We start from the raw sequence: 57168 nt of genomic DNA, 5'->3' as shown, positions 1-57168 counted from the left end.
CCATCGCCCGCTCGCCCGACTCGCCGACCTGGGTGAGCAGGATGATCGGCACCGCCCGACCCTGCCGGCGCACCTCCCGCAGCACCGCCCGGCCGTCGGTGCCGGGCATGAGCACGTCGAGGACGACGAGGTCGGGCTCCCGGGCCTGGATCCGGGCCAGCGCGGCGTCCCCGTCGGCGGCCACGGTCACCTCGAACCCGGCGCGCTGCAGGAATGGCGCCAGGTTGTCGGTGATGGCCGGCTCGTCGTCGACGAGCAGGATCGAGGGCACCGGCCCATCCTGCCGCCCGTCCCCGGATCAGCCGTCGAGCGCCTCGCGCACCGAGTCGGGTGGTGATCTGGAGACGGCGGGCCATGGGCGCTGCGGCGCGAACGGGCACCGCCACGTCGCCCGCCCGCCCGCGCCGCGCGCAATGAAGCATGGCGTCGCCAAAACTGCGGACGCGAAGGCGTACGCCAGTGCTACCCGAGCCGACTGGACGGGAAGCGAACTGCGTGCGGCTGGTACTTGACGCGTCGACCAGGCGTCCCCGGCCGGCCGCATAGGTCAGCCACTAGTCGAGCGAGCGCCAACGGCATCGTGGGGCCCGCGATCTACACCTTCCGCGCGGGCCCGAGCCGGCCCCGCCGGCGCTGCAGAGATTCTGCTGCCCCCCGGCAAGGCGAGCCTGCGGGCGCGGCCGCTGCACGCAAGGTCATTCGTCCTGGCTGTGCCCGGCCGCTGCCCCTCGCCCTCCGCGGCCTCCATCGCCCGCCGTTCCTTCCTTGGCGGGAGAGCCGAAGGTGCCGACGGTCGTGGCGGCGAAGTCGGTTGGCTGCGGCGTCACCGGCGGCCCGGATCGATGAGCTCCGCAATGCTCAGAGAAGCCGCGGCAACCGCCGTTCTGGCCCGGCGGAGCTGCTGATCGTGAACGCCGCCGTTGCCGCGGCGTTCGGCGACGCAGGCAACGGGGGGCAGACGTGCGCCGTGCCCCCGCTCACTCCGGATCAAAGAGTGGCGCTTCAGTCGAAGTTGCCTTTGGTGCGCGCTGTTACCAACTTGTGTTCTCGCCGGGTATTGCTCTGCGTGATCGGTCGCTGCCAGTCTGTGCGCGCTCCACCGGCCCGGACCTGATCCTTCTCGGCCGTCTGTCGTGTTCCGGCTGGTGTGCGGGGGATGTCTGTGTCGAAGCGTCGGGCTTCTTCCGGTCGTGCGGTGTCGCAGCGGTCGGGGGTGCGGCGGTCCCATGGGCTGGTCGGTGCGCTGCTGGCCGGTGTGGTGCTCAGTGGCGTGCTGCAGGCGGTGCCGGCGCAAGCGGCGCCCACGGACAGCACCCTCGCGGCCACGAAGGTCGAGCAGATGGCCGATGACCCGGTCCCGGTGCCCGGCGGACCGGTGACGCCGCCGGCCGGGCCGACCGGGCCGGCCGGTGGGCAGCTGGTCCTCACGCCCGAGCAGCAGGCGAAGTACGACGACGTCGAGGCGGAGGATGCCGCGCTGGCCAGGGCGAAGGCCACCGGCAAGAAGGTGGAGATCACCTCCCGGACGACCGAGTCCTCGATCAGCTACGCCCAGCCCGATGGCACGGTGAAGGTTGAGGTGGCCGCCGGGCCGGTGCGCACCAAGGTCGATGGCGTCTGGGTACCGGTGGACACCACCCTGCAGTTCACCGCCGACGGGGTGCAGCCCAAGGCGGTGACCGGCGACATCACCTTCTCCGACGGTGACGCCGGTACTGCGATGGCGGAGCTGGGTGACGGCGAGGCGACCTCCGTGGCGCTGGGCTGGGCCGGGGATCTTCCCCGGCCGACGCTGCGCGGGGACACCGCGACCTACGCCGAGGTGCTGCCCCACGTTGATCTGCACTGACCGCGACCCGGCAGGGGTTCACCCAGCACCTGGTGGTCAACCAGCGGCCCGACGCGGCCACGCTGGCCGCGCTGGGGCAGCTGCAATTCCCGATGCAAACCTCGGGCGCCGAGGTCAGTAAGGCCGCCGGCGGGCACCTGGAGATCCGCGATGGTGCCGATGTCGTTGGCACCGCGAACGCGCCGGTCATGTGGGACGCGCGCACCAACAAGGCCAGCGGTGATCCGGCCGTGACTCAGCCCATCGGCATGGACCTGGCTCCCGCGTCGCAGCCGGGCACCGACGCGACGGTCGTGCTCAGCCCGCCGCAGAGCTTCCTGACCGACCCGGCCACCGTCTACCCGGTGACCATCGACCCGACTCAGACCTTGGGGCTACTCGGGGACACCTTCGTGCAGAACAACATCGTCAACACCCCGCAGGGTGGAGAGCGGGAGCTGCGGGTGGGCTCCTACAACAGCGGCGGGCAGATCGACCGGTCCCTGCTGCTGTTCGACGTGGAGCCGGCGCTGTACAGCGTCGTGCAGTCCGCTCAGCTGTCGCTGTTCGAGAACTACTCCTACTCATGCAGCCCGCGGTGGATGGACGTCCGCGACGCTGACTGGTTCGATCCACGGACCGTCACCTGGGGCACCCAGCCGTGGATCGACTGGAGCACCGGCGGCATCAAGGCGAATGCCAACGTCGCCTTCGGCGGTTCCGGGTGCGCGGCGAACTGGGTGAACTTCAACCTCACCGGCTGGCTCGCCCAGTACGCCAACGTCGGCAACGGCATGGGCGATCAGATGGCGCTGGCAGTCACCGCTGGCAGCGAGACCGACAGCTACGCCTGGAAGAAGTTCAACTCCGCCGACGCCGGCAGCAACATCCCCACGCTGACGTTCACCCGCGACGGGTTCTGCGACCAGGTCAACAACGTTCAGGTGTGTGGCGCGATCCGGAACGAGTACTGGGCAGTGGGAGGCGACGAGAGCTACCTCGGCAGGCCCATCACCGGGGAGCAGAACGACGGGAACGGCACCTACTGGAACCAGTTCGAACGCGGCTGGATCTACTGGAACCAGGCCACCGGCGCGCACTTCGTGCAGGGTTCCATCTCCGACAAGTGGACTCAGCTGGGCCGCTCGACTTCCTACCTCGGCCTCCCGGTCGACGACGAGTACTGCGTGCAGCTCTACAGCGACCGCGGATGCTGGAGCCAGTTCCAGCGCGGCTCGATCTACTGGACCCCCTGGTGGGGCGCGCACAACGTCCAGGGCGCGATCAACGACAAGTGGGTCGCCATGGGCCACGAGTGGTCCTACCTCGGCTGGCCGCAGTCCGATGAGATCTGCATCGGGCAAGACCCCACCCGCGGCTGCCACAACGACTTCGAGCGCGGCTCCATCTACTGGACCCAGACCACCGGCGCCCACAACATCGACGGCCCCATCCGCAACGCGTGGCTGGCAGCCGGCGGCGAGACCGGCTGGCTGGGCTACCCGGCCAGCGACCCGCTGCCGATTGCCGGCGGCTGGCGGCAGGAGTTCCAGGGCGGCAACCTCGTCTACGACAACCAGACCGGCAATGTCCGCGTCGGGGCCGGGGTGCTGAAGAACCCCACCCAGTTCCAGCGGGTCACCCAGGCCCGGACCCAGCTCAACGCCACCGCCAAGGTCCGCCCGGGCGGGGTCAGCTACGACCGGGTCAAGTTCCAGTGGCGCAACTACGACCTGACCCTCGACGGCGGCTGGGCCGACGTCAACGCCGCCCAAGACCTGCAGACCTCCACCGGTGGGAGCGTCACCCCGCTGGCCGGCACCACCGCGTGGCTGCCGGTCAAGAGCGACAACGCCGGCGGGCTGGCCTCCCAGGACACCTACACCTGGAACGCCACCTCCAGCATTCCCGACGACGGGCTCAAGCAGGTCCGCGCCTGCCTGCGCGTGACGGGCAAGGCCGACACCGACCCCGACGGGATGCGGTGCACCGGGGTCACCCAGATCACCGTCGACCGCGCGGGGCTGACCGGCGCGAACGCCACCGCCGACGCCGGCCCCGGCACCGTCGGGCTGCTCACCGGCGCCTACTCCGTCACCGGCCGCGACGCGGACCTCACCGCCCCGCACGGTGGCCTGGCCGCCACCCGCTCGTTCGCCAGCAACGCCCCCAACCGCGCCGGCCCGCTCGGCCCGGGCTGGGCGCTGTCGCTGGCCGTGGACGAGGCGAGCGCTGATTACCAGTCCCTCACCGACCGCACCGACTCGGTGCTGATCACCCGCGCCGACGGCACCCAGATGCCGTTCCTGCGCAAGTCCGCCACCGACAACAACTACCTCGCCGAGGGCGAGGCCAGCACCGAAGGCTGGACCCTGACCTTCAACCCCGGCTCAGGCACGACCGCGGCCAGTTACCTGCTCACCGACATCGACGGGGACAAGGTCACCTTCGTCCGCGGCGACGGCGCCACCGGCCACCCCGCCACCGACGGCACCGACACCGCCGCGGTCAAGGCCCGCACCTACCGGGTGGACAAGATCGAGGCCATCCGCGGCAAGACCGCCGCGGGCACCAAACAGGACCCCGCGGTGACCAGCGTCCGCTACACCGCTGCCGGCAACCCGCGCTGGCTGCTGGCGCCCACCGACGCCGACGCCGGCGTCGTCTGCGCCGACCCGTCCACGGCTGCGCAGCCGGCCGGCTGCCGGGCGCTGGAGTTCCTCTACAGCGGCACCGGTGCCGACGAGCGGCTGACCTCGATCAAGCTGTGGGCCACCGGCGCCGCAGCCACCGGCACCGGCCTGGTCACCGGTGACACCCCCGTCGCCGCCCAGCAGATCACCGTGGCCACGTACTCCTACGCCGGTGGCCGGCTGGCCGGTGTCACCGACCCCCGCACCGGGCAGACGGTCGCCTACACCTACCGGGCCGACGGGCGGCTGGCCACGATCACCCCGATCGGCGGCACCGCCACCTGGACCCTGGGTTACGACGCAGGGCAGAACGGGGCAGGGGTTCTCCCGCGGCTGGCCACCGCCACGCTCAGCGACGCCACCAGCAGCGCCCTGCCCGCGCAGACCACCTCGGTCCGCTACCAGCTCGACCGCACTGGTCAGACAGTGGGCCTGCCGTCGTTCACCTCCAGCGAGGTCGGCCGCTGGGGACAGACGGTCACCCCGACCGACCTGACCGCGGTGTTCGACCCGGCCACCGTTCCCGCAGCCACCCCCACCGACAGCCAGTGGCGCGGGGCGACCCTCTACGCCCTTGACGTCAACGGGCGCACCGTCAACACGGCCAACTACGGCGGCACGATCAACCAAGACACCGGCGTCGACCAGTCGGCGGCGTGGCGCATCAGCACCACCGAGTACGACCCCGACGGGCGCGGCAACGTCATCCGGTCGCTGACCGCCGGCAACCGCGACCGCGCCCTCGCGGCCAGCACCGACCCCGCCGCGCAGGCCACCCAGGCCAAGCTGCTGGACACCGTCAACGTCTACTCCGCCGACGGCAAGGACCTGCTGCGCTCCTACGCCCCCGCCCGACTGGTCGCGAACGCCGCCGGGAAGCTCGTGAGCGCCCGCACCCGTACCACCACCACCTACGACACCGCCGCCATGCACCCGAACGTGCCCGGCGACCTGCACCTGCCGGTCACCACGACCACCGACGCCGTCGAGATCTACAAGGACCTGCCGGCCGGCACCACTGGCACCGAAGACCCCGCCACCCGCTCCGACCTCGGCAGCCTGGACGGCAAGTCCCGGCTGACCACCCTGGAGTACGGCAACGACAACGCCTGGACCCTCGGCACCGCCACCGCCACCCGAGTCCGGATCGGTGGGAGCGAGGTGGTGACCAGGCAGGCCTTCGACGACCAGGGCCGCACCACCTCATCCACCCTCCCCGCCGGCGGCACGGCCACGAACACCGCGGCCACCACGCTCACCAGCTACTACGCCGCGGCCAGCACCGACCCGGAGTGCAAGTCCGACGCGTGGGCGGGCTGGGTGTGCAAGACCGCCCCCGGCGGCAACCCCTCCGCCGGCTTCGCGGTGCCCACCACCTGGGTGAGCGCTTACGACGTCTACGGGCACGCCACCCGCACCGTCGAGACCGGGCAGGGCATCACCCGCACCACCGATACCGCCTACGACCCCGCGGGCCGCGTCGTGCGCACGCAGACCACCGGTACCGGCACCGAGATCGGCACCGCCCGGGCGATCACCGAAACCACCTACACCCCTGCCGGACTGGTCGACACCACCCGGCTGATCAACCCCGACGGCACCCCCACTGGGAGCACCGCGCAGGGCACCGGCCCGATCAGCCGCGGCTACGACGCCTATGGGCGGCTCACCAGCTACACCGACGGCTCCGGGCTGACCACCAGCCAGACCTACGACACCGTCGGCCGGGCCCAGACCACCAGCAACAACCAGGGCACCCGCACCGTCAGCTACGACGAGAACGGCGAACGCGGCAGCCTCGCCACCTCAATCGCCGTCTCCGACGTCGGCACCTTCACCGCCCGATACGGCGCTGACGGCACCCTGGTCCGCGAGACGATGCCCGGCAGCATCACCGCCCTGACCAAGACCGACGCCGGCGGTGACCCGGTCGCCTTGACCTACACCAAGACCAACAGCGACGGCACCACCAGCCAGTGGCTCAAGAGCTCCGCCGCCGTCAACGGCTTCGATCAGATCGACTCCTACCGGCTCGAGACCGTCACCGGTGCCGCCGGTGCAATCGACCGCACCACCCGCTACGGCTATGACGACCTCGGCCGGTTGACCACCGCCACCGACGGCACCACCGTCGACGGCAACGGCGTGCCCACCGGCAGCACGTGCACCCGCACCTACGGGTTCGACGTCAACAGCAACCGCACGTCACTCACCCAGGCCGGCGCTGCTGGCTCCTGCCCCACCAGCGTCGCCAACGACTCCTACGCGTATGACACCGCCGACCGGCTCCAACCGGCCGGCGCCCGCGCCACGCTGCGTTATGACGCGCTCGGGCGCACCCGCACCCTGCCCGCCATTGACACCGCCGACGGCAGCGCCGACGTCGCCATCGACTACTACGTCGACGACCTCGTCCGCCAGCTCACCCAAGGCACCAAGACGACGACGTTCGGCCTGGACGCCGCCGCCCGGCGCACCGTCCGCACCGACAGCGGCGCCCCGAACCCGACGGTCAGTTACTACACCGGTGACGACGACAACCCCGATTTGGTCAAGGAGACCGACAACAGCTACACCCGCAACATCACCGGCTTCGGCGGCCTCGAGGCGATCGTCACCCGCGCCGGCACGTCCGGCGCCAAGACGGTGGTGCAACTCGCGAACCTGCACGGCGACATCGCCGCCAACGTTCCCCTTACCGCCACCAGCGCGACCGAAATGACGGTGTCGGAGACCACCGAATACGGCGAGAACCGCACCCAGCCCACTGCCGGCAGCACGCCGGCCCGCTACGGGTGGCTCGGCAGCAAGCAACGTGACGCCAGCACTCCCGGCGGCCTCACCCTCATGGGCGTCCGCCTCTACAGCGCCAATCTCGGCCGCTTCCTTAGCGTCGATCCAGTCGCGGGAGGCAGTTTCAACGACTACGAGTATGGCTACGCTGATCCAGTCAATCAGTCCGACATCGATGGACGCGCCCCCCGCTGGGTGAAAAAGGTTGCCAAGGTGGGCGCTCGCGCTGTAAGCAAGGGGAAAGCAGCCGCGAAGGCTGTAGGCCGGACGACAACCAAGATTCGTAAGGCGGGCGTACGGGCATCCAACGCGACTCTGCGTTGGGCGGGATCGCATAAGCGCCTACTGGCCAACGCTGCCGTCGGTATCGGCTGCATCGTAGCCACCGCGGGTGCCTGTGCCGTAGCTTCTGTTGTCTTGGCCGGTGCGACCTTGGGGGCAGATCTAGCGCAAGGCCGATCAGTGGGTGCTTCCCTGAGGGATGCCGCAATCGGTGCAGTCCTAGCGGGGGCGGGTTACGGCTTTGCTAGAGGCGCAGCGGGGGCCTTGAACTCCCTCACGAGAGGTCAGAGATATGCAACTAACGGGATGCTCGGCATGCCGTCCACAGCCTTCGGTGTTGGACCCTTCGTGCCTAAGAGGCGGAACTGATGATACCCGCTAGTCGAGCACCTGAGTCCCTGTCCGTGGAAAGACTTATGTCAGGTGAGACCCAGGAAGTGAAATCTATACCGCTGGCTATCCTTGGGACTTGTGTATCGCTGGTCGGCGTATTGTTGGCTTCCATAGTCTGGGTAATCCAGCGGCACGACGAACCCCTCCTGCTCGGCTTAATCTCCGGCCCAGTAGCCGCACTACTGGTCTACATTGGAGTCGTGGTTGGCCCGTTGGCTTCCTTTGCAGCCTCGCCAGAGGGACTAATCATCCAAAATCCATTCCGGTCGGCGACCATGCCGTGGGCGGTCTTCCGATCCGCTCGTGTGGGAACGTTCGGCTTGAGAGTCCGAGACGACAGTCGTGAGTTTCCGGTTTTTGTCCTCCAGGTAGCCAATCGAGATTTGCGGTTCACAGAAGAGAATCGGCCAACCAATCGCTTGGCTGTCATCCTGGGCCGAATGGGAGAGGCTGTTGCTCATTGCGGCTACACCGAGATCTTTAGCGGAGCAGCTCAAACTGCGGTTCGCTGGCGCCTTCCGTCATGGTGGTGCCTGGCGCTAATGGCAGCCTACTCGGTTGCGACAGTCTATTTCGTTTGTACCTTGTAGTCGGAGCGGGCCGATCCGACTACCTCCGAAGAAACTAAGCCGACCTCCGCCGCGACGCAACTTTGGCGAGGCTTCGAATGAGGCAGTGATAGGTTAGAACCTTGGCGCCATGCCCGCGCGGTTCGATAGGTCAAATTGAATAGGCCCGGCCCCTCGATGAGCGGCCGCGGTAGGGTTACTGAACGCCCCTTTAGTGACCACGCGGCGGTGACCCGGAGGCCCGAGCCGTTAGATAGACGATATTCTCTCACGGTCGATGCCCGGAAACGCTGGTCCGACGAGTGACACATAGGCGAGTTCGCCGCCCTAGCCGAGGCGCAGCAGTACTCGCTGACCCAGCCACGAGTCCGAGCGCTGTCGTGAACTGACCGAAAACGCCCGTTTCTGGGCCTCTCCGAGCGCCCCTTGACTCGACGTGCGTTCGCGCAGGTCGACCCACGGCTCGGCCGACCCGAAACTCGTGTCCGAAATCAACGGCTCAATACTCGGCCCGCCAGACGTTTCAGGGCCGCTCGGGTCCCGCGGCTGATGGCAGCCCTCTCTCGCAGCGTCGTCCCGTCTCGTGCTGGCGGCGCCGGGCCCAGGACCCACGGGGAACTGCCATGTGCAGTCCGGCGGCGCGGAGGTCAGGTCGCCGCGCCCGGGCGGGAAGCGCTGACGACGGCAACTGATTGGCTCTTGACGTGGAGACGCTGCCCTCGACCGCCCAGGCCGCGCCGCCCTCGGCCGCACCGACGCACTCGTCCGCCCGGGTGGCCGCCGCGATCGGCGCGCTGGCCCTCGGCGGCTTCGCCGTCGGCACCACCGAGTTCGTCACGATGGGCCTGCTGCCCGACATCGCCGACGGTGTCGGCGTCGACATCCCGGCCGGTGGGCACGTCATCTCCGCCTACGCGCTCGGCGTGGTCGTCGGCGCGCCGGTGATCGCCGCGGCCGGCGCCCGGGTGCCGCGCCGCACGCTCGCCCTGGTGCTCATGTCGTTGTTCCTGCTCGGCAACGCGCTGACCGCCGTCGCGCCCGGCTACGGCACGCTGCTGCTGGCCCGGGTCGTCGCCGGCCTGCCGCACGGCGCCTACTTCGGCGCGGCCTCGCTGATCGCCACCTCGCTGGTCCGCCCCGAGGCCCGCGGCCGCGCGGTGAGCTCGGTGATGCTCGGCCTGGCGGTCGCCAACGTCGCCGGCGTCCCGGCCGCCACCTGGCTCGGGCAGCACCTTGGCTGGCGGGCTGCCTACTGGGCGGTCGTGCTCATCGCCGCCGCCACCGTGTGCGCGGTCGTGCTGTTCGTGCCGCGCACCCCCGGCCGCGTCGAGGCCTCCGTGCGCACCGAGCTCGGCGCGCTCCGCCGTCCGCAGGTGCTGCTCACCCTGCTCATGGGCACGGTCGGGTTCGGCGGCATGTTCGCCATGTACAGCTACGTCGCGCCGATCGTCACCGACGTCACCGGCGAGAGCGACGCGTTCGTGCCGCTCGCCCTGCTGGCCTTCGGCCTCGGCGGGCTGGCCGGGACGGCGCTGGGCGGCCGGCTCGCCGACCGCGCGCTGATGCCCTCGCTGTTCGGGGCCAACGCCGCCATGGCCGTGGTGCTCGCCGTGCTGCCCGCCGCCGCGCACCACCCGGCGACGCTGCTGCTCGCCGTGGCCCTGACCGCCTGCTCCGGCTCGGCCCTCGTCGTCTGCCTGCAGCTGCGGCTGATGAGCGTGGCCGGGGACGCGCAGATGCTCGGCGCCGCGCTCAACCACTCGTCGCTGAACCTCGCCAACGCCCTCGGCGCCTGGCTGGGCGGCCTGGTCATCGCCGCAGGCTGGGGCTACACCGCGCCCAGCACCGTGGGCGCCGGGCTGTCGGTGCTCGGCCTGCTGGTGCTCAGTGCCTCCGCGCTGCTGCGCCGCCGGCAGCTCGCCGCGGACCCCAGCGCCGTCGTCTGAGCCGCCGGGGCTGCAACCCCGCTGCAACGTCGCCGTCCTCCGCAACGGCGGGCCGAGCCGCGCCACTGATCCGCTCGCGCGGCAGATTCGGGCCGATGGGGCTGCCGCCCCGGCAGCTGAGGGTGTCCTGACCGCTGTGCCGCTGGTCACACTGGAGGCCGGTCGGGGCTCCCGGCCGAGTGCCCCCTGCAACGGAGCGGAGGACCATGACCCAGATCGACGTGCGGGTCGACGGCGCGCGGTACACCGACGACGTCGAACCACGGACCCTGCTGGTGACCTACCTGCGCGAGACGCTGGGCAAGGTCGGCACCGTCGTCGGCTGCGACACCAGCAACTGCGGCGCCTGCACCGTGCACCTCGACGGCCAGGCCGTGAAGTCGTGCACCGTGCTGGCCGTGCAGGCCGACGGCTGCGCCGTCACCACCATCGAGGGGCTGGCCGACGGCGCCACCCTGCACCCGGTCCAGCGGGCCTTCTCAGAGATGCACGGGCTCCAGTGCGGCTTCTGCACCCCCGGCATGATCATGGCCTCGGTCGACCTGCTCGCCGACAACCCCGACCCCAGCGACGACGAGGTGCGGGAGGGCATCGAGGGCAACCTCTGCCGCTGCACCGGCTACCAGAACATCGTGCGCGCCGTGCGGCACGCCGCCGCCGAGATGCGCGGCGAGGCGGTCGAGGGCCGCACCGCCCCGGCCGAGGTCGACACGGCTGCGGCCGACCACGTCGCGCGCGAGGGGGCGCAGGCGTGACGGCCGTCGAGGAGGGCCAGCAGGTCGACGGCACGCAGGTCGACGGCAAGGAGGTCGGGCGGGCGCGGCAGCGCAAGGAGGACGCCCGGCTGATCACCGGCCGCACCCAGTGGACCGACAACCTGGTGGTGCCCGGGCTGCTGCACATGGCGGTGCTGCGCAGCCCGGTCGCGCACGCCCGGATCACGAACCTGGACACCAGCGCGGCGCTGGACCGGCCCGGCGTCGTCGCCGTCCTGACCGGTCGCGACCTCGCCGACGAGCAGGGCTCGCTGCCCTGCGCCTGGCCGGTGACCCCGGACATGGTCAACCCCGGGCACCCGTCGATCGCCGTCGACGAGGTCCGGCACGTGGGGGAGGCGGTCGCGCTCGTCGTCGCCCGCTCCCGGGCCGCGGCCGCCGACGCGCTCGAGGCCATCGACGTCGACTACGACACGCTGCCGGTCGTCCTGGACATGGAGGAGGCCGTCCAGGACGGCGCCCCGCTGGTGCACGCCGGCACCTCGTCGAACACCAGCTACCACTTCGTCTTCGACGCGGGCGAGGCCGGCACCGGCACCGACACCGAGCAGGCGTTCGCCGACGCCGACGTGGTGGTCAGCCGCCGGTTCGTGCAGCAGCGGCTGATCCCGGCGTTCATGGAGCCCCGGTCGGTCGTCGTCCAGCCGCAGGGCGACAACTTCACCATGTGGAGCTCCACCCAGGTGCCGCACATCCTGCGGCTGATGGCCGCGATGGTCACCGGCATCCCCGAGCACAAGCTGCGGGTGATCGCCCCCGACGTCGGCGGCGGGTTCGGCGGCAAGCTGCAGGTGACGCCGGAGGAGATCCTGTCGCTGCTGGTCGCCCGCCGGCTCGGCAAGCCGGTCAAGTGGACCGAGACCCGCAGCGAGTCGCTGATGAGCGGCCACCACGGCCGTGACCAGGTGCAGTACGTCGAGGTCGCCAGCGACCGGGAGGGCAACGTCAAGGGCCTGCGGGTGCGGCTGCTCGCCGACATGGGCGCCTACCTGCGGCTGATCACCCCGGGCGTGCCGGTGCTCGGCGCGTTCATGTTCCCCGGCATCTACCGGTTCCCGGCCTACCGGTTCGAGTGCGACGGCGTCTTCACCAACAAGACGCCGACCGACGCCTACCGCGGCGCCGGCCGGCCCGAGGCGACGTTCGCGATCGAGCGGATCATGGACGAGCTCGCCGCCGAGCTGGGCATGGACCCGCTGGAGCTGCGCCGGAAGAACTGGATCCCCAGCTTCCCGTTCACCACCGTCGCCGGGCTGGAGTACGACTCCGGTGACTACGAGGCCGCCACCCAGCAGGCGCTGGACCTGATCGGCTACGACGAGCTGCGGGCCGAGCAGCGCCGCCGCCGGGAGAGCGGCGACCCGGTGCAGCTGGGCATCGGCTTCTCCACCTTCACCGAGATGTGCGGCCTGGCGCCCTCCCGGGTGCTGGGGTCGCTCGCCTTCGGCGCGGGCGGCTGGGAGCAGGCGTCGATCCGCATGCTGCCCACCGGCAAGGTCGAGGTCGTCACCGGCAGCACCCCGCACGGGCAGGGCCACGAGACGGCGTGGAGCCAGATCGCCGCCGACGCCCTCGGGGTGCCGTTCGAGGACGTCGAGGTGCTCCACGGGGACACCTCGATCAGCCCGCGGGGCCTGGACACCTACGGCTCCCGCTCGCTGGTCGTCGGTGGGGTGGCCGTGGTCAAGGCCGCGGAGAAGGTGGTGCAGAAGGCCCGCCGCATCGCCGCGCACCTGCTGGAGGCCGACGAGGGCGACCTGGAGTTCGCCAGCGGCCGGTTCTCCGTCAAGGGCAGCCCCGGTTCCGGGATCGCCATCCAGGAGGTCGCGCTGGCCGTGTTCGCCGCGCACGACTACCCGGAGGGCATCGAGCCGACGATCGACGCGGAGGCCACCTTCGACCCGGCCAACTTCTCCTTCCCGCACGGCACGCACATCTGCGCGATGGAGGTCGACACCGAGACCGGTTTCGTCAAGATCCGCAAGTACGCCTGCGTCGACGACGTCGGCACGATCGTGAACCCGCTCATCGTCGAGGGCCAGGTGCACGGCGGGCTGGCCCAGGGCATCGCCCAGGCGCTGTACGAGGAGGCGGTCTACGACGCCGACGGCAACCTGACCACCGGCACGTTCGTCGACTACCTGCTGCCGGCCGCCTCGGACCTGCCGCACTTCGACACCGGTAACACCGTGCACCCGGCGACCAGCAACCCGATCGGCGCCAAGGGCGTCGGGGAGGCCGGCTGCATCGCCAGCACGCCGGCGGTGGTGAACGCCGCGCTGGACGCCGTCCGGCACCTGGGCGTCACCGACGTCCGGATGCCGCTCACCCCCGAGCGGGTCTGGCGGGCGCTGCACGAGGGCGGGGACGGCGGGGACCGGGCGCCCGACCGCACCAACGCGCAGGCCGCCGACGCCGCCGAGGCCCCGACCACCGGAGGTGCCCAGTGATCCCCGCCCCGTTCGCCTACGCCCGGCCGACCACCGTGGAGGAGGCGCTGCAGGCCGTCGCCGAGGGCGGTGAGGACGTGAAGCTGCTGGCCGGCGGCCAGTCGCTGATCCCGGTGATGCGGCTGCGGCTGGCCGCACCGGAGGTCGTCGTCGACCTCGGCCGGGTCACCGAGATGCGCGGCGTCCGGGAGGACGGCGACTCGCTGGTGATCGGCGCGATGACCACGCACGCCGACGTCCTCACCGACCCGCTCATCGCCCGGTACGCGCAGCTGCTGGTGGAGGCCACGCACACCGTGGCCGACCGGCAGGTGCGCCGGCGCGGCACGTTCGGCGGGGCGCTGGCGCACGCCGACCCGGCCGGTGACCTGCCGGCGGTGGCGCTCGCGCTGGACGCCGAGTTCGTCGTCGCCGGACCAGGTGGACGGCGCACGGTCGCTGCGTCCGACTTCTTCGTCGACTACCTGACCACCGCGATCGGCGAGGGGGAGCTGCTGGTCGAGGTGCGGCTGCCCAAGCTCGGCGAGGAGTGGGGGGTGCGGTACGAGAAGTTCAACCGGGTCGCCCAGGCCTGGTCGATCGTGGCCGTCGCCGCCGCGGTGCGCCGGGAGGGCGGCCGGATCGCCGAGGCGCGCATCGGGCTGACCAACATGGGGGCCACGCCGCTGCGCGCCACGGCCACCGAGCAGGCGCTGGTCGGGGCCGACGTGTCGCTCGAGGCCGTCACCGCGGCGGCCGCGCTGGCTGCCGAGGGCACCAGCCCGAGCAGCGACCTCAACGCCCAGGCCGACTACCGGCAGCACCTCGCGCAGGTGCTCACCCGGCGCGCGCTGGCCGCCGCGGCCGGCCTGTAGCGACCGCACCGGACGGACCGGTCCGCACCACCGGACCGGTCCGTCCGGCGTGGCGCAGCCCGTTTCCGCTGCGCAGTCTCCCGTCACGTGGTCGGATGGGGGACGAGCGCGGGAGCGGCGCGAGAGCATCGCTCCCGTCAGCAGACAGCAGGCCCCGCCCGGGTCAGCCGCCGTCCCGGCGCCCGGGCCGCACCCGGAGGTAAGCCGTGCAGTTGGAGAACTCGTTCACCGTCCCGGTGCCCGTCGAGGAGGCGTGGCGGGTGCTCATGGACATCGAGCGGATCGCCCCGTGCATGCCGGGGGCGGCGCTGGACTCGGTGTCCGGTGACGACTTCACCGGCCGGGTGAAGGTCAAGCTCGGCCCGATCAACCTCACCTACCAGGGCAAGGCCTCGTTCGTGGAGCGCGACGAGACGGCCCACCGGGCGGTCATCGACGCCAAGGGCAAGGACCAGCGGGGCAACGGCACCGCGGCCGCGACGGTCACCGCCACCCTGGCCGCCGAGGGCAGCATCACCCGGGTCGACGTCCTCACCGACCTGAACATCACCGGCCGCCCGGCCCAGTTCGGCCGCGGCGTCATGACCGACGTCGGCAACAAGCTGCTCGGCCAGTTCGCCGACCGCCTCTCCGCGCAGCTGGCCTCCGGCGAGGGCGAGACCGTCGACGCCGAGGCCGCCGCGCAGTCGCAGGAGCCGACGGTCGCCAAGGCCGCCGCCGCGACCGGTGCGAAGGCCGCCGCCACGGTGGCCGGCGTGGCCGAGGAGGCCGCCGCCTCGACCGAGGGCACCCCGGCGAAGAAGGCCGGTGCCGCGGTGAAGAAGGCCGCGGGCGCCGCCGCCGACAAGGCCGCCGACGCCGAGGAGTCCGCGGCGGGCGCCCCGGCGAAGAAGGCGGCGGCGGCGAAGGCCACCCCGGCCAAGAAGACCGCCCCCGCCAAGGCCGCCCCCGTGCCCGACCCGACGGCGCCGCCGGCCCGCAGCAGCGCGCGGGTCGAGGAGGTCGCGCCCGCGGCCGAGGTGGCCCCGACGGCGGGCGCCGCCGAGCCGGCCGCCCCGACCCCGATCAGCGCGGTCCGCAAGGCCCCCAGCCAGCCGCCGACGGGCAACACCGCCCCGCCGAACCGCCCGGCGGCCGGTGGCCCCGCGAAGTCGACCCCGGCGGCCGCCCCCCGGCCGGTGCCGGCCGAGCCCGAGCCGATCGACCTGCTCGAGGTCGCCGGGTCGGCGGCGCTGGTCCGCTACGCCAAGCCGGCCGCCGGTGCCGCGGTGGGCCTGCTGGTGCTCACCCTGCTGATCCGCCGCCTGCGCAAGCACTGAGCGCCCTGCTGCGCCCAGCAGTGATCAGGTGACCTGATCCAAGACTGTCCCCCCGCACCAACGCTGGTGCGGGGGGACAGTCGTTGGTGCAGGGGGACGCCGGTCAGAGGCCCGCGAGCCAGGGGACGACGGCGGCGGCGACCGCGGCCGGGTCCTTCTTGAGCGCGTGGTCGCCGGGCACCGCCACCACCCGCCCGGGCAGCAGCTGCTCGACCTCCGCGGGGCGGCCGAACGCGTCGGTCTCCCCCTGCACGACCAGCACCGGCACGCCGGCGGCGGTCAGCTCGCCCGCGCGGCTCTTCTCCGGCTTCCCCGGCGGGTGCAGTGGGAACGCCAGCGCCAGCACCGCGGCGGCGCCCAGCGGCCCCGCCGTCCGGCAGGCCACCCGGGCCCCGGCGCTGCGGCCACCCAGCACCAGCGGCCCGGTCAGCAGCCCGGCGTCCCGGAGGTGCCCGAGCACCGTCGTCCAGCCCTCGTCCAGCCGGGCCGGCGCCGGGGCGATCCGCTTCCCGGCGACCTTCCACGGCTGGTCGACCCGGAGCACCCGCCAGCCCGCGGCGCAGCCGGCGGCCGCGACGGCCAGCAGGTCGGCCGAGTCGCTGCCGCCGCCGGCGCCGTGGCCGAGCACCAGGGTGCCGCGCGGGGCGCCGTCCGGCTCGTGGCCGTGCACGCGTGCTGGGCCGAGCGGAGTGGGGACGTCGGTCATGCGGGGAGGGCGAGCAGCGCGTCGACCACCTCGGGCAGTGACGCCGCCTGCACGTCGGGCTCGCCGAGCACGTCGGCGAACACCCGCTCGCTGCGCGGCACGAACGCCCCGGTGAGCCCGGCGGCCTGCGCGCCCTGCACGTCCCAGGCGTGCGCGGCGACCAGGGCCATCCGCGCCGGTGCCACCTGGCACACGCCCACGGCCCACAGGTAGGCCTCCCGCGCCGGCTTCCACGCCCGGACCGTCTCGCTGCTCAGCGTGCGCTCGACCAGCGCGACCACCCCGCCGCGGGTGAGCGCGGCCTCCGCCACGCCCGGCGTCCCGTGCGACAGGGTCACCGCGCGCACCCCGGCCTCGGTGAGCCGGCGCAGCGCGGGCTCGACGTCCGCGTGCGGGGAGAGCTCGAGGAACGCGTCGGCCACCGCGCCCCGGTCGCCCGGCGACAGGTCGGTGAGCTGCGCCAGCGCCGACTCGAAGGCGGCCCGGAACGGGAACCAGCGACCGGTGATCGTGCCGGCGGCGCCGGTGAGCAGGGTGCGGGCGAAGACGGTGGGCAGCAGCTCGGCGGGCTGCCCGTGCTCGACCAGCGCTGCGGCGACGGGCGCCAGGTCCAGCAGGGTCTCGTTGACGTCGAAGGCGACGACCTCGGGGCGGGTGCGGGGTGCGGTCACCGCTCCAGCCTGGCCCGGCGGCGGCGGAGCTGCCGCACCAGGGCCAGCAGGACGACGACGACCACCGCGCCGACGATCAGGTAGTCGAGCACGCCGACGTACCGCTCGACCAGCTCGTGCTGGGTGCCCAGCGCCACCCCGGCGCCGATCAGCGCCCCGTTCCAGACCGCGCTGCCCACCAGCGTGTAGCCGAGGAACTGCGGCCAGGGCATCCGCACCACCCCTGCCGGGACGGAGATGAAGCTGCGGACCACCGGCACGAGCCGGCCCAGCAGCACGGCGATCCGGCCGTGCCGCTCGAACCAGGCGAAGGCCTTGTCGACGTCCGAGGTCTCCACCAGCGGCAGCCGGTCCAGCCAGCGGCGGCTGCGGTCGGGGCCCAGCCAGCGGCCCAGCTGGTACAGGAAGGCCGCGCCGGCGAGCGAGCCGAGGGTGGCCGCCACGAACGCCGCGAGCAGGCTCATCCGGCCGGTCTCGGAGAGGTAGCCGGCCAGCGGGAGGACCACCTCGCTGGGGATCGGCGGGATCACCGTCTCGGCGAGGATCGCCAGCCCGACCCCGGGGGCGCCCAGGGCGTCCATGAGGTCGAGCACTGTTCCCGTGAGTCCGCCCGGGTCGGCGGCAGCAGCCGTCGGCACGCCCGGTCCAACGGGTGCCCGGCGGTTACGGTTCCGGGCATGCAGCGTTTCACCGCCCGGGCCGTCGTCGTCGGCGACCGGGCCGGCACCGTCGTGCCCGAGGCCGTCCTGGACGTCGAGGACGGCGTGATCACCTGGGTCGGCCCCGCCGCGGACGCGCCGGCCGCCCCGGACGCGCAGGTCACCGCACTGAACGGCGTCCTCACCCCGGGCATGGTCAACACGCACGCCCACTCGCCGATGGTGCTGTTCCGCGGGCAGGGCGAGGGGCTGCCGCTGGACCGCTGGCTGCGCGAGGTGATGTGGCCGCGGGAGGCGCGGCTCACCCCGGAGGACGTCGAGGTCGCGATGACCGCCGCGTCGGCCGAGATGCTGCGGCACGGGGTGACCACCAGCGTGGAGATGTACTTCCACCCGGAGCGGATCGCCGCCGCGCTGCGGGCCACCGGCGGGCGCGCGGTCGTGGCCAACCCGCTGATCGGGCTGCCCGGCTTCGGCAGCTTCGACGAGCAGCTGGCCACCGCCGTCCGGCTCTCGGCGGGCAGCGACGACCAGGTCGAGTACGGGATCGGGCCGCACGCGGCGTACACGGTGCCGCTGCCGGTGCTGCGCGAGGCCGCGGTCGCCGCCCGCGAGCACGACCTGCTCTACACGATCCACGTCGCCGAGACCGCGACCGAGGGCGACGAGCTGCTCGCCGAGCACGGGCTGAGCGTGCCGGCGCTGCTCGCCGCGCACGACGTCCTCGGCGGGCGGGTGCTGGGCAACCACTGCGTGCACATGGACGACGGCGACCTGGAGCTGTGGCGGGAGTACGACGTCGCGGTCGCGCACTGCCCGGGCAGCAACACCAAGCTGGCCAGCGGCACCGCCCGGCTGCGGGACATGCTCGACCTGGGCATCCGGGTGGGCATGGGCACCGACGGGCCGGCGTCCAACGACAACCTCGACCTGTTCGAGGACCTGCGGCTGGCCGCGCAGCTGGCCCGGCTGCGCGAGCGGGACGCGACCGCGCTGACCGCGCCCGAGGCGTTCTGGCTGGCGACCGGCGCCGCGGCCGCCGCCATCGGCCGCGAGGACCTCGGGCAGCTGGCGGTCGGCCGGCGCGCGGACCTGGTGCACGTCGACACCGACGACATCGCGTTCGTGCCGGTCGGCGACGTCACCGACCTGGTCACCCACCTGGTCTGGTCGGTGGGCTCGCGGCACGTCCGGGACACCTGGGTCGCCGGCCGGCAGGTGGTCCGCGACGGGGTGAGCACCACCGTCGACGAGGCCGCGCTGCGCGCCGACGTCCAGACCCGCGCGATGCGCCTCGCCGGACGCTGAGCGGAGTCCCAGCGCTCGCTTTCTGATGCGCTGGGACTCCACCTCAGACCGTGACGACGACCTTCCGGGCCGAGACGCCGGCGCGCTGGACGTCGAGTGCCCCCTGCAGGTGCGCCAGGCCGTGCCCGACCACCAGCGGCTCGGGCACGGCCCGGTACCGGCCCTCGGCCAGCGCCGCGGGCAGGAAGTCGCGGTAGACGGCGGTGCTGACGTCGTTGGCCTTCAGCGACGTGCCGAAGACGAACTTCGTGCCGACGCCCGCGCGCCGGGCCCGCAGCTGCAGCGCGGCGGTGGCCCAGCCCAGCCGGGCCATCGTGCGGGGCCGGGCGAGGCGCGGCAGGTCCGGGTCGCCCAGCGGCGCCAGCGAGACCGGCGTGCTGAGCAGCGAGACGAACTTCCGGCCCGCGCTGGCCGCGACGACGTCGACGCACGCGCGGCCCGAGGTGTCGCCGATCGCCACCGCGCCGGCCAGGGTGCGGCCGGACAGCGCCGCAATGAGGTCGGCGACCACCGTCGGGCTGCGGTGGTCGAGCACCTCGGCCGCCCCGAGCGCCCGGACCGCGTCCTGGTTGCGCGGGGACGCGGTCGCGACGACGTCGTAGCCGGCGGCGACGGCGAGCTGGACGCCGTTCATCCCCACGCTGGTCGACCCTCCCCAGACCAGCACCGTCTCCCCGGTCGGCGCGGCGTCCGCCGAGGGGGAGCGGAGCCCCAGCTGGTCGTCCTGGAACAGCGCGCAGGCCGCGGTCGACAGCGCGAGCGGCAGCACGGCGGCCTGCTCGTAGGGCAGCACGTCGGGGATCGGCGCGGCCATCCGCTCCAGGACGACGGTGTGCTGCCCGAACGCGCCCTCCGCGGGGCTGTCCACGTCGCGGTCGGTGCCCACGGCGTGGCCGAGCACCCGGTCGCCCACCCGGAAGCGGGTGACCGCCGATCCGACGGCGACCACCTCGCCGGCGACGTCCGAGCCCAGCACGGCCGGGTAGCTGAGCCACCGGTAGGCGAACGGGCCGGCCACCTGGATCACCCAGTCCACCGGGTTGACCGCGATCGCGGCGTTGCGCACCAGGAGCTGGTCTGGGCCCGGGACCGGGTGGGGTGCGGGCCCCACCTCCAGCCGGCCGTACGCCTCCGGGAGCCAGGCGGCGGTGTGGGTGGGCATGTCGGGTCCGTCCTCTCGGACCGGGTGTGATGTCACCCGGTGTCATGAGCACGGTAGCAGGTGATGTCACCGGGTGTCGTCAGACGTAGGATCGGGCCATGGTGCGGTGGGAGGCGGACGCGGCCGGCCGGCTGCAGCACGCCGCCATGTCGCTGTACCTGGAGCGCGGGTACGACGCGGTGACCGTCGCCGAGATCGCCGAGCGCGCGGGCCTCACCAAGCGCACGTTCTTCCGGCACTTCCCGGACAAGCGGGAGGCCGTGTTCGCCGGCGCCCCCGCCTTCCTGGCCGCCGTCGCGTCCGGGGTGGCGGACGCCGGTCCCGGCGCCGCGCCGATGGACGCGGTGCTGGCCGGCTTCGCGGCCGGTGCGGCCCGGCTCGCCGAGTACGCGCCGTACCAGCGGCAGGTGCGTGCCCTCATCGCGTCGTCGGCCGACCTGCAGGAGCGGGAGCACGTCAAGAACGCCGCGGTGGCGGCCGCGGTCGCCGAGGCGCTGGGCCGCCGGGGCGTCGACCCGCTGACCGCACGCCTGGCCGCGCACGCGGGCGGTGCGGTGTTCGCCGTCGCCTACGACCGCTGGGTCGACGACGGCGCGACCGGCGACCTCCCGGCGCTGCTGCGCGAGACCCGCGACGCAATGCGGTCCGTCCTCGGCTGAGTGGAGTCCCAGCGCTCGCATGTCGATGCGCTGGGACTCCACTCAGCCGACCGTGGTGGTGCTCCCGTCGGCCCAGACCACCAGGCCGGTGCGGCCGGGCCGGGTGGCCAGCCAGGCCGCGGCCTCGGGGCCGAGCGCGAACGCGGCGGTCGCGTCGATGTCGGCCCAGGTGAGGTCCGGGCCGATCACGGTCACCGAGGCGACGCCGGACGGCGGCCGGCCGGTGCGGGCGTCGACCACGTGGTCGCCCCGGTGCGCGGAGCCCGAGGTGGCCACCGCGCCGTTGGCCACCGGGACGACGGCCAGCACCCGGCGGGGATCGTGCGGGTCCTCGATGCCGATCCGCCACGGCGGCGCGTCCGGGTCGGGGCTGTGGCAGACCATGTCGCCGCCGGCGGACAGGCAGAACGCGGTGTCCGGCAGCGCGGCCAGGTGCCGGGCCGCGCGCTGCACGGCCCACCCCTTGACCACGCCGTCCGCGTCGAGCTCGACCGCGCCGTCCGGGCCGGGCCGCCGGACCCGGAACGCGCCGGAGGACTCCTGCTCGGCCTGCGCGCCCAGCGCCAGCACCTCGCCGACCTCGGGCGGGCAGTCGTCGGGGCCGAGCTCGCCGCGCGCCAGCCGGGAGACCACGGAGTCGGACCGGTAGCGGGAGAACACCGCGTCGACCGCGCGCAGCTCGGCCACCACGGCGTCCCAGGCCGCCCGGCCGGCGGCGTCGTCGGCGTGCCGGCCGCGGACGGCGAGGCTGACCGGCAGGCCCATCACCTGCTCGACCCGCCGGGTGGCCGTCACGAGAGGCCGGCCTGGTCCAGCGCGCTCTGCAGCGACTGGAGGTAGCCCTCGCTGGTGACGGTGGCGCCGGAGACCATGTCGATCTCGGCGCTCTGCGCGTCCAGGGTCTCCTGGACGAGCACCGGCAGCGCCTGGGCGTTGATCTCCTGGTCCTCGTGGTTGCCCGACGGGTACTCCACGACCTCGACGTCGGTGATGCTCCCGTCGGCCACGGTGATCTGCACCTGCACCGGGCCCCACCGGGTGTCGGCCGCCTCGCCGGTCACGGTGCCCGACGACGTGCCGGTGCCGGTGCCGGTGTCGCCGGTCCCGGTGCCCGACGAGGTGCTGCCGCCGACCGGCGCGACCTGCGAGGACTCCGCCGTGGCCGACCTGGAGGAGGTGGAGGTGTGGTAGCCGAACAGCAGCACCACCACGGTCAGGGTGCTCATCAGCCAGAGGACGATCTTCTTCACGCCGGTCACCAGCCAAAGCTCTCGAGGTGGACGTTCGCCGCCGGCACGCCGGCGGCCAGGGCGGTGCGGCGGACGGCGTCCGCCCACGGGCCGGGCCCGCAGACGTAGACGTCGCGCTCGGCGATGTCGGGCAGCCACCACCGCAGGGCCGCGAGGTCGGACGCGTCGCCGGCGCCGGCGCCGAGCCACGAGCCGGGGGAGCGGCGGGGGCCGGGCAGCCAGAGCAGCCGCAGCCCGCGCTGCCGGACGAGGGCGTCGAACTCGCCGCGGAACAGCGGGAGCTCCGAGGAGCGGTAGAGCAGGGCGGCGTCGCCGGGTGCGTACGCCAGGCCCTCGGCCAGGGCGCGCAACGGGGCGATCCCGACGCCGGCGCCGATCAGGGCGACCCTGCGGCGGGTGCGGGCCCGGGGGGACAGCCGGCCGAACGGCCCCTCCACCAGCACGCGGGTGCCGGGCCGCAGCGCGCGCAGCCGCGCACCGCCGTCCCCGACCTCCTTGACGGTGATCCGCAGGCCGTGCGGGCCGGGTGCGGCCGACAGCGACCACGGGTGGCCGCGGGTCCAGCCCGGCCCGTCGACGAACCGCCACAGGAAGAACTGGCCGGGCTCGGTGCGCAGCCGCTCCAGCCGGCGCCCGGTCACCCGCACCGAGACGACGCCGGGGGCCTCCGCCACGACCTCGGCCACCCGCAGCCGGTGGCGGAGGTTGCGCACCACCGGGACGCCGACCCGGTACACCAGCACCGCGGCGGCGGCGGCCGCCCACAGCCCCCACCAGAAGACGGTGCGGGCGGTCGAGCCGGTGAACTCCTGACCGGTCCAGAGCTGGTGCGGCAGGGCGAGACCGACGCCGAGGTAGGCGTACAGGTGCAGCAGGTGCCACGACTCGTAGCGCAGCCGGCGCCGGGCGGCCCGCACGCTGGTGACCACCACCAGCACCAGGCAGGCGGTGCCGGCCGCAGCCAGCAGCATGCCGGGGTAGTCGACGGTGAGGTCCCAGAGCTCGCCGGGGGTGGCGGCAAGCCGGCCGGCCGCGTAGCCCCAGGTGATCAGGCCGACGTGGGCGAGCATCCCGGTGAACGAGGTGAACCCGACCAGCCGGTGCAGCGCGGCGAGCCGGTCCTGGCCGAAGGCGCGCTCGAGCACCGGCAGCCGGGCCATGAGCAGCACCTGGGCCAGCAGCAGCACCGACGCGAGCAGGCCGGTGAGCCGGCCCAGCGAGGTCAGCCCGGTCTCCCAGCCACCGAGGTCGCGGATGCCGCCCCCGGCGGCCCACCAGTACGCGACGAGCAGCAGCGCCAGCCACAGCGCGGCCAGGCTGACCAGCCGGGTGCCGGCGTCGCGGCGGGCCGGGCCGCCCGGCGCCGGTGGGCGCGGCGCGGCCACGGGGGCCGGTGCGGTCATCGTGGTCATGACCCTCCCTCAGATCCGGGGAGAACCGGTGGTTCTCGGAACTGAGGATGACGATGACCTGGCCCGCTGGGGAGGTGCTCTCGGGATGCTGTGCGTCCCCTGAGCAGGGCTGACCTGTCGCGTCAGGCGCGGAGGCTGATCGTCTGGCCGCGGTGCACGGTGCGGATCTCGCCGGGCACCCGCCGCTGGGCGACCTCGCCGACGAAGTCGCCCAGGCCGGAGGAGAACACCGTGTAGTCGTCGAAGTGCACCGGGACGACGACCGACGGCCGGAGCAGCTCGACCAGGTCGGCGCCCTGCCGGCCGTCCATGGTCACGGTGAACCCGAACGCCTTCGTCCCGCCCAGGTGGGGGACGACGACGTCCAGCGGGCCGCACCGCTCGAGCACCTGGGCGAGGTCCTGGCGGAACAGCGTGTCGCCGCTGATGTAGCCGCGCCAGGTGACCGCGCCGTCCTCGACGAGCTCCAGCACGCTGCCCATCACCGGGGGCATCAGCCGGCCGAGCACGCCGGGCCCGTGCACGCCGGGCACCGAGGTGATCCGCAGCGTCGTCGTCCCGCGGGTGAACTCCTGGCTCTGCCAGTCGGTGAGGTCGCTGGTCTGCCGGAAGCCCTTGTCGGCCAGCGCGCGGGCAGCGGCCGGGGTGGTCACGACCGGGGTGTCCCGGGGCAGCGACCGGGTGGCGATCCGGTCCCAGTGGTCGGCGTGCAGGTGCGACAGCAGGATCGCGTCGAGCGCCGGCAGCTGGGCCGGCAGCAGCGCCGGGTCGGTGAGCCGCTTGGTGACCAGCCCGTACCCGAGGTACGCGTGCTGCCCGCGCCGCAGGAAGTTCGGGTCGGTGAGCAGTGTGAACGGGCCCAGCCGCAGCAGCGTGGTGGCGTTGCCGCCGAAGGTGAGCGTGACGTCAGCGGGACTGCTGCTCTGCGGCGCGGTCATGCCGCCGGGGCTACCCCTCAGCCGTCGGTGCCCAACCCCGGCAGCCGCCGTTGCGGCCTCCCGGGCCGCGGCAGGGTGCCGTGGGTGAGCACCTGCTCGTGCACCTGCTCCAGCGCGGTGCGCAGCGGCGCGAGCAGTGCGGGGTCCAGGCCGTCGAAGAACATCGTGCGCACGAACGCGGCGTGCGGCGGGGTGGCGGCCGCCAGTGCGGCCCGCCCGGCCGGGGTGAGGACGGCGTCGGTGGCCCGCCGGTCGGTCGTCGACGGGGCCCGCTCGACCAGCCCGCGGTCGCTCATCCGCGCGAGGTGGTGGGACAGCCTGCTGCGCTCCCAGCCGATCCGGGTGGCCAGCTCGGTGAGCTGCAGGCGCTCGCCCGGGGAGTCGCCCAGGGCGTTGAGCACGTCGAAGTCGGGGAGCGAGAGGCCGCTGTCGGTCTGCAGCTGGCGGTTCATCTCGTAGGTGAGCCGCAGCAGGACGCGCATGTAGGCGAACCACGTCTCCTGCTGGTCGGCGGTGAGCACGGGTCCGGGCACTCCCGCATTGGGTGACATGTCATGTACTTTCGCGTCGGTGGCACCCCAGTGTCGACCGACCCCCTCGTCCTCCCGGAGGCGCCCGTGCCCGAACCCGTCGAGTCCCCCGCCGAGCAGCTCCTCGCGCGGATGGTGCAGGAGGTCTTCAACGAGCCGGACGCCGACCGCCGGGCCGCGGTGATCGCCGAGGTGTTCGCTGCGGACGTGGTCTTCGTCGACGGCGAGCGGGTGGTGACCGGTCACGAGGAGCTGGCGGCCACCGTGACCGGCCTGCTGGCGCAGGGGCCGGGCATGGTCTTCACCCCGACCGGGTCGTTCCGCGGGGTGGGCGACCTCGGCATGCGGCCCTGGCGGCTGGGCCCGCCCGGCGGGGACCCGGTGCTCGGCGGACTGGACGTCGCCCAGGTCGCCGACGGCCGGATCACGCGGCTCTGGACGCTGCTCGACGCCTGACGGCGTCAGGACGGCCAGGTGGAATACGTGACATGTCACGTTGTTCGTCCTCCTGCGTGGCGCGAGACGCGCGCCGCGCAGGAGGAGGGACCCACGATGGGACAGCTCGACGGCAAGACGGCCCTGGTCACCGGAGCCACCTCCGGCATCGGCCTGGCCGCGGCCCGGCGCTTCGCGGCCGAGGGCGCGCACGTGTTCGTCACCGGCCGCCGCAAGGACGTGCTGGACGACGCGGTGGCGCTGATCGGCTCCGGTGCGGTGGGCGTGCAGAGCGACGTCAGCGACCTGGCCGACCTCGACCGGCTCGTCGAGCAGATCGCCGCGGCCGGGCGCGGTCTGGACGTCGTCCTCGCCAACGCCGGCGGCGGCGAGTTCGCCGCGCTCGGCCTGATCACCCCCGAGCAGTACGCCGACACGTTCGACCGCAACGTCCGCGGCACCCTGTTCACCGTGCAGAAGGCGCTCCCGCTGCTCAACGACGGCGCGTCGATCGTGCTCACCGGGTCGGACGCCACGCTGGGCGGGACGCCGTCGTTCAGCGTCTACGCGGCGTCCAAGGCCGCCGTGGCCCAGTTCGCCCGCACCTGGGCGGTCGAGCTGGCCGGCCGCGGGATCCGGGTGAACACGCTGGTGCCCGGGGCGACGGAGACGCCGGGCCTGCTGGGCCTCGCGCCGGACGACGCGGCGGCTGCCGCGATGGTCGAGGGCATGGCGGCCGGGATCCCGCTGCGGCGGCTGGCCCGTCCCGAGGAGATCGCCGCCGGTGCGCTGTTCCTGGCGTCGGACCAGAGCAGCTTCATGACCGGCCAGGAGCTGGTGCTGGACGGCGGCAAGGACCAGGCCTGACGTCTGGCAGGCTCCCCTCCGCGGCCGGCGCGGCTCCGGCGGGGAGCTCCCCGGCCGCCGAGGGGAGGCAGCCGTGGAGATGACGGCCACGGTGGTCGGGCTCGTGGTGGCGGTCGGCGTGCTCGCCTGGCTGTGCGACCGGTTCGGCTGGCCGACACCGCTGGTGCTCGTCGTCGCCGGCGCCGCGGCGTCCTCCGTGCCCGGCGTCCCGGGCGTGACGCTCGACCCCGAGCTGGTGCTGCACGCGCTGCTGCCCCCGCTGCTGTACGCCACCACCGCGCGCACCTCGCTGTTCGACTTCCGGCACAGCACCGGCAGCACGCTGCTCATGTCGGTGGTGCTCGTCTTCTTCACCACCGTGGTGGTCGGCGGTGCCACCTGGCTGCTGCTGCCCGGGGTCGCGTTCGCCGCCGCGCTCGCCCTCGGGGCGGTCGTGGCCCCACCGGACGCCGTCGCCGCGTCGGCGATCGGCCGGCGGCTGGGGCTGCCCCGGCAGGTCGCGACGCTGCTGGAGCAGGAGAGCCTGGTCAACGACGCCGCCGCGCTGATCGCGCTGGCCACGGCCGTCTCGGCGCTGTCCAGCTCGCCGTCGCCGTTCCGGGTCGCCGGGGACTTCACCTGGGCGGTGGTCGGCGCGGTCCTGGTCGGCGGGGCGGTGGCCGCCCTGCTCGCCGTCGTCCGGGCCCGGCTGCGCGACCCCGTGCTGGACACGGTCGTCTCCCTGGTCGCCCCCTACCTGGCCTTCCTGCCCGCCGAGGAGCTGCACGGCTCCGGCGTGCTCGCCACCGTGGTCACCGGCCTGGTGCTGGCCCAGCTGTCGCCGCGGGTGCAGACGGCGACCGCGCGGGTCACCGAGGCGGTCACCTGGCGCACCATCGCGTTCGTCCTGGAGAACGCCGTCTTCCTGGTCATCGGCCTGCAGCTGCCGGTGGTGCTCGCCGCGGTCCGGGACAGCGGGATGGGCACCGGGCGGGTCGTCGCCGTCTGCGCGGGGGTGCTCCTGGCCACCGTCGTGGCCCGTTTCGTGTTCGTCTTCGGCATGGCGGTGGTGCTGCGGTCCGGCACGCCGGCGATGCGGCGCAACGCCTGGTCGAACCCGGTCGCGACGCTGGTCTCCTGGGCCGGCATGCGCGGGGTGGTCACGCTGGCCGCCGCGCAGCTGCTGCCCGAGGACCTGCCCGACCGGGAGGTGCTGCAGCTGGCCGCGTTCACCGTGGTCGTCGGCAGCCTGCTGGTGCAGGGCTCCACGCTGCCGTGGCTGGTGCGCCGGGTCGGGTTGCCCGCGCCCGACCCCGCCGACGACGCGCTCACCGCCGCCGCCCTCGGTGACGCCGCGAGCGCCGCGGGGCTGGCCCGGTTGGCCGAGATCACCAGCGGCGAGGAGCCGGAGGGGGTGCTGCGCCGGCTGCGCGACCGCTCCACCGCCCGCTCGCACGCAGCCTGGGAGCGGCTGGGCCGCACCGACCCCGACCAGGAGACCCCGTCGGGCCGGTACGCCCGCCTGCGCCGGGAGATGCTCGCCGCCGAGCGCGCGGTGGTCGTCGAGGCGCGGGACGCCGGGCGGGCGCCGGCCGAGGTGCTGGCCACCGCGCTGGCCGACATCGACCTGGAGGAGTCGCTGCTCGACCGCCACCAGGACGTCGAGGGCGGCGACGGGGAGCGCACCCTCACGCCCCGGCCGCACGGCGCGCCCTGCGACCACCTCCGCACGGCACCGCTCGGCGAGCGGCCGGCCGGCGCCTGCGAGGACTGCCTGGTCGAGGGGACGACGTGGGTGCACCTGCGCACCTGCCTGGCCTGCGGGCACGTCGGCTGCTGCGACTCCTCGCCGCGCCGGCACGCCCGCGCGCACTACGGCGCGACCGCCCACCCGGTGATCGTCAGCTCCGAGCCGAACGAGGCCTGGCGCTGGTGCTGGGTGGACAGCGAGCTGGGTTAGCGCGCGGCGAAGCGGGACCGGTACTCGGCGGGGCTCAGGCCGGTGTGCCGGTGGAACTGCAGCCGCAGGTTCGCCGTGCTGCCCAGGCCGCTGCGGTGGGCGACGGCGTCCAGGCCCGGGGCGCCCCGCTCGAGCAGGCGCCGCGCCAGCTCGACCCGCTCGGCGGTCAGCCAGGCCAGCGGCGTCGTGCCCAGCTCGGTGCGGAACCGGCGGTGCAGCGTGGTGACGCTGACGTGCGCCTGCCGGGCGAGGTCGGCGACCGACAGCGGCTCGCCGAGCCGCGCCTGCGCCCACGAGAGCGTGGCGGTCAGCGGCGCGGCGGCCGGCGCGGGCACGGGGCGCTCGACGAACTGCCGCTGGCCGCCGTCCCGGTAGGCGGCGAACACCAGCCGGCGGCTGACGGCGTTGGCCACCTCGGCGCCGTGGTCGCGGCGGACGAGGTGCAGGGCCAGGTCCAGCGCGGCCGCGCTGCCCGCGGAGGTGAGCACGTCCCCGTCGTCGACGAACAGGACGTCGGGCTGCAGCCGGACGGCGGGGAAGCGGCGCCGGAACTCGTCGGCCAGCTGCCAGTGCACCGTCGCGGGCCGGCCGTCCAGGACGCCGGCCTCGGCCAGCGTGAACGCGCCGGTGCACAGCCCGACCAGCCGGGCGCCCCGGTCGTGCGCCCGCCGGACGGCGGCCAGCACGTCGGGGTGGCGCGGCGGGTCGACCGCCGGCCGGTTCGGCACCACGACCGTGTGCGCGGTGTCCAGGTCGGCCAGATCGCCGGCGCCGGCGAAGGTGAACAGCCCGTCCCGGGCGGTGGCCCGGCCACCCGGCGCGACCACCCGCAGGTCGTAGAGCTCCCGACCCAGGTCCGCGCGGCGGCGGGCGCCGAACACCTCGCAGACGCAGCCGACCTCGAACGGGTTCGAGTCCTCGTCGACCAGCAGGGCCACGGGGATCGGCTGGTCGGATCCTTGCGGCACGTGGTGATCCTGGCACTGGTGGGTGTGGATCGGCTGGAGCAGCGTCGTCCGCATGACGAAGGTGGACCTGGCGGCGGAGGCCGCGGACCTGACGGAGTTCTGGTCGCAGCGGGTGGTCGCGAGCGCGAACGGCAACCTCTTCAAGGTCGCCAAGGGCATCGGCTCGACCACCTGGCACACCCACGACGACCAGGACGAGACGTTCCTCCTCCTGTCCGGCCGGCTGACGGTCCAGCTGCGCACCGGGGACGTCGAGCTGGCGCCGGGCGACCTGTTCGTCGTCCCCCGCGGCGTCGAGCACTGCCCGCTCGCGTCGGAGGAGGCCCGCTTCCTGCTGGTCGGGCCGGCGGTCACCTCGACCGCGGCCGGCGGGAAGCCCGACTGGAGCGCCGGGGGAGGGCGCCCACCCGCGCGGCCGTGACCTGCCGGGCCCGCGCGGGACGGGTCGGTAGCGCGGCTCACGATCCCGTCGTGCCGCGGGCGCCCGGCTGGTAGACACAGGCCCGTGGCTGGAAACCGTGCCGTGGACGAGTCGTTCCTCGCCCTCCCGTTGTCCGCGCTGGCCGAGGCGGCGCTCACCCGCGCCGTCGACCTCGGCTGCGAGCACGCCGACCTGCGCGTCGAGCGGATCCGCACCCAGTCGGTGCGGCTGCGCGACGCCCGGCTGGAGGCGATGAGCGACGGGGAGGACCTGGGGCTCGCCGTCCGCGTCGTGCACGAGGGCACGTGGGGGTTCGCCGCGGGCGTCGTCCTCACCGCTGCCGAAGCGGTCCGGCTCGCCGAGGAGGCGGTCGCCGTCGCCCAGGTGTCGGCGGCGATCAACACCGACCGGGTCGAGCTGGCGCCGGAGCCGGTGCACCAGGGGGAGTGGGTGTCGGCCTACGACGTCGACCCGTTCGACGTCCCGGACGCGGAGAAGACGGGGCTGCTCACCGAGCTGTCCGAGCAGCTCCTGGCCGCCGACGGCGTGGAGCACGTGCAGACCGGCTTCATGGCGGTCAAGGAGCAGAAGTTCTACGCCGACACCGCCGGCACCCGCACCCGCCAGCAGCGCGTCCGGGTGCACCCGGAGTTCACCGCGCTCACCGTCGACCGGGCCACCGGCGCGTTCGAGTCGATGCGCACCCTCGCCCCGCCGGTGGGCCGCGGCTGGGAGTACCTGACCGGCACCGGCTGGGACTGGCGCGGCGAGCTGGCCGAGATCCCGGAGCTGCTGCGGGAGAAGACCAAGGCGCCGTCGGTCGAGGCCGGCCGCTACGACCTCGTCGTCGACCCGTCGAACCTGTGGCTGGTCATCCACGAGTCGATCGGCCACGCCACCGAGCTCGACCGCGCGCTGGGTTACGAGGCCGCGTACGCCGGGACGTCGTTCGCCACGCCGGACGAGCTCGGCAGCCTGCAGTACGGATCAGAGCTGTTGACCGTCACCGGCGACCGGACCGTCGAGCACGGGCTGTCGACCGTCGGCTGGGACGACGAGGGCGTCGCCGGCCAGCAGTGGGACCTCATCCGGGACGGCGTGCTGGTCGGCTACCAGGTCGACCGCAACATGGCGCGGCTGCGCGGGCTGGACCGCTCGAACGGCTGCGCGTTCGCCGACTCCGCCGCGCACGTGCCGGTGCAGCGGATGGCCAACGTCTCGCTGGCCCCCGACCCGGCCGGGCCCTCGACCGAGGAGCTGATCGGCGGGGTCGAGCGCGGCATCTACGTGGTCGGTGACAAGAGCTGGTCGATCGACATGCAGCGCTACAACTTCCAGTTCACCGGCCAGCGGTTCTACAAGATCGAGCACGGCCGGCTGGCCGGTCAGCTCCGCGACGTCGCCTACCAGGCCACCACCACCGACTTCTGGGGCTCGATGAGCCGGGTCGGCGGGCCGGGCACCTACGTGCTCGGCGGCGCCTTCAACTGCGGCAAGGCCCAGCCCGGCCAGGTCGCCCCGGTCAGCCACGGCTGCCCGGTGGCCCTGTTCGAGAACACGAACATCCTCAACACCGCGCAGGAGTCCGGCCGATGAGCCCTCAGGAGATCGTCGAGCAGGCGCTGGCCGCCTCGAAGGCCGACGCCGCCGTCGCGTTCGTGGTGGAGAGCTCGGAGGCCAACCTGCGCTGGGCGGGCAACAGCCTCACCACCAACGGCGCGATGCGCTCGCGGCAGGTCGTCGTCGTCTCGTTCGTCGACGGCGGGTCCGGGACGGCCACCGGCACGGTGGCCCGCACCGGGACGCCGGACGTCGCCGAGCTGGTGCGGCTGAGCGAGCAGGCCGCCCGCGACGCCGGCCCGGCGGAGGACGCGGTGCCGCTGGTCACCGACCCGCCGGCCGGCGCCGGCGACTGGGACGCCCCGCCGGCGGAGACCTCGATCGACGTGTTCGCCGACTTCGCGCCCGCGCTCGGCCAGGCGTTCGGCGAGGCCCGCGACCGGCAGGAGCTGCTGTTCGGCTTCGCCGAGCACTCGATGAGCACCACCTACCTGGGGACGTCGACCGGGCTGCGGCTGCGCTCCGACCAGCCCACCGGCCGGGTGGAGCTCAACGGCAAGGACCGCGAGTTCGGCCGCTCGGTGTGGGCCGGCGTGGGCACCCGCGACTTCCGCGACGTCTCGGTGGCCGACCTCGCCGCCGAGGTGCAGCGGAAGATGGCCTGGTCGGCCCGCCGCGTCGACCTGCCGGCCGGGCGGTACGAGACGCTGCTGCCGCCGTCGACGGTCAGCGACCTGATGATCTACGCCTACTGGACGATGGAGGCCCGGGACGCCGACGAGGGCCGCAACGTCTACGCGAAGGCCGGCGGCGGCAACCGGATCGGCGAGCGGCTGGCCGCGCTCCCGCTGACCCTGCGCAGCGACCCGCGCGAACCGGGGCTGGAGACCGCGCCGTTCGCGGTGGTGGGCAGCTCGTCGGGGTCGGCGTCGGTGTTCGACAACGGCATGGCCACCCCGGCCGTCGACTGGATCCGGGACGGCGTGCTGACCAACCTGATCCGCCCCCGGGCCTGGGCGCTGAAGACGACGGCCCCGGCCACCGCGGCCGTGGACAACCTGGTGCTCGAGCTGCCCGGCGCCACCACCACGCAGGCGGAGATGATCGCCGGCACCGAGCGCGGGCTGCTGCTCACGACGCTCTGGTACATCCGCGAGGTCGACCCGCAGACGCTGCTGCTCACCGGCCTCACCCGCGACGGGGTGTTCCTGGTCGAGGACGGCGAGGTCACCGGCGCGGTGAACAACTTCCGGTTCAACGAATCGCCGGTCGACCTGCTCGGCCGGGCGACCGAGGCGAGCGTCACCGAGCGGACGCTGCCCCGGGAGTGGAACGACTGGTTCACCCGGGCCGCGATGCCGACCCTGCGGGTGCCCGACTTCAACATGAGCTCGGTGTCGCCGGCGTCGTGACCCCGGGCGCACGCCGTTGTGCGCCCAGTGCTGTGTCCCGGCGCGGGACACAGCACTGAGCGCACGACCGCGCTCGGGCTCCCCTCGTCCGTCTGCTCGGGGTGGTGCCGGCCCGCCGCCCGGGTGATCCCGGACGGCGGGCCGGGTCAGGTCAGCCCTCCGCCGACCGGCGCCGCCGGCCGCCGAGGACCAGGAGCGACCCGGCCGCCAGGCCGGCCACGCCCGCGGTCAGCGGGACGGAGACGTCGCTGCCGGTGTAGGCGAGCTCACCGGTGGCACCGACCGAGTCGGCGTCGTACAGCTGCGCCGACAGGACCTCGGTGGCCGGGGTGACGAGGGCGTGGTTCCCGGGCTGCACCGCGGCCGCGGCGGCGTGGGCGGCGGCCCACTCCGTCTCGGTCGGCTGGTGGACGGCCGGAGCCTCCGGGGCCTCGGCGGCGGGAGCCACCGCGGTCTCGTCGGCCGGTGCCTCCGGGGCCTCGGCGGCGGGAGCCACCGCGGTCTCGTCGGCCGGTGCCTCCGGGGTCTCAGCGGCCGGGGCCTCCGGAGCCTCGGGGGCCGCCGGAGCGGTCGGGGCCTCCGGCGCCGCCGGCGCCTCGGGCTGCTCGCACTCGACGGGCTGCGGAGCGTGGTGCCCGCCGCCGGTGGAGCCGCCACCCTGGTGGCCGCCACCCGTGTTGCCGGTGCCGGTGCCTGCCGAGGTGCCCGCGCCGTTGCCGGTGCCGGCGCCCGTGCCGGAGCCGATGTCCCCGCCGGTGCCGGTCGGGCTGCCGCCGGTCGTGCTGCCGACCGACGGGTTGCCGCTGCCGGTCACCGAGCCGCCGTTCGCCGTCCCGTTGTTCGTGACGTCGCCGGTCTGGGTGTACGCGGTGCAGTTCACGCTGCCGGTGACCGAGAAGCAGAACACGTAGGTCGTGTTGCCCCCGGTGCTGCCGACCTGGGTGACGGTGCCGCCGTTGCCGCCGGCGACGATGCCGTTGCCGGCGGTGCCCCCGGTGGTGGTGGAGCCCCCGGCGGTGCCGGTGGAGGTGTTGCTGCTGCCGGCGCCGGCGCTGCCGGAACCGACGGTGCTGCCGCCGGTGCCGCCGTTGCCGGCCGAGGTGCCCGTGCCGTTGCCGGTGGTGGCACCGGTGCCGGAGCCGATGGCGCCGCCGGTGCCGGTCGGGCTGCCGCCGGTGGTGCTGCCGACCGACGGGTTGCCGCTACCGGTGACCGAGCCGCCGTTCGCCGTCCCGGTGTTGGTGACGTTCCCGGTCTGGGTGTACGCGGTGCAGGTGACGTCGCCGGTGACCGAGAAGCAGAACACGTAGGTCGTGTTGCCGCCGGTGTTCCCGGTCTGGGTGACGGTGCCGCCGTTGCCGCCGGCGACGATGCCGTTGCCGGCGGTGCCCCCGGTGGTGGTGGAGCTGCCGGCGGTGCCCGCGGAGACGTTGGCGCTGTCGGCGTCCGCGTCGCCGGACCCGACGGCGCTGCCCGCAGCGGCGCTCCCGCGACCGGACCCGGCCGAGGTGCTGGTCGCGTTGCCGCTGCCGGCCCCGGTCACCGAGCCGATGTCCCCGCCGGTGGCGGAGGGGCTGCCGCCGGTGGTGGCACCCACCGACGGACTGCCGCTCCCCGACACCGACCCCCCGTTGGCGGACCCGCTGCTGGTGACGTCGCCGGTGACGGTGCCGGAGACGGCGTCGCCGTCACCCCGGCCGCCGCCGGACGTGGTGACCGCACCGTTCCCGCCGGTGCTGCCGGCCTGGGTCACCGTGCCGCCGTTGCCGCCGGCGACGACGCCGTTGCCGGCGGTGCCCCCGCTGGTGGTGGAGCTGCCGGCGGTGCCGGTGGAGACGTTGGCGCTGCCGGCGTCCGCGTCGCCGGACTCGACCTCGCTCCCGGCGTAGGAGACGACCGGGCCGGAGTGCCCGCGGCCGGAGCCGGAGGCGCTGCCGGTGGTGCCGACCTGGTTGCCGGTGGCCGCGCCGGTGACCGAGGTGAGGTCGCCACCGGTCGCCGAGGGGCTGCCGCCGGTGGTGCTGCCGCCCGACGGGTTGCCGCTGCCCGACACCGAGCCGCCGTTGGCGGACCCGTTGTTGCTGACGTTCCCCGTGCCGAGGAGGGCGTCGGCGTCGTCGTCGCCGCCCCAGCCACCGCCGGAGGTGGTGACGGCGTGGTTCGCGCCGCTGCCGCCGGACTGGGTGACCGTGCCCCCGTTGCCGCCGGCGACGACGCCGTTGACCGCGGCACCGCCGGTGGTGTTCGAGCTGCCCGAGTTCCCGGAGGAGCGGTTGTCGCTGTCGGCGACCGCGTCGCCGGAGGAGACCGTGCTGCCGGCGTAGGCGACGACCGGGGCGGCGGAACCGGAGCCCGAGCCGGAGCCGGGGCCGCGACCCGGGCCGGTGCCCGAGCCGGCGGAGGCGCGGCCGGTGGTGGTGACGTGGTTGCCGGTGGTCGCGCCGGTGACCGAGGTGGTGTCGCCGCCGGTGGCCGTCGGGCTGCCGCCGGTGGTGGCGCCGACCGAGGGGTTGCCGCTGCCGGTGACCGAGCCGCCGTTGGCGGACCCGTTGTTGCTCACGTCGCCGGTCTCGGTGGTGCTGTACGCCGAGGTGTCGGCGTGCCGCCCGTACGTGTCGGCCGAGACGGTCGAGCTGTTGCCGCCGGTGGAGCCGGTCTGGGTGACCGTGCCGCCGTTGCCGCCGGCGACGGCGCCGTTGCCGGCGGTGCCCCCGGTGGTGGTGGAGCTGCCGGCGGTGCCGGTGGAGACGTTGGCGCTGTCGGCGTCCGCGTCGCCGGAGGAGACCGCGCTGCCGGCGCTGGCGACGACCGGCGCGGGCCGGGCCGGGCCGCCGGCCCCCGCCGAAGCCGAGGTCGAGGTCGTGTTGCCGCTGCTGGCGCCGGTGCTGGAGCCGACGTCGCCGCCGCCGGCCGACGGGCTGCCGCCGGTGGTGGCGCCGACCGAGGGGTTGCCGCTGCCGGTGACCGAGCCGCCGTTGGCCGACCCGTTGTTCGTCACGTTCCCGGTGCTGGTGTCGGCGTCCGCGCTGGTGTCGGCGTGCCTGCCGCCCGAGCTCGCGGAGGTGCCGGTGCTGCTGCCGCCGGTCGAGCCGGTCTGGGTGACGGTGCCGCCGTTGCCGCCGGCGACGGCGCCGTTGCCGGCGGTGCCCCCGGTCGTCGTCGAGCTCCCGGCGGCGCCGGACGAGCTGTTGTGGCTGTCGGCGCCGGCATCCCCGGAGGAGACGTCCGAGCCCGCGTTGCTCACCGTGGGAGCGGGGGCCTGGGCAGGCTCCTCCGCATTGGCCACCGCTTGTCCGAGGAACCACAGGCCCCCGGACATCGCCGCGATGGCGAGTCCGTTGCGCACGGATCGGTTCATCTGTTGCGTTCCTGTCTGCTGTGCGCGTCGTCGCGCTGGGAGGTGGGTGACTGCGTACGGGGCGGCTGCGCAGGTCGGGATGTGCCCCCCGCGGCACATCTGCCGGGGGCGCTGCCGCGAGCCGCGGACTCAGTCGGGGCGCGAGCCCGGGTCGTCAGCGCTGCTGACGACGGGCAGCTGCGCCGCCCGGGTGCGGACGTCGGCCGGGGTGGCCGCGTCGGCGGAGGGGACGACGACCGGCAGCGCGGACGGCGTGCCGTGCTGGTGCTCGGTGGACCCGCTCTGCGCCGTCTGCCCGCAGGCGCCGGCGGCGGTGGGCGCCGGGACGGCCGGCGCGGCGGGGATCGGGAAGGCCGGGCCGCCGGGGAGGGCCGGGACGCCGGCCGGCCCGGCCGGTGCGGCGGGCGGGTCGATGTGCGCCCCGGCGGTGCCGACCGGGGCGGCGGCCGCGGGAGCGGGAGCGGTGCGGTGGTGCGACCGCGCGGCAGGAGGCGCCGCGGTGCCGGCCGCCCGGACGGCCGTGGTGGTGGCCCGGAGGCTGCACAGGACGTCCACCGCCGGGTCGACGACCGCCGCGGGGGCCGGGACGCCCGCGACGCCGGCCGGGTCGGTGGCGAGCTCGGCCGGGTCGCCGGTCGCCGGGTCGACGCCGGCGGGAGCGGTCCCGTCGGCGGTCGCGAGCGGGACGACCGGCCCCTCGACAACCGGCCCGCTGACGACCTCGCCCGGCACGGCCGGGCCGGCGAGCGGCGTGCCGGCGGTGTCGGTCGTGGTCGGGGCGGCGGTCGCCGGTGCGGTGCCGCTGGTCGTGCCGGTCGATGCCGTCGGGGCGCCGGTCGGCGCGGCCGGGGTGCCGGCCGAGGGGGTGGTCCCCGACGACGCGGCCGGCTTCGCGGCCGGTGCCGCGGGCTGCGTGGCCGGCACGGTGGCCGGTGCAGCGGCGGCCGCGGACGGTGCCGGGGATGCGCTGTCGGCGGTGGCCGTCGCCACGGTGACCGCGACGGGGTCCGCGACGGCGGCCCCCCCGACGGTCACGCCCGGGACGGCGGTGCCCGCGGGCGTCCCGGCGTCCGGTGGTGCGTCGTCCGAGGCCGGCTCGCCGGGCGGCGGCCCCGGATCGGGAGCCGGCGCCGGCGGGTCGGCGACGGCAGCCGGAGGGGCCGGGTCGGCTGCTGTCGCCGGGACGGTGGTCCCGCCGTCGGCCGGGGCCGGCTGGGCGCTCGCGGCGTCCGCGGTCGCCGTGCTCACGGCGGGTTCGTCGGCCGAGGCGGCCCCCGCGCACAGGCTCAACCCGACGTACAGACCGCTGCCGAGCACGGTCGCGGCGAGCACGCGCCGCCCCCACGACCGGCCCCCCGGACCGGGGTGCCGGCCGCGCTCGGGGGCGGTGGCCGGGGACACGCGGCGAAACGTAGGAACGCGTTCCGAAGATCACCACCAGGGGCCGGGAGATTCGACGACAGAGCGGCGTGTCGACCAATCCGGCTCGACGGAGGGTCTGCTAGCGACCGCGCAGCGTGACGGTTGTTGCTCCTGGCGAGTGACTGGTATCACTGCGGTAGCACCGACGGGGGGACGACGGATGGCGATGACACTGCGGTTGACGCCCAGGGAGACCGAGGCGCTGCGGCGCCGGGCCCACGCCGAGCAGACGTCCATGCAGGAGGTCGCCAAGCGGGCGCTCGAGGAGTACATCGGGGCGCACGAGGGCGAGGCGCCGCTCGACGTCGTGCTGGACCAGCAGCTCGACCGGTTCGACGGCGCGATCAACGAGCTGAACCGATGGCGGGACTGACCGTCGAGGACCTGGTCCACGTCGCCCGGCGGTCGGTCGGCGGGCAGGTCCGGGTCCGGGACCCCGGGCTGCTGGCCGCCGCGCTGGCCCGGCAGGAGGCCTGGGCGTTCGGCGAGGAGGTCTACCCGACCGTCGAGGAGAAGGCCGGGGCGCTGCTCCACTCGCTGGCCACGACCGTGCCGCTGGTGGAGGGCAACCGCCCGTTCGCGCTGGCCGCCACGCTGGTCTACCTGGCGCAGCAGGGCCGGCCCAGCGTGCTCTCCGGGGAGGCCGCGGTCGAGCTGGTCACCGACATCTGCACCGGCAAGCTCGAGTCGGTCCGGGAGGTCGCCGACCGGCTGCGCGGAGGTGGCTGATCGCACCTCCCAACTCCCTGGTCGGCGCCGTGCGCCGCCGACTACCCTCGTGCTGGGTCGTGACTGGCGCTGACAGGTGGGCCACCACCGGGGAGCGGCCCGGCACCGCCGCCGCGCGCCTGGGCCCCCCGAGACGACGCCGTCGCGCGACAGTGCCGCGAGAACGAGGAGACCCATGACCGGGACCGTGACCCGCGAGTCCGCCGCCTTCACCAGCGCGCTGGACGTCATCGCCCAGGTGGAGCCGCGGGTGGCGCAGGCCATCGGGCAGGAGCTCACCGACCAGCGGGAGAGCCTCAAGCTCATCGCCAGCGAGAACTACGCGTCGCCGGCGACCCTGCTGGCGATGGGCAACTGGTTCAGCGACAAGTACGCCGAGGGCACGGCCGGACGGCGCTTCTACGCCGCCTGCCAGAACGTCGACACCGTCGAGCGGCTGGCCGCCGAGCACGCCCGGGAGCTGTTCGGCGCCGACCACGCCTACGTGCAGCCGCACTCGGGCATCGACGCCAACCTGGTCGCCTTCTGGTCGATCCTGGCCCACCGGGTCGAGGCGCCGGCGCTCGCGCAGGCCGGCGTGAAGAACGTCGACGCGCTCAGCGAGGCCGACTGGGAGCAGCTGCGCCACGCGCTGGGCGACCAGCGGATGCTCGGCATGAGCCTGGACGCCGGTGGCCACCTCACCCACGGGTTCCGGCCCAACATCTCCGGCAAGATGTTCCACCAGTCCAGCTACGGCACCGACCCGGAGACCGGGCTGATCGACTACGCCGCGCTGCGCGAGCGGGCCCGCGAGTTCAAGCCGCTGATCCTGGTCGCCGGCTACTCCGCCTACCCGCGGCGGATCGACTTCGCCGCGATGCGCGAGATCGCCGACGAGGTCGGCGCCACGCTGATGGTCGACATGGCGCACTTCGCCGGGCTGGTCGCCGGCAAGGTCATCACCGGCGACTTCGACCCGGTGCCGAACGCGCACGTCGTCACCACGACGACGCACAAGTCGCTGCGCGGCCCGCGCGGCGGCATGGTGCTCGCCACCGAGGAGTACGCCCCCGAGGTCGACCGCGGCTGCCCGATGGTGCTCGGCGGCCCGCTGCCGCACGTGATGGCGGCCAAGGCCGTCGCGCTCGCCGAGGCGCGTCGTCCGGAGTTCGCCGACTACGCCCAGCAGATCGTCGCGAACGCCCGGGCGCTGGCCGAGGGCCTGCTCAAGCGCGACGTCCGGCTGGTCACCGGGGGCACCGACAACCACCTGGTGCTCGCCGACGTCCGCGACTTCGGGCTCACCGGCCGGCAGGCCGAGTCGGCGCTGCTCGACGCCGGCCTGGTCACCAACCGCAACGCCGTCCCGGCCGACCCGAACGGCCCCTGGTACACGACCGGCGTCCGGCTGGGCACCCCCGCGCTGACCACCCGCGGCCTGCGCGAGGACGAGCTGGCAGAGGTCGGTGACCTGATGGCCGACGTGCTGGCCAACACCCGGCCCGACGGCGCGTCGAAGGTGAAGTACCGGCTCGACGAGCAGGTGGCCGAGCGGGTCCGCGCCCGGGCGGCCGAGCTCGTCGGCGCGCACCCGCTCTACCCGGAGATCGACCTCACGCCGCAGGGCTGACGGCGCGGTTCTCCCCGACGGTCACCGGCCGCCGGGGAGACCTCGCAACCACTCCACCAGCAGCGCGTCCACCTCGTCCGGGCGCTCCTGCTGCACCCAGTGGCCGCAGCCGGGCAGCAGCTCGCACGTGCGCAGGTCCGGCACCGTCCGCGGCAGGGCTGCGATCGACTCCGCCATCCAGGCGGTGGTCGCGTCCTCGGCGCCCCCGACGAAGAGCGCCGGTTGCGGTACCACCGCGCCGTCCAGGCCGGCCTGGTCCGACCAGTCGCGGTCCAGGGTGCGGTAGCGGTTCAACGCCCCCGTCGCGCCGTTCCGCCGGAGGGACCGCACGTGGACGTCCAGGTCGGCCTCGGTCAGCCACCAGGGCAGCGGTCCGCGGGGGAACCGGTCGGACATCCGGGCGCCCCGCGGGACGAAGAAGAGCCCGTCCGGGCCGGGGGAGGTGCCCGCCCCGCCGGAGAGCCCGCCGACGAAGCCGGCCAGCCAGCGCCGCGGGTCGTCCTCGATGTCGGCCTCGGCCACCCCCGGCCGCTGGAACCAGCGCACGTAGAACTCCGGGTCGTCGCCCAGCCCGGCGAACGCCGTGGTCGGTGGCACCGGGCCGCGCGGGGCGTACGGCACGCCCAGCATGCCGACGGCGCGCACCCGGTCCGGCGCGGTCAGGGCCGCGGTGGTCACGACCGGGGACCCGACGTCGTGACCCACGAGGACGCCGCGCCGTTCGCCCAGCGACGACAGCACGGCCAGCAGGTCCCCGACGAGCGCCTCGGTGCGGTACGCCCCGGGTCCGCCGGTGGTCGCCGTGTCGCCGTGCCCGCGCAGGTCGACCGCGACCGCCCGGAACCCTGCGTCGGCCAGGGCCGGGAGCTGTCGCCGCCACGACCACCAGCTCTCGCTGAACCCGTGCACCAGCAGGACCAGCGGTCCCGTGCCCTGCTCGACCAGGTGCACCCGGCCGTCGGGGACGTCCACGAACCGGTGGACGACGTCGAGTCCGGGAACGGGCGGCAGCTGGGTCACGGTTCCTCCTGGCACGGGCGGTCGGTACGAGAGCACCGTGCCTTCCGGCGCGCCCGGCCCGGTCGTCCCGTTGCCGGTGCGGCAAGTCCCGGGCGTCGTCAGCGGGCCGCGGGGCGGGCGCGCACGTGCATGCGCTCGCCCTGCGGCCCGAACAGGCCGATGACCTCGGCACTCGCCGGGCCGGGGTTGCCGAACCAGTGCGGGGTGCGGCAGTCGAACTCCGCCACCTCACCGGCGTGCAGCTCGAACTCCTTGTCGCCCAGCCACAGCTCGAGCCGGCCGGACAGCACGTACATCCAGTCGTAGCCCTCGTGCGCCCGCTGGGTGCGGTCGCGGCTGCCCGGCGGGATGACCAGCTTGTAGGCCTGCAACCCGCCGGGCCGGCGGGTCAGCGGGATCATCGTCATGCCGTGGTGCTGGATCGGCCGGGCGTGGATCCGCGGGTCGCCGGTCGGCGGGGCGTCGACCAGCTCGTCCAGCGTCACCTGGTGCACCCGGGCCAGCGGGAGCAGCAGCTCCAGCGTCGGACGGCGTCCGCCGGACTCCAGCCGCGACAGCGTGCTCACCGAGATGCCGGTGGTCTCCGACACCTGCCCGAGCGTCATCCCGCGCTGCTCGCGGAGGGTGCGCAGGCGCGGACCCACGGTGGTCAGGGCGTCGTCGTCGGCCATGCCTCCATTGCTGGTCCGGCAACGCGGTGTGTCAAGTCGCCCGGGTGGTCACCAGGGCACGACGCCGTCGTCCTCGAAGTACCCGCCGGTCGGGCCGTCGTCGGGCAGGGTGGCCAGCCGGATCGCGGTCGCCGCGCCCTGCTCCGGGGTGCGCACGCCGCGGAACCCGTTGAGGTCGGTGGCGACGAAGCCGGGGCACGCCGCGTTGACCAGGATCTTCGTGTCGGCCAGCTCCTGGACGTACTGCAGCATCACGGCGTTCAGGAAGGTCTTGGACGGCGCGTACGCCACCGCGACCGGCCCCGTCGTGGTAGCGCTGCCCGGGCCGGACTGCCGGGTCAGCGACCCGACGCTGCTGGACATCATCACGATCCGCGGCGACGGCGACCGGCGCAGCAGCGGCAGCACCGCGTTGGTGACCCGGACGACGCCCAGCACGTTGGTCTCCACCACCGCGCGGATGACGTCCAGATCGGCGGTGCTGGGCTGCTGGGCCGGCCCGCCGGTGATGCCGGCGTTGTTGACCAGGACGTCGAGCCGTCCCTCCTGCTCCGCGAGCAGCTGGGCGGCGGCCGCCACGCTGTCGTCGTCGGTGACGTCCAGCGGGACGCCGAACGCGTCGACGCCGGCCGCGCGCAGCGTCGCGACGGCGTCCTCGCGCCGCGCCGCGTCGCGGGCGCCGATGCCGACCCGGTGACCCCGGGCGCCCAGCCCGGCGGCGATCTCGTAGCCGATCCCCTTGTTCGCGCCGGTGACCAGCGCGGTGCGTGTGTCGCTCATGCCGTCGATCGTGGCCGGGGGGTGGGCGTCCGGTCCAAGACCAGCTGGGTCTCGGTCGATACCCCTGGGGTATGGACCGGGGTTACCGTGAGGCGTGGACGCCCGGGAGCTGCGGTACTTCGTCGCCGTCGCGGAGGAGCTGCACTTCGGCCGGGCCGCGCAGCGGCTCGGCATCGCGCAGCCGCCGCTCTCGCGGGCGATCAGCCAGCTCGAACGCCGCCTGGGTGCGGCACTCCTGCACCGGACGAGCCGATCGGTGACCCTGACCGAGGCCGGCGACGTGCTGCTGCGAGAGGGGCGGGTGGCGCTGGACGCGTTGGAGGCGGCGGAGCAGCGCACCCGGCGGACGGCGAGCGCCGGCGGCCGGGCCGGTGTCGCCCTGGCCACCAAGGCAGGGGCGTCCGACGAGCTGCTGGCGAAGCTGCTGCACGCCTACGCCGCGGAGCCGGGGTCCGTCGAGGTGGACGTCGTGCTGTGCGGACCGGGGGAGCAGGAGCGGCTGCTGCGCAGCGGCCGCGTCGACGTCGCCCTGCTGCACCGGCCGTTCGACGACACCACCGGGCTGGACGTGGAGGAGCTGTCCACCGAGGGGCAGGTGGCGGTGCTCCCCGCCGGCCACCCGCTCTCCGTCCGGGCCGAGCTGCGCCTGGCCGACCTGGCCGCCGCGCCCGACCTGCCCCAGCCCCGCTGGCCGAGGTCCGACGGCTCGTACCCGGCGGGCCCCGGTCCGGAGGTGCAGAGCCAGACCCAGCTGCTGCAGCTGGTCTCCCTGGGGCGGGCCGCGGTGGTCGTGCCGGAGTCGGCGCGGGCGATGCTGCGGGAGGGCGTCGTCGCCCTGCCGGTCGTGGACGCGCCGCGCGTGACCACCGTCATCGCGTGGCCGCCGCACAGCCGCTCGCTCGCGGTGGCCGGTCTCGTCCGGACCGCCACCCGCCTCTGACTCCTGTGACGGGTCGTGCCCGGCCCGTTACCGAACCGTGTCGGTCCGCCGTCAGCGGGGGAGCCGACCCCAGCGTGTAAGGGTCATGACACCCGAGGAGTCCTTCGCCGAGTTCTACGCGGCGCGCAAGGACCCGTGCCTGCGGGCCGTGGTCGCCAGCGGTACCGACCGCGGCGCCGCGGAAGAGGCGGTGGCCGAGGCCTTCGCCCGGGCGTGGGCGGCCTGGCCGAAGGTCAGCCGGCACCCGTCCCCGTCGGCGTGGGTCGTGCGCGTGGCGCTCAACCACCACGTCTCGCGGTGGCGACGCACCCGGCGCGAGGTCGCGCTCACCGCCGAGGTCGAGCGGCCGCTGGTCGCCGATCCCCCGGGCCGTGACGACCTGATGCGAGCCGTCGCCGCACTGCCCGAGCGGCAGCGGCAGGTGATCGCCCTCCGGGTGTTTCTCGACCTGGACACCAAGCAGACCGCCGACGCCCTCGGGCTGTCGGCCGGCACCGTCACCACCCACCTGCACCGGGCGCTCACGGCGCTGCGCGCCACCGCCTCGGCCGACCTGGAGGTCTGCTCGTGACCACGGAGCTGCGCACCGCGCTCACCGCTGCCCACGCCGACGTCGTGCTCGGCGACCCGCTCGACCAGGTGGTCCGGCGCGGACGCCGGATCCGGCGTGCCCGCCGGGCCCGCCGCACCGTCCCCGCCCTGGTGGCGGCGGCGGCCGTCGTCGTGGGCGTGATCGCCACCCGAGGTGGCGGCGAGCTGGTCACCCCGTCGCCCGTCGTCCTGGTCGACCAGCAGACCCAGGCCTTCCCGCTGTCGTTCGCGGAGGTCCCTCCGGGGCTCGCGGGGCCGCACCTCTCGCTCGACCCGTCCTTCCAGCGCGTCGGCCCGGGCGTCGCCCACGCCGGCTGGAGCGACCCCGCCGACCCGGCCGACGGCATCGGCATCTCGGTCCGGGGCGACGAGCCGGAGAACACGGGGGACGACGTCGACGAGGTGTCGGTCCACGGGGTCGACGCCACCGTGCACCGCGACGACACCGGCCCCTCGACCTCGTACGCGGTCGTGTGGGAGCGGGCCGACGACCAGTGGGTGACCGTGAGCGGCGCAGGCCGCTTCGGTTCGGAGGAGGCCGTCGTCCGGCTCGCCCGCTCGGTGGTGGACCGGCCGGCCGTGGTGCCGTTGCAGCTGACCTCCGCGCCGCGCGGCTGGGTGCTGGTCGCCTACAAGGACGACCGGATCGTCACCTTCGCCGACCCGGCGGGGCCGCCCGCGACCGCCGCGCGGGCGCGGACGCTCAGCGTGTCCCTGCCGCAGCCCCCCAGCGACCCGGCGGACCTCTCGCGCGAGGTCACCGGCGGGCGGGTGCAGCCGGAGCAGCTGACCGTGCACGGCCGGCCGGCCTTCCTGCTCCCGGGTGCCGAGGGGTCGTGGTACCTGCAGGCCGAGCTCGGTGACGGCACGGTCTTCGTGCTCCAGGTGCCCGGGGACCTCACCCGCGACCAGGTGAGGGAGGTCGCCGAGGGGGTCGGCCGCCCCTGACCCCGGTGCGGGAATGATTGTCACTTCGAGTATTGTGGTGACAATCATTCCCGCTGGAGACGAGGCGATCATGCGTTCCCCCTTCCGCACCGCGGCCCTGACCGGGGCGTCCCTGGCCGTGCTGCTGTCCACCGCCGCCTGCAGCGACTCGGCCGACGCGGACGCCGGGGACGGGAAGCTGGCCGTCGTCGCCTCGACCAACGTGTGGGGCAGCGTCGTCGAAGCCGTCGGCGGCGACTCGGTCACGGTCACCTCGCTGATCAGCGACCCGTCGGCCGACCCGCACTCGTTCGAGGCCAGCACCCGCACCCAGCTGGCCATCTCCCGCGCCGACCTGATCGTCGAGAACGGCGGCGGCTACGACGACTTCATGGACACCCTGCGGTCGAACTCCGACACGAAGGCGGCCGTCGTCGACGCCGTCGACGTCTCTGGCAAGGAGGACGAGGCCGACGCGGCGGACGAGGAGCTCAACGAGCACGTCTGGTACGACGTCGAGAGCGTCAAGAAGGTCGCCGACCGGGTCGAGTCGGCGCTCGCGGAGGCCGACCCCGACGGCGCCGACACCTTCGCGAGCAACAACCAGGCGTTCCAGGGCGAGCTCGATGCACTGCTCGACGAGGAGGCCGGCGCGAAGGCGTCAGTGGCCGGGGCCGGCGTGGCGATCACCGAGCCGGTGCCGCTGTACCTCACCGAGGCGGTGGGGGCGGAGAACAAGACGCCCGAGGACTTCTCCGAGGCGATCGAGGAGGGCGACGACGTCTCGCCCGCCGTCCTGCAGGAGACGCTCGCCCTCTTCACCGGCAAGCAGGTCGCGGCGCTGGTCTACAACGAGCAGACCACCGGCTCGGAGACGGAGCAGGTGTTGAAGGCGGCGCGCGACAACGGCATCGCCGTCGTCCCGGTCACCGAGACGCTGCCCGCCGGGAAGGACTACGTGTCCTGGATGCGGGCCAACCTGGACGCCGTCGTCGCCGCGCTGACCAGCTGACCGGCGACAGATGGTAATCGTTCCCACATGTCCGTAGACTGATGTGGTGACCGTGAACAGCTCGGCGGGGAGCTTCCCCGAGCCGGTGCGGGCGGCCAGCGAGCTGCTGTCCGCGCTGGCCTCGCCGATGCGGCTGACGATCGTCGCGCTGCTCGACGAGCACGGCACCCGGTGCGTGCACGAGCTGGTCACCGCGCTCGGTGCAGCTCAGCCGCTGGTGTCCCAGCACCTGCGGGTGCTGCGCAGCGCGGGACTGGTCGCCGGCGAGCGGCACCACCGCGAGGTGCACTACCGGCTGGTCGACGGCCACGTCGGGCACATCGTGCGGGACGCGCTGGACCACGCCGTGCACATGACCGACGAGGGCCACCTGGCGGACGACGGGGACGGCACCGGGGTCGCGGAGGAGGAGCTGGCCTGATGGCACGGTCGACGAAGCAGCGCACCGCGGTGGGTGCGGCGTTCGAGGAGCTCGAGGGCTTCCACAGCGCGCAGGACGTCTACGCGCGGATGCGGGCGTCGGGCGACACCATCGGGCTGTCCACCGTCTACCGCGCGGTGCAGGCGCTCACCGACGACGGCGAGCTGGACTCGATCCGCACCGACACCGGCGAGACGCTGTACCGCCGCTGCAGCACCCGTCACCACCACCACCTCGTGTGCCGGGTCTGCGGCCGCACCGTCGAGGTCGACGGGCCGGACGTCGAGCGCTGGGCCGACGCGGTCGCCGCGCAGCACGGCTTCGCCGACGTCAGCCACACCGTCGAGATCGTCGGCACCTGCAGCGAGCACCGGGACGGCGAGCACCGGGACGGGCAGCGCCCCGCCGGGAAGCACCGGGCCGCGGAGCCCGCCTCCTGAGCCGGCCTCGTGCGGGCTCCGCCACCCGGCCGTAACGCGGCGGCCGCGGCGTGAGCACTTCGTAACGGGATCTCGTTCCGGGCGTCACCACGGTGACACGCCCGGCCGACAACGTTCTCCCCATGACGGACGGCGGCCCGCGGCGGGTGCACGACGGGCACCGGCACCTCGGCGTGCTGCCCGCCCACCCCTTCTACGGCGGTCCGCCGGTCAACCCGGACACCACCGCCCGGGCCACGATCGACGAGCTGGTCGCCGACCTCGACCGCGAGGGCACCGAGCGCGCGCTGGTGATCCCGAACTACGGCGTCCCCGACGTGTCGGCGTCCTTCGCCCTCAACGAGCTCGTCGTCGAGGCGGCGCAGCGCGACGAGCGGATCCGCGCCGGGCTGTGGACCAGCCCCCGCCCGCAGGACGCCGACGCCACGGCGCAGGCGCTCGCGCTGGCGAAGGAGGACGGCGTCACCGCGCTCAAGCTGTCCTTCCTGCTCGGCGGCGGCGTGGACGACGAGGCGTGCCGGCCGCAGCTCGATGCCGTCTTCGGTGCGGCCCGGGAGCTGGGCCTGGTCGTGCACGTGCACACCAGCCCCGGCGCGGCCAGCGACGTCGACCAGGTCGGCCGGCTCGTCGACCGGTACGCCGACGACGTCGCCGTCCACCTGGTGCACCTCGGTGGCGGGATGAGCGGCCACATCAAGCTGATCGGCTCCCGGTTCTTCGACTGGATCGCCGCCGGCAAGCGCGTCTACACCGACACGAGCTGGGCCATCGGCTTCGCCCCGCGCTGGCTGGCCGCCGAGATCGAGCGCCGCGGCATCGGCGCGGACCGGGTGCTGTTCGCCTCCGACCAGCCCTGGGGCGACTTCGCCGGCGAGCACGCCCGGCTGCTGGCCGCCGTCGGCGGCACCGAGCTCACCGACCTGGTGTTCCGCACCAACTTCGAGACCCTGCACGGCTCCTGACCCCCGAGAGAAGAGGCACTCCCGTGACCCAGACCCTGCCCGCCACCACCGGCACCCCGCTGATCAGCGACGCGGACCTCAAGGCCGCCCAGGACACCAGCCGCGCCGAGATCCCGCACCCCTCGCTGCCCAAGGGCAGCAACCTCTACGGCTCCACCAAGATCTTCCCGGACTACCAGGCCGGCGAGGGCGAGTCGTACTTCACCCTCGTGCACGGCATCGCGCACGAGTCGTCGGTCGCCTTCGTCGCCTGCCTGCAGGCGCTGCGCGCGCTCCGCAAGGGCTACGAGTCGGTCCTCTACTTCTACGGGCCGGGCGCGATGAACGCGATGGCCACCCGCGGCTTCCCGACCACCGGCGACAGCGGCTTCCCCGGCGAGCAGAACATCAACACCCAGATCGAGCGGTTCGTCGAGGAGGGCGGCACGGTCTACGTCTGCCGGTTCGGCCTCTCGCTGCACGGCCTGCGCGAGGAGGACCTCATCGCCGGCTGCATCCCCTGCCACCCGCTCGACGTGCAGGACGCGCTGATCCACTACGCGCGCAAGGGCGCGATCATCAACTCCACCTACAACCTCTGATGACCGCCACGCTCGGGCGCTCGACCCGGGTCGACCTGGCGATCCTCGGCGTCCGGGTCGACGCGCCCGTCAGCCGCCGGGCCGGCGCCGGCCCCAGCGACGACGGGCACGTGCTGCTCGGCGGCCACGGGGCGGCGCTGCCGCTGAACCCCGACTCGCCGTACTCGATCAGCGGCGGCCGGCTGCTGCTGGACGGCGCCGACCTGGGGCTGGACGCCGAGGCGGTCGAGCGGCCGCGGTTCTACGAACTGACCACCGCGGACGGCGTGCCGTACGAGCAGCTCGCCCGGCTGCACGGCCGGGACGTGCTGGCCACCACCGTCGTGCAGACCTGCATCCGCTACGCCGAGGCCGACCGGTGCCGGTTCTGCGCGATCGAGGCGTCGCTGGCCGCCGGTGCCACCACCGCGGTCAAGACGCCCGCCCAGCTCGCCGAGGTGGCCGAGGCCGCCGTCCGGCTGGACGGCGTCCGGCAGATGGTGCTGACCACCGGGACGACGAACGGGCGCGACCGCGGCGCCCGGCACCTCGCCCGGTGCGTGCGGGCGGTGACCGCGGCGGTGCCCGGGCTCCCGGTCCAGGTGCAGTGCGAGCCGCCGTCACCGGCGGACCTCGGCGTGCTGCGGGAGCTCCGCGACGCCGGCGCCACCGCGATCGGCATCCACGTCGAGTCGCTGGACGACGCCGTGCGCCGGCGCTGGATGCCGGGCAAGGCGACCGTGCCGATGAGCCAGTACGAGGCGGCGTGGGACGAGGCGGTCCGGGTGTTCGGCCGCAACCGGGTGTCGACGTACCTGCTGGTCGGGCTGGGCGAGGACCCCGACGAGCTGGTCGACGGTGCGCTGCGGCTGGCCGAGCGGGGCGTCTACCCGTTCGTCGTCCCCTACCGGCCGCTGGCCGGCACGCTGGCGGTGGCCGACGGCGTCGGGGCGCCCGACCCGGCGGTGCTGCACGACGTGACCGAGCGGGTGGCCGCCGGGCTGCGCCGGCTGGACATGCGCGGCGCCGACCAGGGCGCCGGCTGCGCGGCGTGCGGTGCGTGCAGCGCCCTGCAGGCGGCCGGGGGATGAGCGTCCTCGAGGACGACCGGGCCGGTCTCGAGCGCAGCGTGCTGCTCGTCGACTTCCGCCACACCCCCGCGCCGCCGGCCTGGCGGGTCGAGGAGGCCGACGCCGCCGGGGTGACCGCGCACCGGGCGCTGCGCCGGGCCGCGTTCGTCGAGGAGCAGGGCCTGTTCGCCGGCACCGACCTCGACGGCACCGACGACGACCCGCGCTGCGTGACCCTTGTTGCACGTGGAACAGACGGGGCGGTGCTCGGCGGCGTGCGGCTAGCGCCCGCCGACCCCGGCGCCGCGGACGTCGGCTGGTGGGCCGGCTCCCGGCTGGTCGTCGCCCGCGGCGCACCGCACGGCCTGGGCGCCGCGCTGGTGACCGCGGCCTGCGCCCGCGCCGAGTCCGCCGGGGCGCTGCGGTTCGACGCCACCGTGCAGGACCGCTACGCCCGCCTCTTCACCCGGCTCGGCTGGCGGGCCACCGGCACGACGACGCTCGGCGCGCGACCGCACACCACGATGACCTGGCCGATCGGCCGGGTGGCCGCGCTGGCGGCGGCAACCAAGGCCCCCCTCGGCGGCCTGCTGGCGGGGCTGCACCTGGGTGGGGCCGGGTTCGTCGGTGACGACGGCGCCCCGGTGCCCGGGACCGACGTGGTCGCGGCCTGCGACGCGATCCTGCCGGCGATGGTCGAGCGCGATCCGGAGTGGGCCGGCTGGTGCGGGGTGCTGGTCAACGTCAACGACCTGTCCGCGATGGGCGCCACCCCGCTCGGGCTGCTCGACGCGGTCGGCGCCCGGGACGCCTCGTTCGCCGCCCGGGTGCTCGCCGGGCTGCGGGCCGGCGCCGACGCCTGGGGCGTGCCGGTGCTCGGCGGGCACACGCAGCTCGGCGTCCCGGCGGCGCTGGGCGTCACCGCGCTGGGGCGCACCCCGTCGCCGGTGCCCGCCGGCGGCGGGCGCCCGGGGCACGCGGTGTCGCTGACCGCCGACCTCGGTGGCGGCTGGCGGCGCGGGCAGACCGGCCGGCAGTGGGACTCGACGTCCGCCCGCACGACCGCCGAGCTGCAGCGGATGGGCTCGGTGGTGGCGCGCACCGCCCCGGCCGCGGCCAAGGACGTGAGCATGGCCGGGCTGGTCGGCACCCTCGGCATGCTCGCCGAGGCCAGCGGCTGCGGCGCGGTGCTCGACGTCGCCGCCGTCCCCCGGCCGGCCGCGGCGTCCGCCGGCGACTGGGCCACCTGCTTCCCCGGCACCGCCTTCCTCACCACCGACGTCCCCGGCCGGCCGGTCGCCGACGCCGGGCCCGCCACCACCGCCGTCTGCGGCGAGCTCGTCCCCGGGTCCGGGGTGCAGCTGCGCTGGCCGGACGGCTCGCTCACCCTCGCCGTCCCCGGGGCCGTCACCGGCCTCGGCCCCGCATCGACGGAGTCCCAGCGCTCGGAGAGTGATGCGCTGGGACTCCACCTGGAGGATCGATGACCATCTCCGTCGCCGCCGTCGCGGCACCCTTCGGCCGGGACCTCGAGGCCGGCTTCGCGCTCATCACCGACCTCGTCGCCGCAGCCCGGGAACGCGGGGTGCGGCTGCTCGCCCTCCCCGAGGCCGCGCTCGGCGGCTACCTCGCCGACCTCGACGGCGCGGCGGAGCTGCCGCCCGCGCTGGACGTCGACGGACCCGAGGTCGCCCGGCTGGCCGCGATCGCCGGCGACATGGTGGTCACCGCCGGGTTCTGCGAGTCCGACGGCGCCCGGCGGTACAACACCGCGGTCGCCGTCACCGGCGACGGCGTGCTCGGCGTGCACCGCAAGGTCCACCAGCCGCTGGGCGAGCACCACTCCTACGCGGCCGGCGACGGGTTCCGCGCCTTCGACTCCCCGATCGGCCGGATGGGCATGCTGATCTGCTACGACAAGGCCTTCCCCGAGTCCGCCCGCACGCTGGCCGTCGACGGCGCCGAGGTGATCGCCTGCATGTCGGCCTGGCCGGGGTCGCGCACGGGTGCGGCCGCCGACCTCGCCGAGGACCGCTGGACCCGCCGGTTCGACCTGTTCGACCAGGCCCGGGCGCTGGAGAACCAGGTGGTGTGGCTGTCGGCCAACCAGAGCGGCACCTTCGGCTCGCTGCGGTTCGTCTGCAGCGCCAAGGTCGTCGGCCCGGGCGGTGACGTGCTGGCGACCACCGGCGTCGGGCCGGGCACCGCGGTCGCGGAGGTCGACGTGCGGGAGCTGCTGGACGGCGCCCGCCGGTCGATGGCCCACCTGCGCGACCGCCGTCCGGACGCCTACGGGGTGGGGGTCGCGGCGTGACCGTCACCGAGGCCGCCGTCCCGGCGGCGACGGGCGGGCTGCCCGGCCGGGTGCCGGTGGCGGTGGTCGGCGGGGGCCAGGCCGGGCTGTCGGTCTCCTGGTACCTGCGCCGCGCCGGCATCGAGCACGTCGTGCTGGAGCGAGCGACGATCGCGCACGAGTGGGCCGACGCCCGCTGGGACTCCTTCTGCCTGGTCACGCCGAACTGGCAGTGCCGGCTGCCCGGCTGGCCCTACCGCGGCGACGACCCGGCCGGCTTCATGGTCAAGGACGAGATCCTCGAGTACGTCCGCGGGTTCGCCGCCTCGTTCGACCCGCCGGTGCACGAGGGCGTCGCCGTCACCCGGCTCGCACCCGCCGTCGGCGGCGGCTACCTGCTCACCACCAGCGCCGGTGAGCTCACCGCCGACCAGGTGGTGCTGGCCGTCGGCGGCTACCACCTGCCCGTCGTCCCGCCTTACGCCAGTGCGCTGCCGGAGTCGGTGGTCCAGCTGCACTCCCAGCAGTACCGCAACCCGCAGCAGCTGCCGGACGGCGACGTGCTCGTGGTCGGCACCGGCCAGTCGGGCGCCCAGATCGCCGAGGACCTGCACCTCGCCTTCCAGGGCGCCGGCCGCCGGGTGCACCTGGCGGTGGGCAGCGCGCCGCGGATCGCCCGCCGGTACCGCGGTCGGGACGTCGTCGAGTGGCTGGACGACCTCGGCCACTACGACATGCCCGTCGAGCAGCACCGGGACGGCGAGGCCGCGCGGATCGGGACGAACCACTACGTCACCGGCCGGGACGGCGGGCGCGACATCGACCTGCGCCGGTTCGCCGCCGAGGGCATGCAGCTCTACGGCCCGCTGACCGGCGTGCGGGCCGGCGCGTTCACCTTCGCCCCGGAGCTCCGGGCCAACCTCGACCGCGCCGACCGGGTGGACGCGAACGCCAAGGCGCTCATCGACGCGCACATCGAGCGCTCCGGGATCGCCGCGCCGGCCGAGCCGCCGTACGTGCCGGTCTGGCAGCCGGACGTCGAGCCGGCATCGCTGGACGTCGACCGGGTGGCCGCCGTCGTCTGGGCGATCGGCTTCCGCGCCGACTGGAGCTGGGTGAAGGTGCCGGTGTTCGACGGCGCCGGCTACCCGACGCACACCCGCGGCGTCACCGCGGCACCCGGGCTGTTCGTGCTCGGGCTGCCGTGGCTGCACACCTGGGGCTCGGGCCGGTTCGCCGGCATCGCCCGCGACGCGGAGTTCGTCGCCGACCGGATCGGCGACCTGGTCACCGCCGGCGCCCCCACCGGGCTCGGCCGCGACCTCGCCGTGGCCGCCGCCTCGTCCGCGGCCCGCATGGCGTGACCGCCCGACGTCCCGCTCTCCGCGCCGAGACCGGACCCGCTCTCCGCGCCGAAACCGGACCCGCTTTCCGCGCCGAAAGCGGGCCCGCTTTCCGCGCCGAAAGCGGGTCGCGGGGATGAGGGTGGCGGCCGTCTCGGCGCACTTCGGCCGGGACGTCGAGCAGTGCCTGGCGAAGATCGAGTCGATCATCGGCGACGCCCGGGCGCACGGCGTCGCGCTGCTGGTGTTCCCCGACGCGACCATCGGCGGCTACCTGGGCGACCTCGGCGGCGGTCCGGACACCGGTCTGCCCCCGGCGCTGGCCGCCGGCGCACCGGAGCTCGCCCGGGTCGCCGCGGCGGCGGGGGAGATGGTGGTGTGCGTCGGCTACCGGGAGGCGGCGGACGGGCGGCACCACAACAGCGCGGTCTGCCTGACCGGGGACGGCGTCCTCGGCGCGCACCGCAAGGTGCACCAGCCGGTCGGCGAGCTGCGCGCCTACGCCCCCGGTGACCGGTTCGCCGCGTTCGACACCCCGCTGGGCCGGCTCGGCATGCTCATCGACTACGACAAGACCTTCCCCGAGGCGGCCCGCTCGCTGGCCGCGCAGGGCGCGCCGCTGGTCGCGTGCCTGTCCGCGTGGCCGGCCAGCCTCACCAACCGGGCGCCGCGGCTGGTGCAGGACCGCCAGTCCCGGTTGTTCGACCTCTACGACTGCGCCCGGGCCGCGGAGAACCAGGTCGTCTGGGTGTCGGCCAACCAGACCGGCACGATGGGCCGGCTGCGCTTCCTCGGCCAGTCGAAGGTCGTCGGCCCCGGCGGCGACGTGCTCGCCCGCACCTGGGCCAAGGCCGGGCTCGCGGTCGCCGACGTCGACGTGACCGGTGAGGTCGGCCGGGCCCGGCTCGTCCTGGACCACCTGCGCGAACGCCGTCCGGAGGCCTATTCAGCATGAGGACAGCCCTGCTCACCTACTCGACCAAGCCCCGCGGCGGGGTGGTGCACACCCTGGCGCTGGCCGAGGCGATGGCCCGCGCCGGGCACGACGTGCACGTCTGGTCGCTGGGCCGCGGCGGCGACGCCGCGTTCTTCCGGCCGGTCGACCCCGCGGTCACGCTGCGGCTGGTGCCGTTCCCCGACGTGCCGGGCGAGGACGTCGGGGCGCGGATCCTGCGGTCGATCGAGGTGCTCGCCGACGCCTTCCGGGACGACGACTACGACGTCGTGCACGCCCAGGACTGCATCAGCGCCAACGCGGTGCCCGGCTGCATCCGGACCGTCCACCACCTCGACACCTTCACCACCCCCGCGCTGGCCGCCTGCCACGAGCGGGCGATCGTGGCGCCCCGGGCGCTGGTCTGCGTCTCGGCCGCGGTCGCCGCCGAGGTGGCCACCGGGTGGGGCCGGGTGCCCGCGGTCATCCCGAACGGGGTCGAGGCCGCCCGGTTCACCGCCGCCGCCGGCGCTGCCGGGGCCGACGGGCGGGCCCGCTGGCGGGCCCGGCTGGGCCGCTACGTGCTCGCCGTCGGCGGGATCGAGCCGCGCAAGGGCACCCTCGACCTGGTCGAGGCGATGGCGCGGGTGCGCGCGGAGCGCCCGGAGCTGCAGCTGGTCGTGGCCGGCGGCGAGACGCTGTTCGACTACCGCGACTACCGGGCCCGGGTGGAGGCCCGCGCGGCGGAGCTGGGCGTGTCGCCGGTGGTGCTCGGCCCGGTCGACCACGAGGAGCTGCCGGCGCTGGTCGCGGCCGCGGACGTGTTCGCCTTCCCCTCGACCAAGGAGGGCTTCGGGCTGGCCGCGATGGAGGCGCTGGCGGCCGGTGTGCCGGTGGTGACCCGCGACCTGCCGGTGCTGCGCGAGGTGTTCGGCGACGCGGTGGGCTACGCCGCCGACCCGGCAGTGCTCGCCGCCGCGCTGCTGGCGCCGCCGTCCGGCCCGCGGGCCCGGGACCGGGGCCGGGCGCTCGCCGCCGGGCACAGCTGGGACGCCGCGGCGGCCGCGACGCTGGCCCTCTACCAGCGACTCGGTGCCGGTGGGACGGCTGTGACGACTGGGGCGACCGGGACACGCGGGGCAGCCGTGCGGGGTCTTTCGACGCACCGCGTTTCGTAGCGCAGTGACACGGACAAGTAACCGCGTTGCGGTTCACTTCTCCTCGACGCCGACAACGACCACCTGCACTTCCCGGCAGGGCGGCGAGGGGAGCACCGTGATGACGTACAGCCAGAAGCCCTCGATCTTCCAGCTGGGCAAGGTCCACGAGAACGGTCCGAGCGTGATCGTCTCCGGGTGGGGTCTGGGCATGTGCGCCAGCTCCTGCCGGTGCCACCGCAACCCCGACGACGGCCAGCTGGCGCTCGACGAGGACCAGGCCGCCGGCCGCCTCGGCCTGCGCAGCTACACCGAGACCGGTGCCTGCGACTGCTGCGAGGCGTGGACCTCGGCCGAGCTGTCGGCCATCCTCCGCGACGTCGCCGTCCTCGAGGCCCTCGACGCGCAGGAGCCCGCCGCCGGCTGAGCCCGGCCGCGCCGCACCAACAGCACAGCACCACAGCACCACAGCAGCGCTCGACGTCGCAGAGGCGCCGTCCGCCGGGGGGAACCGGCGGGCGGCGCCTCTCGCGTGTCCGGCTCGCGTCCCCGGGTGGCCCGAGCGGCACCTGGGGTCGCGCTCGACCCCTGCGCGCCCGGGGCGGACGTTGACCGCGCTCGCCACCGGACGACGGCCGACCGGCTTGTCGGCCCGGCCCGGCACAGCACAGGAGTGGCGGGCGGGGCCTCTGGGACTGAGGAGCCGGCGGACCGATCGGTCCCGGCGCGCCCGGCGCGGCAGGACGCGCCGACGTCCTTACGTTGCGTGAGGACGCCCTGCGGACCGTGATGCCCCTTCCCCGGGCTCGCCGCAGGCACGACGGAGGCCCGGTGAACCGGACGACCACCCGCCGGTGGACGCGGTGCGCAGCTCTGGCCGCCGGCGCCACGGTGCTCGCGGCGTTCGCCCCGGCGACCGCCCAGGCCGCCCCCGCGAGCACCGATCAGGCCCGGCAGTCGGTCACCGAGACCGGCAAGCAGCTCGAAGCGATCAACGAGCAGGTCAACCAGGCGATCGCGACGGTCACCGAGCAGCAGACCGCGGCGCAGAGCGCCGACCAGGCGGCTGCCGGGGCCGAGGCCCAGCTGGCCACGCTGGCGCCGCAGCTGCGGGCCATCGCCCAGGCCGGTTACGGCGGCGGCACCTCCTCCCGGGTGGCCGCCTTCCTCACCAGCGGCTCGGCCCGCGACCTGGTCGAGCAGATGAGCACCCTGGACCAGCTGGCCGCGCACACCGACCAGGTCGTCGGCCGGATCGCGGCCGCCCGCGACGCCGCCGAGCAGGCGAAGACCGCCGCCGCCACCGCCGAGCAGCAGGCCGAGGCCGCCGCCGCGGACCTCAAGGCCAAGCAGGCGGAGCTGAAGAAGCAGCTGTCGGGCTACCAGTCCGACCTCGCCCGGCTGACCGCCGCCGACCAGGCCAAGGTGCAGACCGCGCTGTCCGGCCCGCAGCTGACCACGGCCACCCCGGCGCCGGCGCCGACCGCGGCAGCCGGCAAGGCCGTGCAGGTCGCGCTGGCGCAGACCGGCGACCTCTACGTCTCCGGTGCCTCCGGCCCCGACCAGTTCGACTGCTCGGGCCTGACCATGTACGCCTACGCGGCGGCCGGCATCAGCCTGCCGCACTCCAGCCTGGCCCAGTCGCGGATGGGCACCCCCGTCGCGCGGCAGGACCTGCAGCCCGGAGACCTGGTCTTCTACTACAAGCCGGTCAGCCACGTCGGCATCTACATCGGCAACGGGCAGATGGTGCACGCGCCGGTGCCCGGTCAGCGGGTGCTGGTGACCAGCGTCGACAAGGGCGGCTACGTCGGCGCCCGCCGGGTGGCGCTGGGCTGACCCGGCGGGCGGCCTTCCGCCAGCATCTGCACCAGGGCGGCGATCCGCTTGGCGCGGGTCTGCGGGTTGCTCGCCGTCTCCACCCGCCAGAGGACGGCATACCGGTCGCCCTTGCCCAGCCCGGCGAAGAAGTCCGCGGCGGCCGGCTCGGCGGCGAGCGCCGCGGCGAGGTCGTCGGGCACGGTGATCGTCGCCGGCCCGGCGTAGGCCCGCTCCCACCGGCCGTCGGCCTGCGCGGCCTCGACCGCTGCCTGACCCGCGGGCCGCATCCGGCCCTCGGCCACCAG

At 74.7% G+C, this 57168-nt stretch carries 51 protein-coding genes and 1 riboswitch (2 of these 52 running past the window's edge); of the genes, 34 read left to right on the top strand and 17 right to left on the bottom strand.

Translation table 11 applies throughout. From position 1 onward, the window contains the following. On the bottom strand, positions 1–271 hold the 5' end (the start) of the coding sequence (locus tag AB0J00_RS06085) for a response regulator transcription factor (RefSeq protein ID WP_357741662.1). It extends 425 nt beyond the left edge of the window; 271 of the gene's 696 nt are visible here — the first part of the coding sequence; its start codon is at positions 269–271; the stop codon falls past the left edge of the window. 942 nt (positions 272–1213) lie between these two features. Here AB0J00_RS06085 and AB0J00_RS06080 point away from each other — a divergent pair. The 7 genes from AB0J00_RS06080 (at position 1214) to AB0J00_RS06050 (ending at position 15903) form a co-directional block, all read left to right on the top strand. Beyond that, entirely contained in the window at positions 1214–1849 is a 636-nt protein-coding gene (locus AB0J00_RS06080) for a hypothetical protein (protein ID WP_357741659.1), read from the top strand. A 32-nt stretch (positions 1850–1881) separates the two neighbouring features. Further along, the gene (locus AB0J00_RS06075) at positions 1882–7965 is read left to right on the top strand and encodes an RHS repeat-associated core domain-containing protein (protein WP_357741656.1); all 6084 of its coding nucleotides are present in this window, start codon (positions 1882–1884) and stop codon (positions 7963–7965) included. Between the two features lie 1297 nt (positions 7966–9262). Continuing rightward, positions 9263–10504: an MFS transporter gene (locus tag AB0J00_RS06070; RefSeq protein ID WP_357741653.1), complete on the top strand. Its 1242-nt coding sequence runs from the start codon at positions 9263–9265 to the stop codon at positions 10502–10504. 206 nt (positions 10505–10710) lie between these two features. Then, positions 10711–11259, top strand: coding sequence for a (2Fe-2S)-binding protein (locus AB0J00_RS06065; RefSeq protein ID WP_357741650.1), 549 nt, complete (start codon positions 10711–10713; stop codon positions 11257–11259). Beyond that, positions 11256–13730 carry a molybdopterin cofactor-binding domain-containing protein gene (locus tag AB0J00_RS06060; RefSeq protein ID WP_357741647.1) on the top strand — a complete coding sequence of 825 codons (2475 nt, stop codon included), beginning with the start codon at positions 11256–11258 and terminating at the stop codon, positions 13728–13730. The genes AB0J00_RS06065 and AB0J00_RS06060 overlap by 4 nt, the downstream gene beginning before the upstream one ends. Next, complete coding sequence (locus tag AB0J00_RS06055; protein WP_357741644.1) at positions 13727–14584, top strand: xanthine dehydrogenase family protein subunit M; 858 nt, start codon at positions 13727–13729, stop codon at positions 14582–14584. The genes AB0J00_RS06060 and AB0J00_RS06055 overlap by 4 nt, the downstream gene beginning before the upstream one ends. A 206-nt stretch (positions 14585–14790) precedes the next feature. Further along, on the top strand, positions 14791–15903 hold the full coding sequence (locus tag AB0J00_RS06050; protein ID WP_357741641.1) for an SRPBCC domain-containing protein: 1113 nt from the start codon (positions 14791–14793) through the stop codon (positions 15901–15903). A 103-nt stretch (positions 15904–16006) separates the two neighbouring features. Here AB0J00_RS06050 and AB0J00_RS06045 read toward each other — a convergent pair whose 3' ends face one another. Genes AB0J00_RS06045 through AB0J00_RS06035 form a run of 3 tightly spaced genes read right to left on the bottom strand, consistent with a single transcriptional unit; the run spans position 16007 to position 17918 of the window. Then, the gene (locus AB0J00_RS06045; RefSeq protein WP_357741638.1) at positions 16007–16609 is read right to left on the bottom strand and encodes an alpha/beta family hydrolase; all 603 of its coding nucleotides are present in this window, start codon (positions 16607–16609) and stop codon (positions 16007–16009) included. Beyond that, on the bottom strand, positions 16606–17280 hold the full coding sequence (locus AB0J00_RS06040) for an HAD family hydrolase (RefSeq protein ID WP_357741635.1): 675 nt from the start codon (positions 17278–17280) through the stop codon (positions 16606–16608). The genes AB0J00_RS06045 and AB0J00_RS06040 overlap by 4 nt, the downstream gene beginning before the upstream one ends. Beyond that, a complete protein-coding gene (locus AB0J00_RS06035; RefSeq protein ID WP_357741632.1) occupies positions 17277–17918 on the bottom strand; it encodes a DedA family protein in 642 nt (213 codons plus the stop codon). Before AB0J00_RS06035 ends, AB0J00_RS06040 begins: the two co-directional genes overlap by 4 nt. Before the next feature lie 39 nt (positions 17919–17957). Here AB0J00_RS06035 and AB0J00_RS06030 point away from each other — a divergent pair, with 39 nt between their 5' ends. Continuing rightward, positions 17958–19247, top strand: a complete 1290-nt coding sequence (locus AB0J00_RS06030) for an amidohydrolase (protein ID WP_357741629.1) — start codon at positions 17958–17960, stop codon at positions 19245–19247. A gap of 43 nt (positions 19248–19290) precedes the next feature. Here the strand turns inward: AB0J00_RS06030 and AB0J00_RS06025 are convergent, their stop codons facing one another. Next, complete coding sequence (locus AB0J00_RS06025) at positions 19291–20409, bottom strand: zinc-binding alcohol dehydrogenase family protein (RefSeq protein ID WP_357741626.1); 1119 nt, start codon at positions 20407–20409, stop codon at positions 19291–19293. A gap of 98 nt (positions 20410–20507) precedes the next feature. Between AB0J00_RS06025 and AB0J00_RS06020 the strand changes: the two genes are divergently transcribed. Next, on the top strand, positions 20508–21068 hold the full coding sequence (locus AB0J00_RS06020; RefSeq protein WP_357741623.1) for a helix-turn-helix domain-containing protein: 561 nt from the start codon (positions 20508–20510) through the stop codon (positions 21066–21068). Positions 21069–21110: 42 nt separating this feature from the next. On the opposite strand, the gene AB0J00_RS06015 is transcribed toward AB0J00_RS06020, so the two are convergent. From AB0J00_RS06015 to AB0J00_RS05995, 5 genes are all read right to left on the bottom strand, one after another. Further along, entirely contained in the window at positions 21111–21863 is a 753-nt protein-coding gene (locus tag AB0J00_RS06015; RefSeq protein ID WP_357741620.1) for an FAD:protein FMN transferase, read from the bottom strand. Continuing rightward, positions 21860–22327, bottom strand: coding sequence for an FMN-binding protein (locus tag AB0J00_RS06010; RefSeq protein ID WP_357741617.1), 468 nt, complete (start codon positions 22325–22327; stop codon positions 21860–21862). The genes AB0J00_RS06015 and AB0J00_RS06010 overlap by 4 nt, the downstream gene beginning before the upstream one ends. Then, positions 22324–23730, bottom strand: a complete 1407-nt coding sequence (locus tag AB0J00_RS06005) for a ferredoxin reductase family protein (RefSeq protein WP_357741615.1) — start codon at positions 23728–23730, stop codon at positions 22324–22326. Before AB0J00_RS06005 ends, AB0J00_RS06010 begins: the two co-directional genes overlap by 4 nt. A gap of 122 nt (positions 23731–23852) precedes the next feature. Beyond that, on the bottom strand, positions 23853–24668 hold the full coding sequence (locus tag AB0J00_RS06000; protein ID WP_357741612.1) for an MBL fold metallo-hydrolase: 816 nt from the start codon (positions 24666–24668) through the stop codon (positions 23853–23855). A gap of 17 nt (positions 24669–24685) precedes the next feature. Further along, positions 24686–25201 (bottom strand): MarR family winged helix-turn-helix transcriptional regulator, encoded by a 516-nt coding sequence (locus AB0J00_RS05995; RefSeq protein ID WP_357741609.1) that lies wholly within the window; start codon positions 25199–25201, stop codon positions 24686–24688. Positions 25202–25285: 84 nt separating this feature from the next. Between AB0J00_RS05995 and AB0J00_RS05990 the strand changes: the two genes are divergently transcribed. From AB0J00_RS05990 to AB0J00_RS05980, 3 genes are all read left to right on the top strand, one after another. Next, positions 25286–25654 (top strand): nuclear transport factor 2 family protein, encoded by a 369-nt coding sequence (locus AB0J00_RS05990; protein ID WP_357741606.1) that lies wholly within the window; start codon positions 25286–25288, stop codon positions 25652–25654. A 96-nt stretch (positions 25655–25750) separates the two neighbouring features. Then, a complete protein-coding gene (locus AB0J00_RS05985) occupies positions 25751–26500 on the top strand; it encodes an SDR family oxidoreductase (protein ID WP_357741603.1) in 750 nt (249 codons plus the stop codon). A gap of 79 nt (positions 26501–26579) precedes the next feature. Then, the gene (locus tag AB0J00_RS05980; protein WP_357742363.1) at positions 26580–28439 is read left to right on the top strand and encodes a cation:proton antiporter; all 1860 of its coding nucleotides are present in this window, start codon (positions 26580–26582) and stop codon (positions 28437–28439) included. On the opposite strand, the gene AB0J00_RS05975 is transcribed toward AB0J00_RS05980, so the two are convergent. Further along, on the bottom strand, positions 28436–29407 hold the full coding sequence (locus tag AB0J00_RS05975) for a helix-turn-helix domain-containing protein (protein WP_357741600.1): 972 nt from the start codon (positions 29405–29407) through the stop codon (positions 28436–28438). The two genes, AB0J00_RS05980 and AB0J00_RS05975, sit on opposite strands and share 4 nt — an antisense overlap. A 52-nt stretch (positions 29408–29459) precedes the next feature. Between AB0J00_RS05975 and AB0J00_RS05970 the strand changes: the two genes are divergently transcribed. From AB0J00_RS05970 to AB0J00_RS05960, 3 genes are all read left to right on the top strand, one after another. Beyond that, positions 29460–29828, top strand: coding sequence for a cupin domain-containing protein (locus AB0J00_RS05970; protein ID WP_357741597.1), 369 nt, complete (start codon positions 29460–29462; stop codon positions 29826–29828). 84 nt (positions 29829–29912) lie between these two features. After that, positions 29913–31424 carry a TldD/PmbA family protein gene (locus AB0J00_RS05965; protein WP_357741595.1) on the top strand — a complete coding sequence of 504 codons (1512 nt, stop codon included), beginning with the start codon at positions 29913–29915 and terminating at the stop codon, positions 31422–31424. Beyond that, positions 31421–32800, top strand: a complete 1380-nt coding sequence (locus AB0J00_RS05960; RefSeq protein ID WP_357741592.1) for a metallopeptidase TldD-related protein — start codon at positions 31421–31423, stop codon at positions 32798–32800. The genes AB0J00_RS05965 and AB0J00_RS05960 overlap by 4 nt, the downstream gene beginning before the upstream one ends. Positions 32801–32951: 151 nt before the next feature. Here AB0J00_RS05960 and AB0J00_RS05955 read toward each other — a convergent pair whose 3' ends face one another. Both AB0J00_RS05955 and AB0J00_RS05950 read right to left on the bottom strand, forming a co-directional pair. Then, entirely contained in the window at positions 32952–36158 is a 3207-nt protein-coding gene (locus AB0J00_RS05955; RefSeq protein ID WP_357741589.1) for a hypothetical protein, read from the bottom strand. Positions 36159–36287: 129 nt separating this feature from the next. Beyond that, positions 36288–37559, bottom strand: a complete 1272-nt coding sequence (locus tag AB0J00_RS05950) for a hypothetical protein (RefSeq protein WP_357741586.1) — start codon at positions 37557–37559, stop codon at positions 36288–36290. 181 nt (positions 37560–37740) lie between these two features. On the opposite strand from AB0J00_RS05950, the gene AB0J00_RS05945 reads away from it, so the two are divergent. The 3 genes from AB0J00_RS05945 to AB0J00_RS05935 all read left to right on the top strand — a co-directional run bounded on the left by AB0J00_RS05945 (position 37741) and on the right by AB0J00_RS05935 (position 39921). Next, positions 37741–37953, top strand: a complete 213-nt coding sequence (locus AB0J00_RS05945; protein WP_357741583.1) for a hypothetical protein — start codon at positions 37741–37743, stop codon at positions 37951–37953. Then, positions 37941–38309 (top strand): Fic family protein, encoded by a 369-nt coding sequence (locus tag AB0J00_RS05940; protein WP_357741580.1) that lies wholly within the window; start codon positions 37941–37943, stop codon positions 38307–38309. The genes AB0J00_RS05945 and AB0J00_RS05940 overlap by 13 nt, the downstream gene beginning before the upstream one ends. Positions 38310–38358: 49 nt before the next feature. Further along, positions 38359–38441: riboswitch (ZMP/ZTP riboswitch) on the top strand. Between the two features lie 43 nt (positions 38442–38484). Next, entirely contained in the window at positions 38485–39921 is a 1437-nt protein-coding gene (locus AB0J00_RS05935; protein ID WP_357741577.1) for a glycine hydroxymethyltransferase, read from the top strand. Positions 39922–39942: 21 nt separating this feature from the next. On the opposite strand, the gene AB0J00_RS05930 is transcribed toward AB0J00_RS05935, so the two are convergent. From AB0J00_RS05930 to AB0J00_RS05920, 3 genes are all read right to left on the bottom strand, one after another. Then, positions 39943–40941 carry an alpha/beta hydrolase gene (locus AB0J00_RS05930; RefSeq protein ID WP_357741575.1) on the bottom strand — a complete coding sequence of 333 codons (999 nt, stop codon included), beginning with the start codon at positions 40939–40941 and terminating at the stop codon, positions 39943–39945. A 98-nt stretch (positions 40942–41039) separates the two neighbouring features. Continuing rightward, positions 41040–41612 carry an XRE family transcriptional regulator gene (locus AB0J00_RS05925; RefSeq protein ID WP_357741572.1) on the bottom strand — a complete coding sequence of 191 codons (573 nt, stop codon included), beginning with the start codon at positions 41610–41612 and terminating at the stop codon, positions 41040–41042. A gap of 48 nt (positions 41613–41660) precedes the next feature. After that, positions 41661–42392: an SDR family oxidoreductase gene (locus AB0J00_RS05920; protein WP_357741569.1), complete on the bottom strand. Its 732-nt coding sequence runs from the start codon at positions 42390–42392 to the stop codon at positions 41661–41663. Between the two features lie 94 nt (positions 42393–42486). Between AB0J00_RS05920 and AB0J00_RS05915 the strand changes: the two genes are divergently transcribed. The 16 genes from AB0J00_RS05915 (at position 42487) to AB0J00_RS05840 (ending at position 56881) form a co-directional block, all read left to right on the top strand. Further along, positions 42487–43332 (top strand): LysR family transcriptional regulator, encoded by an 846-nt coding sequence (locus AB0J00_RS05915; RefSeq protein WP_357741566.1) that lies wholly within the window; start codon positions 42487–42489, stop codon positions 43330–43332. Between the two features lie 85 nt (positions 43333–43417). Next, the gene (locus AB0J00_RS05910; RefSeq protein WP_357741564.1) at positions 43418–43903 is read left to right on the top strand and encodes a sigma-70 family RNA polymerase sigma factor; all 486 of its coding nucleotides are present in this window, start codon (positions 43418–43420) and stop codon (positions 43901–43903) included. After that, positions 43900–44871 carry a hypothetical protein gene (locus AB0J00_RS05905; RefSeq protein WP_357741562.1) on the top strand — a complete coding sequence of 324 codons (972 nt, stop codon included), beginning with the start codon at positions 43900–43902 and terminating at the stop codon, positions 44869–44871. The genes AB0J00_RS05910 and AB0J00_RS05905 overlap by 4 nt, the downstream gene beginning before the upstream one ends. Before the next feature lie 70 nt (positions 44872–44941). Next, positions 44942–45862, top strand: coding sequence for a zinc ABC transporter substrate-binding protein (locus tag AB0J00_RS05900; protein WP_357741559.1), 921 nt, complete (start codon positions 44942–44944; stop codon positions 45860–45862). 46 nt (positions 45863–45908) lie between these two features. After that, positions 45909–46283, top strand: a complete 375-nt coding sequence (locus AB0J00_RS05895; protein ID WP_357741556.1) for a metalloregulator ArsR/SmtB family transcription factor — start codon at positions 45909–45911, stop codon at positions 46281–46283. Then, the gene (locus tag AB0J00_RS05890) at positions 46283–46723 is read left to right on the top strand and encodes a transcriptional repressor (protein WP_357741553.1); all 441 of its coding nucleotides are present in this window, start codon (positions 46283–46285) and stop codon (positions 46721–46723) included. The genes AB0J00_RS05895 and AB0J00_RS05890 overlap by 1 nt, the downstream gene beginning before the upstream one ends. Positions 46724–46845: 122 nt before the next feature. Beyond that, positions 46846–47685: an amidohydrolase family protein gene (locus tag AB0J00_RS05885; RefSeq protein WP_357741550.1), complete on the top strand. Its 840-nt coding sequence runs from the start codon at positions 46846–46848 to the stop codon at positions 47683–47685. A 23-nt stretch (positions 47686–47708) separates the two neighbouring features. Further along, positions 47709–48266 carry an MSMEG_0572/Sll0783 family nitrogen starvation response protein gene (locus AB0J00_RS05880; RefSeq protein WP_357741547.1) on the top strand — a complete coding sequence of 186 codons (558 nt, stop codon included), beginning with the start codon at positions 47709–47711 and terminating at the stop codon, positions 48264–48266. Beyond that, entirely contained in the window at positions 48266–49336 is a 1071-nt protein-coding gene (locus tag AB0J00_RS05875) for an MSMEG_0568 family radical SAM protein (protein WP_357741544.1), read from the top strand. The genes AB0J00_RS05880 and AB0J00_RS05875 overlap by 1 nt, the downstream gene beginning before the upstream one ends. Beyond that, on the top strand, positions 49333–50802 hold the full coding sequence (locus AB0J00_RS05870; protein WP_357741541.1) for an MSMEG_0567/sll0787 family protein: 1470 nt from the start codon (positions 49333–49335) through the stop codon (positions 50800–50802). The genes AB0J00_RS05875 and AB0J00_RS05870 overlap by 4 nt, the downstream gene beginning before the upstream one ends. Then, positions 50799–51629 carry a carbon-nitrogen hydrolase family protein gene (locus AB0J00_RS05865; protein ID WP_357741538.1) on the top strand — a complete coding sequence of 277 codons (831 nt, stop codon included), beginning with the start codon at positions 50799–50801 and terminating at the stop codon, positions 51627–51629. The genes AB0J00_RS05870 and AB0J00_RS05865 overlap by 4 nt, the downstream gene beginning before the upstream one ends. Further along, positions 51626–52972, top strand: coding sequence for an MSMEG_0569 family flavin-dependent oxidoreductase (locus tag AB0J00_RS05860; RefSeq protein WP_357741535.1), 1347 nt, complete (start codon positions 51626–51628; stop codon positions 52970–52972). The genes AB0J00_RS05865 and AB0J00_RS05860 overlap by 4 nt, the downstream gene beginning before the upstream one ends. Before the next feature lie 115 nt (positions 52973–53087). Further along, positions 53088–53906, top strand: a complete 819-nt coding sequence (locus AB0J00_RS05855; RefSeq protein WP_357741533.1) for a carbon-nitrogen hydrolase family protein — start codon at positions 53088–53090, stop codon at positions 53904–53906. Then, entirely contained in the window at positions 53903–55063 is a 1161-nt protein-coding gene (locus AB0J00_RS05850) for an MSMEG_0565 family glycosyltransferase (RefSeq protein WP_357741530.1), read from the top strand. The genes AB0J00_RS05855 and AB0J00_RS05850 overlap by 4 nt, the downstream gene beginning before the upstream one ends. 100 nt (positions 55064–55163) lie before the next feature. After that, positions 55164–55469, top strand: a complete 306-nt coding sequence (locus tag AB0J00_RS05845) for a hypothetical protein (RefSeq protein WP_357741527.1) — start codon at positions 55164–55166, stop codon at positions 55467–55469. 404 nt (positions 55470–55873) lie between these two features. Beyond that, complete coding sequence (locus tag AB0J00_RS05840) at positions 55874–56881, top strand: C40 family peptidase (protein ID WP_357741524.1); 1008 nt, start codon at positions 55874–55876, stop codon at positions 56879–56881. Here the strand turns inward: AB0J00_RS05840 and AB0J00_RS05835 are convergent. Next, on the bottom strand, positions 56848–57168 hold the 3' portion of the coding sequence (locus AB0J00_RS05835; RefSeq protein ID WP_357741521.1) for a YdeI/OmpD-associated family protein. 288 nt of this gene lie beyond the right edge of the window; the window shows 321 of its 609 coding nt (coding positions 289–609); its start codon lies off the right edge, out of view; it ends in the stop codon at positions 56848–56850. The two genes, AB0J00_RS05840 and AB0J00_RS05835, sit on opposite strands and share 34 nt — an antisense overlap.

The sequence above is a fragment of the Modestobacter sp. NPDC049651 genome, assembly GCF_040659695.1.
Classification (GTDB): Bacteria; Actinomycetota; Actinomycetes; order Mycobacteriales; family Geodermatophilaceae; genus Modestobacter.
Note: the sequence above shows the minus strand (reverse complement) of the source record. Positions and strands in the feature narration are given on the sequence as shown.

Excerpts from the sequence above, each read along its gene's own strand:
- AB0J00_RS05900 (WP_357741559.1), top strand. The coding sequence starts at position 44,942 with ATGCGTTCCCCCTTCCGCACCGCGGCCCTGACCGGGGCGTCCCTGGCC.
- AB0J00_RS05940 (WP_357741580.1), top strand. The coding sequence starts at position 37,941 with ATGGCGGGACTGACCGTCGAGGACCTGGTCCACGTCGCCCGGCGGTCG.
- AB0J00_RS05985 (WP_357741603.1), top strand. The coding sequence starts at position 25,751 with ATGGGACAGCTCGACGGCAAGACGGCCCTGGTCACCGGAGCCACCTCC.
- AB0J00_RS06005 (WP_357741615.1), bottom strand. The coding sequence starts at position 23,730 with ATGACCACGATGACCGCACCGGCCCCCGTGGCCGCGCCGCGCCCACCG.
- AB0J00_RS06025 (WP_357741626.1), bottom strand. The coding sequence starts at position 20,409 with ATGCCCACCCACACCGCCGCCTGGCTCCCGGAGGCGTACGGCCGGCTG.
- AB0J00_RS06020 (WP_357741623.1), top strand. The coding sequence starts at position 20,508 with ATGGTGCGGTGGGAGGCGGACGCGGCCGGCCGGCTGCAGCACGCCGCC.
- AB0J00_RS05960 (WP_357741592.1), top strand. The coding sequence starts at position 31,421 with ATGAGCCCTCAGGAGATCGTCGAGCAGGCGCTGGCCGCCTCGAAGGCC.
- AB0J00_RS05910 (WP_357741564.1), top strand. The coding sequence starts at position 43,418 with ATGACACCCGAGGAGTCCTTCGCCGAGTTCTACGCGGCGCGCAAGGAC.
- AB0J00_RS05870 (WP_357741541.1), top strand. The coding sequence starts at position 49,333 with ATGAGCGTCCTCGAGGACGACCGGGCCGGTCTCGAGCGCAGCGTGCTG.
- AB0J00_RS06045 (WP_357741638.1), bottom strand. The coding sequence starts at position 16,609 with ATGACCGACGTCCCCACTCCGCTCGGCCCAGCACGCGTGCACGGCCAC.
- AB0J00_RS05875 (WP_357741544.1), top strand. The coding sequence starts at position 48,266 with ATGACCGCCACGCTCGGGCGCTCGACCCGGGTCGACCTGGCGATCCTC.
- AB0J00_RS05945 (WP_357741583.1), top strand. The coding sequence starts at position 37,741 with ATGGCGATGACACTGCGGTTGACGCCCAGGGAGACCGAGGCGCTGCGG.
- AB0J00_RS05970 (WP_357741597.1), top strand. The coding sequence starts at position 29,460 with ATGACGAAGGTGGACCTGGCGGCGGAGGCCGCGGACCTGACGGAGTTC.
- AB0J00_RS05865 (WP_357741538.1), top strand. The coding sequence starts at position 50,799 with ATGACCATCTCCGTCGCCGCCGTCGCGGCACCCTTCGGCCGGGACCTC.
- AB0J00_RS05980 (WP_357742363.1), top strand. The coding sequence starts at position 26,580 with ATGACGGCCACGGTGGTCGGGCTCGTGGTGGCGGTCGGCGTGCTCGCC.
- AB0J00_RS05855 (WP_357741533.1), top strand. The coding sequence starts at position 53,088 with ATGAGGGTGGCGGCCGTCTCGGCGCACTTCGGCCGGGACGTCGAGCAG.
- AB0J00_RS05850 (WP_357741530.1), top strand. The coding sequence starts at position 53,903 with ATGAGGACAGCCCTGCTCACCTACTCGACCAAGCCCCGCGGCGGGGTG.
- AB0J00_RS05890 (WP_357741553.1), top strand. The coding sequence starts at position 46,283 with ATGGCACGGTCGACGAAGCAGCGCACCGCGGTGGGTGCGGCGTTCGAG.
- AB0J00_RS06000 (WP_357741612.1), bottom strand. The coding sequence starts at position 24,668 with ATGACCGCGCCGCAGAGCAGCAGTCCCGCTGACGTCACGCTCACCTTC.
- AB0J00_RS05935 (WP_357741577.1), top strand. The coding sequence starts at position 38,485 with ATGACCGGGACCGTGACCCGCGAGTCCGCCGCCTTCACCAGCGCGCTG.
- AB0J00_RS05885 (WP_357741550.1), top strand. The coding sequence starts at position 46,846 with ATGACGGACGGCGGCCCGCGGCGGGTGCACGACGGGCACCGGCACCTC.
- AB0J00_RS05955 (WP_357741589.1), bottom strand. The coding sequence starts at position 36,158 with ATGAACCGATCCGTGCGCAACGGACTCGCCATCGCGGCGATGTCCGGG.
- AB0J00_RS05925 (WP_357741572.1), bottom strand. The coding sequence starts at position 41,612 with ATGGCCGACGACGACGCCCTGACCACCGTGGGTCCGCGCCTGCGCACC.
- AB0J00_RS06065 (WP_357741650.1), top strand. The coding sequence starts at position 10,711 with ATGACCCAGATCGACGTGCGGGTCGACGGCGCGCGGTACACCGACGAC.
- AB0J00_RS06030 (WP_357741629.1), top strand. The coding sequence starts at position 17,958 with ATGCAGCGTTTCACCGCCCGGGCCGTCGTCGTCGGCGACCGGGCCGGC.
- AB0J00_RS05845 (WP_357741527.1), top strand. The coding sequence starts at position 55,164 with ATGACGTACAGCCAGAAGCCCTCGATCTTCCAGCTGGGCAAGGTCCAC.
- AB0J00_RS05920 (WP_357741569.1), bottom strand. The coding sequence starts at position 42,392 with ATGAGCGACACACGCACCGCGCTGGTCACCGGCGCGAACAAGGGGATC.